At 72.1% G+C, this 57671-nt stretch carries 38 protein-coding genes; 13 read left to right on the top strand and 25 right to left on the bottom strand.

Going from position 1 to position 57671, the window contains the following annotated elements:
• Positions 1-15 precede the first annotated feature (15 nt).
• Positions 16-5853, bottom strand: a complete 5838-nt coding sequence (locus ACZ6S0_RS37155) for an amino acid adenylation domain-containing protein (protein WP_465924007.1) — start codon at positions 5851-5853, stop codon at positions 16-18.
• A 240-nt stretch (positions 5854-6093) separates the two neighbouring features.
• Here ACZ6S0_RS37155 and ACZ6S0_RS37150 point away from each other — a divergent pair, with 240 nt between their 5' ends.
• Positions 6094-7611: an aldehyde dehydrogenase family protein gene (locus ACZ6S0_RS37150; RefSeq protein ID WP_465924006.1), complete on the top strand. Its 1518-nt coding sequence runs from the start codon at positions 6094-6096 to the stop codon at positions 7609-7611.
• Positions 7612-7656: 45 nt separating this feature from the next.
• Here ACZ6S0_RS37150 and ACZ6S0_RS37145 read toward each other — a convergent pair whose 3' ends face one another.
• Positions 7657-10746, bottom strand: coding sequence for a condensation domain-containing protein (locus ACZ6S0_RS37145; RefSeq protein WP_465924005.1), 3090 nt, complete (start codon positions 10744-10746; stop codon positions 7657-7659).
• Positions 10747-10973: 227 nt separating this feature from the next.
• Here ACZ6S0_RS37145 and ACZ6S0_RS37140 point away from each other — a divergent pair, with 227 nt between their 5' ends.
• The 6 genes from ACZ6S0_RS37140 (at position 10974) to ACZ6S0_RS37115 (ending at position 18313) form a co-directional block, all read left to right on the top strand.
• Positions 10974-12347: a serine hydroxymethyltransferase gene (locus ACZ6S0_RS37140; RefSeq protein ID WP_465924004.1), complete on the top strand. Its 1374-nt coding sequence runs from the start codon at positions 10974-10976 to the stop codon at positions 12345-12347.
• Positions 12348-12442: 95 nt separating this feature from the next.
• Positions 12443-13996, top strand: coding sequence for a tryptophan halogenase family protein (locus ACZ6S0_RS37135; RefSeq protein ID WP_465924003.1), 1554 nt, complete (start codon positions 12443-12445; stop codon positions 13994-13996).
• Positions 13997-14015: 19 nt separating this feature from the next.
• Positions 14016-15272 (top strand): cation:proton antiporter, encoded by a 1257-nt coding sequence (locus tag ACZ6S0_RS37130; protein ID WP_465924002.1) that lies wholly within the window; start codon positions 14016-14018, stop codon positions 15270-15272.
• Positions 15269-15871 (top strand): flavin reductase family protein, encoded by a 603-nt coding sequence (locus ACZ6S0_RS37125; protein ID WP_465924001.1) that lies wholly within the window; start codon positions 15269-15271, stop codon positions 15869-15871. The genes ACZ6S0_RS37130 and ACZ6S0_RS37125 overlap by 4 nt, the downstream gene beginning before the upstream one ends.
• A complete protein-coding gene (locus ACZ6S0_RS37120; protein ID WP_465924000.1) occupies positions 15859-17013 on the top strand; it encodes an alpha-hydroxy acid oxidase in 1155 nt (384 codons plus the stop codon). Before ACZ6S0_RS37125 ends, ACZ6S0_RS37120 begins: the two co-directional genes overlap by 13 nt.
• Entirely contained in the window at positions 16997-18313 is a 1317-nt protein-coding gene (locus ACZ6S0_RS37115) for an aminotransferase-like domain-containing protein (protein WP_465923999.1), read from the top strand. The genes ACZ6S0_RS37120 and ACZ6S0_RS37115 overlap by 17 nt, the downstream gene beginning before the upstream one ends.
• A 35-nt stretch (positions 18314-18348) precedes the next feature.
• Here ACZ6S0_RS37115 and ACZ6S0_RS37110 read toward each other — a convergent pair whose 3' ends face one another.
• Genes ACZ6S0_RS37110 through hppD form a run of 12 tightly spaced genes read right to left on the bottom strand, consistent with a single transcriptional unit; the run spans position 18349 to position 35768 of the window.
• Entirely contained in the window at positions 18349-19491 is a 1143-nt protein-coding gene (locus ACZ6S0_RS37110; protein WP_465923998.1) for an aminotransferase class I/II-fold pyridoxal phosphate-dependent enzyme, read from the bottom strand.
• A complete protein-coding gene (locus ACZ6S0_RS37105; RefSeq protein WP_465923997.1) occupies positions 19488-20522 on the bottom strand; it encodes a methyltransferase domain-containing protein in 1035 nt (344 codons plus the stop codon). Before ACZ6S0_RS37105 ends, ACZ6S0_RS37110 begins: the two co-directional genes overlap by 4 nt.
• Positions 20519-20794, bottom strand: a complete 276-nt coding sequence (locus ACZ6S0_RS37100) for a hypothetical protein (protein ID WP_465923996.1) — start codon at positions 20792-20794, stop codon at positions 20519-20521. The genes ACZ6S0_RS37105 and ACZ6S0_RS37100 overlap by 4 nt, the downstream gene beginning before the upstream one ends.
• A gap of 8 nt (positions 20795-20802) precedes the next feature.
• Entirely contained in the window at positions 20803-24882 is a 4080-nt protein-coding gene (locus ACZ6S0_RS37095; protein WP_465923995.1) for a non-ribosomal peptide synthetase, read from the bottom strand.
• A gap of 17 nt (positions 24883-24899) precedes the next feature.
• Complete coding sequence (locus ACZ6S0_RS37090) at positions 24900-26009, bottom strand: GntG family PLP-dependent aldolase (RefSeq protein ID WP_465923994.1); 1110 nt, start codon at positions 26007-26009, stop codon at positions 24900-24902.
• The gene (locus ACZ6S0_RS37085) at positions 26006-27520 is read right to left on the bottom strand and encodes a lyase family protein (RefSeq protein ID WP_465923993.1); all 1515 of its coding nucleotides are present in this window, start codon (positions 27518-27520) and stop codon (positions 26006-26008) included. The genes ACZ6S0_RS37090 and ACZ6S0_RS37085 overlap by 4 nt, the downstream gene beginning before the upstream one ends.
• Positions 27517-28740, bottom strand: a complete 1224-nt coding sequence (locus ACZ6S0_RS37080) for a cytochrome P450 (RefSeq protein ID WP_465923992.1) — start codon at positions 28738-28740, stop codon at positions 27517-27519. Before ACZ6S0_RS37080 ends, ACZ6S0_RS37085 begins: the two co-directional genes overlap by 4 nt.
• Positions 28741-28789: 49 nt before the next feature.
• Positions 28790-28987 carry an MbtH family protein gene (locus ACZ6S0_RS37075; protein WP_465923991.1) on the bottom strand — a complete coding sequence of 66 codons (198 nt, stop codon included), beginning with the start codon at positions 28985-28987 and terminating at the stop codon, positions 28790-28792.
• Positions 28987-29757: a thioesterase II family protein gene (locus ACZ6S0_RS37070; protein WP_465923990.1), complete on the bottom strand. Its 771-nt coding sequence runs from the start codon at positions 29755-29757 to the stop codon at positions 28987-28989. The genes ACZ6S0_RS37075 and ACZ6S0_RS37070 overlap by 1 nt, the downstream gene beginning before the upstream one ends.
• Entirely contained in the window at positions 29754-31475 is a 1722-nt protein-coding gene (locus tag ACZ6S0_RS37065; protein WP_465923989.1) for a non-ribosomal peptide synthetase, read from the bottom strand. The genes ACZ6S0_RS37070 and ACZ6S0_RS37065 overlap by 4 nt, the downstream gene beginning before the upstream one ends.
• 47 nt (positions 31476-31522) lie before the next feature.
• Positions 31523-34678 carry a non-ribosomal peptide synthetase gene (locus tag ACZ6S0_RS37060; protein ID WP_465923988.1) on the bottom strand — a complete coding sequence of 1052 codons (3156 nt, stop codon included), beginning with the start codon at positions 34676-34678 and terminating at the stop codon, positions 31523-31525.
• Positions 34679-34694: 16 nt separating this feature from the next.
• Complete coding sequence (gene hppD, locus ACZ6S0_RS37055) at positions 34695-35768, bottom strand: 4-hydroxyphenylpyruvate dioxygenase (protein ID WP_465923987.1); 1074 nt, start codon at positions 35766-35768, stop codon at positions 34695-34697.
• A 340-nt stretch (positions 35769-36108) separates the two neighbouring features.
• Between hppD and ACZ6S0_RS37050 the strand changes: the two genes are divergently transcribed.
• The 4 genes from ACZ6S0_RS37050 to ACZ6S0_RS37035 are packed head-to-tail and all read left to right on the top strand — an operon-like array spanning position 36109 to position 43677.
• The gene (locus tag ACZ6S0_RS37050) at positions 36109-39489 is read left to right on the top strand and encodes a non-ribosomal peptide synthetase (protein WP_465923986.1); all 3381 of its coding nucleotides are present in this window, start codon (positions 36109-36111) and stop codon (positions 39487-39489) included.
• Positions 39490-39491: 2 nt separating this feature from the next.
• The gene (locus ACZ6S0_RS37045) at positions 39492-40400 is read left to right on the top strand and encodes a GHMP family kinase ATP-binding protein (protein WP_465923985.1); all 909 of its coding nucleotides are present in this window, start codon (positions 39492-39494) and stop codon (positions 40398-40400) included.
• 13 nt (positions 40401-40413) lie between these two features.
• A complete protein-coding gene (locus tag ACZ6S0_RS37040; RefSeq protein ID WP_465923984.1) occupies positions 40414-42669 on the top strand; it encodes a pyridoxal-phosphate dependent enzyme in 2256 nt (751 codons plus the stop codon).
• A gap of 36 nt (positions 42670-42705) precedes the next feature.
• Positions 42706-43677 carry a TauD/TfdA family dioxygenase gene (locus tag ACZ6S0_RS37035; RefSeq protein ID WP_465923983.1) on the top strand — a complete coding sequence of 324 codons (972 nt, stop codon included), beginning with the start codon at positions 42706-42708 and terminating at the stop codon, positions 43675-43677.
• Between the two features lie 17 nt (positions 43678-43694).
• On the opposite strand, the gene ACZ6S0_RS37030 is transcribed toward ACZ6S0_RS37035, so the two are convergent.
• The 6 genes from ACZ6S0_RS37030 to ACZ6S0_RS37005 all read right to left on the bottom strand — a co-directional run bounded on the left by ACZ6S0_RS37030 (position 43695) and on the right by ACZ6S0_RS37005 (position 50246).
• Entirely contained in the window at positions 43695-44825 is a 1131-nt protein-coding gene (locus tag ACZ6S0_RS37030) for a serine hydrolase domain-containing protein (RefSeq protein ID WP_465923982.1), read from the bottom strand.
• 49 nt (positions 44826-44874) lie between these two features.
• Positions 44875-45687, bottom strand: coding sequence for an ABC transporter permease (locus ACZ6S0_RS37025; RefSeq protein ID WP_465923981.1), 813 nt, complete (start codon positions 45685-45687; stop codon positions 44875-44877).
• Positions 45684-46628: an ATP-binding cassette domain-containing protein gene (locus tag ACZ6S0_RS37020; RefSeq protein ID WP_465923980.1), complete on the bottom strand. Its 945-nt coding sequence runs from the start codon at positions 46626-46628 to the stop codon at positions 45684-45686. Before ACZ6S0_RS37020 ends, ACZ6S0_RS37025 begins: the two co-directional genes overlap by 4 nt.
• Before the next feature lie 120 nt (positions 46629-46748).
• Positions 46749-48131 carry an OmpA family protein gene (locus ACZ6S0_RS37015; RefSeq protein WP_465923979.1) on the bottom strand — a complete coding sequence of 461 codons (1383 nt, stop codon included), beginning with the start codon at positions 48129-48131 and terminating at the stop codon, positions 46749-46751.
• 346 nt (positions 48132-48477) lie between these two features.
• The gene (locus ACZ6S0_RS37010) at positions 48478-49596 is read right to left on the bottom strand and encodes a HAMP domain-containing sensor histidine kinase (RefSeq protein WP_465923978.1); all 1119 of its coding nucleotides are present in this window, start codon (positions 49594-49596) and stop codon (positions 48478-48480) included.
• A complete protein-coding gene (locus ACZ6S0_RS37005; protein WP_465923977.1) occupies positions 49593-50246 on the bottom strand; it encodes a response regulator transcription factor in 654 nt (217 codons plus the stop codon). Before ACZ6S0_RS37005 ends, ACZ6S0_RS37010 begins: the two co-directional genes overlap by 4 nt.
• Positions 50247-50334: 88 nt before the next feature.
• Between ACZ6S0_RS37005 and ACZ6S0_RS37000 the strand changes: the two genes are divergently transcribed.
• Complete coding sequence (locus ACZ6S0_RS37000; protein WP_465923976.1) at positions 50335-51687, top strand: S41 family peptidase; 1353 nt, start codon at positions 50335-50337, stop codon at positions 51685-51687.
• Positions 51688-51761: 74 nt separating this feature from the next.
• On the opposite strand, the gene ACZ6S0_RS36995 is transcribed toward ACZ6S0_RS37000, so the two are convergent.
• Together ACZ6S0_RS36995 and wrbA are read right to left on the bottom strand one after the other, a co-directional pair.
• A complete protein-coding gene (locus ACZ6S0_RS36995; RefSeq protein ID WP_465923975.1) occupies positions 51762-53189 on the bottom strand; it encodes an MFS transporter in 1428 nt (475 codons plus the stop codon).
• Positions 53190-53215: 26 nt separating this feature from the next.
• The gene (gene wrbA, locus ACZ6S0_RS36990; RefSeq protein WP_465923974.1) at positions 53216-53893 is read right to left on the bottom strand and encodes an NAD(P)H:quinone oxidoreductase; all 678 of its coding nucleotides are present in this window, start codon (positions 53891-53893) and stop codon (positions 53216-53218) included.
• An 80-nt stretch (positions 53894-53973) separates the two neighbouring features.
• On the opposite strand from wrbA, the gene ACZ6S0_RS36985 reads away from it, so the two are divergent.
• Positions 53974-54420: a MarR family winged helix-turn-helix transcriptional regulator gene (locus ACZ6S0_RS36985; RefSeq protein ID WP_465923973.1), complete on the top strand. Its 447-nt coding sequence runs from the start codon at positions 53974-53976 to the stop codon at positions 54418-54420.
• A 97-nt stretch (positions 54421-54517) separates the two neighbouring features.
• Here the strand turns inward: ACZ6S0_RS36985 and ACZ6S0_RS36980 are convergent, their stop codons facing one another.
• The 3 genes from ACZ6S0_RS36980 to groEL all read right to left on the bottom strand — a co-directional run.
• On the bottom strand, positions 54518-55435 hold the full coding sequence (locus tag ACZ6S0_RS36980) for an aldo/keto reductase (RefSeq protein WP_465923972.1): 918 nt from the start codon (positions 55433-55435) through the stop codon (positions 54518-54520).
• Positions 55432-56481: a hypothetical protein gene (locus ACZ6S0_RS36975; RefSeq protein WP_465923971.1), complete on the bottom strand. Its 1050-nt coding sequence runs from the start codon at positions 56479-56481 to the stop codon at positions 55432-55434. The genes ACZ6S0_RS36980 and ACZ6S0_RS36975 overlap by 4 nt, the downstream gene beginning before the upstream one ends.
• A gap of 39 nt (positions 56482-56520) precedes the next feature.
• On the bottom strand, positions 56521-57671 hold a 1151-nt coding region (gene groEL, locus ACZ6S0_RS36970; protein ID WP_465923970.1), incomplete at its 5' end, for a chaperonin GroEL.

The following is a 57671-nucleotide window of genomic DNA, read 5'->3' as shown; positions in this document are numbered from 1 at the left end:
GGCACCGCCGTCCCCTCAGCCGATGGCGTCCGGGTCGTTCATGAGCCGGTCGACCGCGTGTTCGCCGGCCTCGCGCAGCCGCCGCAGCAGCTCGGCCGTCTCGACCACCTTGGGTCCGAACTCAGGATGCGCACGCAGCACAGCGGCCATGTCGGCCACGGTGGGTTGCATGAACACGGTTCTGAGCGGCAGGTCCACCCCGAACAGCTCGCCCGTCCTGCGGGCCAGAACCGCCGCGATCATGGAGTTGCCGCCGAGGTCGAAGAACTGGTCGGTCGCCTGGACCTCGGCGACGTTGAGCGACTCGCTCCACAGCTCGGCGAGCGCGACCTCCACGGGATCCGCCGGCGGGCGGTGCTCTCTCGTGCGCGGCGCGGTCCGCGCCGGCCGGGCCGACAACGCCCGCCGATCGATCTTGCCGTTCGGCGAGAGCGGCAGCTCGTCCCTGACGATCACCTGGTCCGGCACCATCGCGGCGGGCAGCAGTCCCGCGACGTGCTCACGCAGGCGTTCCGGGACCGGAGCCGGGGCGCTCCCCGCGGCCGGAACGGCGTACGCCACCAGGCCCCGCCTCGCGTGCTCACCGACGGCCACCACCACGGCCTGCTCCACCTCGGGATGCGAGCGCAGCGCCGCCTCCACCTCGCCCAGCTCGATCCGGTGCCCCCGGACCTTGACCTGCAGGTCGGTCCGCCCGAGGATCTCGATCGTGCCGTCCGGCAGGTAACGGCCGCGGTCTCCGGTGGCATAGGCGCGCTCGCCACTGGGCAGCCGGACGAAGGTCCGCGCGGTTCTCTCCTGATCACCCCAGTAGCCCCGCGCCAGGCCGATCTCGCTGGCGTCGTACATCTGTCCCGGCACCCACACCGGGCATTCCCGCAGATCGGCGTCCAGGATGTGGTAGCGGTGGTTGGCCATGGGACTGCCGTAGGGAATGCTGACCCAGTCCGGGTCGACGTCGCCGATGGGATAGGCGATCGACCAGTTCACCGTCTCGGTCGGGCCGCCGCAGCTCACGACGCGCAGCCGGGGATTGAGCGCACGCAGACGGCCGGGAAGGGGCAGGGGAATCCAGTCGCCGGCCATGACCACGGTTCGCAGTGTGCTCAGTGCCGCGCCGCCGCGGTCCTCCGCGCATCCGGCGACCAGCTCCATCAGCGCGGGGACCGCCGCCCAGAACGTGACCTCCTCGCGTTCGGCCAGCTCGACCCAGTGGTCAGGATCCGGTCGCACGTACGGCTCGGGGAGAACCACCGCGCCGCCGGCCGCCAGGGGGCCGAACACGTCGTAGACCGACATGTCGAAGTTCAGCGCCGCGGTCGCCATGGCCTTGTCGGCGGTCCCGATCTCGAAGCGCCTGTTGACGTCGAGCACGTGGTTGACCACCGCGCGGTGATCGACCATGACGCCCTTCGGGTCGCCGGTCGACCCGGAGGTGTAGATGACATAGGCGAGGTCCGTCGGGAGCTGCACACTGCGCATCGGCTCGGCGTCGGCGTCGGCGTCGGCGTCGGCGTCGGGGAAGTCCTCGCCGACCGTGAGCACGCGTACGCCTTCCGGCCAGTCGATGCCGCCGGACAGGCTGGCCCGGCACAGCGCGATGTCCACCGCGCCGTCGGCGAGCAGGAAGCGCAGCCGCGACGCCGGCACCCCGGGGTCGAGCGGCAGGTACGCCGCCCCGGCCATCAGGATCCCGTAGACGGCGACGTACTGCTCCCAGCCCTTCTCCATCACGACGGCGACCAGGCGGCCTGGGCCGACGCCCTGCCTTCTCAGCTCACGACCGGCCTTGGCCGCCTCCGACCGCAGCTCCGCGTAGGTGAGCCGGCGATCACCGGTGATCACCGCGGGCGCGTCGGGCGTCCGCTCGGCCTGCGCGAGGAACAGCTCGTGCAGCAGGACGTCGGGCACGTCGGCGGCGGTGCTGTTCACCTCGTCCCGCAACCGCCGCTGTGCGGGGGGAAGGAGGTCGAGCCGCTCCTCCCGCCAGGCGTCCTGGCCTGCCGCCAGCTCGCCCAGCAGCCGGCAGTACGCCGCGAACATGTCGTCGATGAGGCCGTCGGGGAACAACTGCGGCAGGAAGTCCCAGTTGAACTCCAGTGCCCCGGCGATCTCGAACACCTGGAAGTCGATCGACACCTGAGGCGTCTGCGAGATCGAGTAGACGGCTTCGCCGAGCGCGGTCGCGTACCGGCGCGGCGGGTGCCCGAGCAGGCTGGTCAGCACGATCGGCATCGCCGCGGAGATGTCGCCGCGCTCGCGGGCCAGCTCGCGAAGCACGCGGACGCCGCTGAAGTAGCGGTGCTCCAGGTCGGTCCAGAGCTGCCGCTGCAGCGCCTGGACGCGCTGCGCGAAGGTGCCGTCCGCCTTCTCCACCGCGAGCAGGAGCGTGGTCGTCGTGTCCCCGATCAGCAGGTTGACGTCCGGGTGCACGGGGAGCCGGTTGAACAGGGGGAAGTTGATGGTGAAGCGCTCCTGGCCGCTCCAGGTGCGCAGCACTTCGGCGAAGACGCCGGTGAGCAGGACGGGCGGGGTGACGCCGACGGCGCCGGCCGACTCCTTGAGCCGGCGCCACTCCTCCGGCGTCAGCCGATGCGCGCGCCGGTCGAACCGCACCTCTTCCCCCGGGGCGGGACTGCGGGAGGGCAACTGGGGGGCGGGGGGCAGGTCGGGCAGCCGCCGCAGCCAGTACTCCCGGGAACGCCGGTAGAGCTCGGTCGACTCCAGCACCCCCTCGGTGCCCAGCACGTAGTCCCGGAACGTGATGCGCAGCGGCTCCAGCTCGGCGTCGGGGCTCTCGTAGAGGCGCACCAGGTCGGGGACGAGCACCTGGAAGTAGCTCCACGCGTCCGCGATCAGCATGTCCAGGCTCAGGTGGATCCGGGTGCGCCGCCCGCCCTGGCTCTCGTCGGCGAAGACGGTGAGCCGCAGGTCGAACAGCGGCCAGCCGTCGTCGGGGATCACCTTGTGCGACATCTCCTCGCGGGTCTCGAGCAGCCGGCGCCGGGTCGTCGCGGGATCGGCGCCGGTGAGGTCCTCGACGGGAACGCGGAAGTCGGGCGGCTCGGCGAGGATGCGCTGAGTGCCGTCGGCGCCGACCACTGTGCGCAGCGCGTCGTGACGGTCGACCAGTCGCCGCCAGGCCGCGACGAAGCGTTCGACCTCCAGGTCCGGGCTCTCCCACTCGAAGTAGCCGTGGCAGCCGACGTTCCCCAGCTCGACCGCGTCACCGCGGCCGATCCAGAGGGCCTGCTGGCTGTCGTTCAGCGGGAACGGCTCGAACCTGGCGGCCGGGTCCGCCGTCAGCTCCGGGAAGTCCGCGGCGGACCGGCCGTCCCGGCCCGCGCGCTGCTCGAGCAGGCCGCCCACTCCGGACAGCGTGGGCGCGGCGGCGAGGTCGGGCAGCGACAGCTCGACGTCGAACTCCTTGTGCACCTCCTGCAGCAACTGGATGGCCAGCAGGGAGTGACCCCCGAGTTCGAAGAAGTCGTCGTGGCGGCCGACGTTCGCGACGCGCAGGACCCGTGCCCAGATCTCGGCCAGCCTACGCTCGGTGGGACCGTCCGGCGGGGTGTAGGCGGTGCTGAGGCTCTCCCGCGCACCCACGTCCGCGGGAGGCAGGGCTCGGTGGTCCACCTTCTCGTTGGGCAACCGCGGCAGTCGCTCCAGCACCACGAACGCCGACGGGATCATGTAGTGCGGCAGCCGCTGGGAGAGCAGGGCTCGCAGCTCGGGCACCGAGGGGCTCGCTTCTCCGGCCGGTGTCACATAGGCCACGAGGCGGGTGTCGTCGGGCGTGCTCCCGGCAGTGGTCACCACGGCCTCGCCGATCCCGTCGGTGGTCGCGAGCGCGCTCTCCACCTCTCCGAGGTCGACGCGGAAGCCCCGGACCTTGGTCTGGGTGTCGCTCCTGCCGAGGATCTCCACGACGCCGTCGGCCCGGTAGCGTGCGAAGTCCCCCGTGTCGTACAGGACGGAGGACGGTTCCTCCGGCAGCCGGTTGGCCCGGAACGCGGCGGCGGTCAGCTCGGGCCGCCGGTGGTAGCCGGCGGCCAGCCCCGCCCCGGCGACATGCAACCTGCCGACCACGCCTGTCGGCACCGGCTGGCCCGCCTCGTCGAGCACGTACACCCGCTGGTTCGCGATCGGCCGGCCGACGGGCACCGGCCGGGCCTCCCGCAGCCGCCCGTCGGTAGCCCGCGCCGTCACGTCCACACCGGCGCCGAGGTCGAGGCAGGACAGCACGTTCGTCGTCTCCGTCGTGCCGAAGGTCATCACGATCGGGAACGGCAGATCCGCCGGCGGCCAACTGTGCACGCGCTCACCCGTGGTGACCATCACCCGCAACGCCACGTCCTGCGGCCAGGAAAGCCGCCAGGCGCGCTCGGCGAGGGCCGCGATGAGCATGGTGTGCGTGATCCGCTCGGCGACCAGCCAGTCCTTGATCAGCTCCGGTGAGCCGGCGGTCTCGCCGTCCGCGATGTGGATCGCCGCGCCACAGGCCAGGTAGGGCATCCACTCCATGAGCTGGACCGCGAACCCGGGCGCGGACAGCCACGACGCCCGGTCGGACGGGCGCACCCCGTACGCGCGGCGCGTCCAGTGCACCAGGTTCACCACCGCCCCGTGCCGTTCCAGCACCGCCTTGGGTTCGCCGGTGGAGCCGGAGGTGTAGATGAGGTGGCTGACGGTGTCGGCGGTGATCTCGGCGTCCACCGGCTCGCCCGGCTCCCCGTCGAACACCGGCGAGTCGATGAGCAGGCAGTCCACGCCCGATGGGGCGCGTTCGCGGCACTCCGCGGCGACGAGCAGAACCAGCGGCTCGGAGTCCTCGACCAGATGAGCGAGGCGCGCGTCGGGGTTCATCGGGTCGAGCGGGACGACGGCCGCCCCGGTCTTGATGATCCCGATCACCGCCTCGACGAAGGCCGCGCTCCTGGGGCACAGCAGCCCGATCCTCGTGCCCGGTACGGCGCCGAGCCGCCGCAGGTGCTGAGCGATGCGGTGGGTACGGAGGTCGAGTTCGGCGAAGCTGAGAACGCGGTCGCCGTCGACGACGGCGGGCTCGTCCGGCCGGGCGGCGGCCTGTTCGGCGAGCAGGCCGGCGTAGGAGGCGGCCGAGTCCCACTCCGTCGTGGTCGCGTTCCACTCGACCAGCATGAGCCGTCGTTCCTCTGCCGACAGCAGCGGCGCCGTCGCGACGGTGACCTGCGGGTCCGCCAGCACGGCCCGCGCGAGGCGGGCGAGGTGCCCGGCCATCCGCTCGGCGGTCCCCGTCTCCCACAGCTCGGTGTTGAGCGCCAGGGTCACGGCGGAGTCGTCGACGAGGACGGCGATGTCGGTGTTGCCGATCCAGTGCTCCTGCTCGCGGCCGAGCGCGACCGCGGCCATCGCGATGGGCAGGTGTCCGGAGGCGGTGTCGGGATGCCGGCGTTCGGCCAGCTCGTCGAGCGGAACGGCACCTGTGCCCGCCGCATCGGCCAACTGCCGCGCGGTGCGCGTGATGAGCGCGCGGACGCTTTCCCGCGGCTCGGCCGAGAAGCGGTGGAGCCGAGCCGCCCGGTCGCCGGCGGGCGCCGCGAGCACCAGCTCCCGCTCACCGCTGTAGCGCGCGAGGAGGGTGAGCAGGAGGCCGGTCCACGCGCCTGGGGCGTCCGCCAAAGCGGCGACGCCTGCCAGGTCACCGGAGGTGACGGGCACGTCGCACAGGTGCGGCCGAGGCCGCCGACGCGCCGGCCGGGGCCGGTCGAGCGCGAGGTCCATCACGAGCGGCGCGCCCTCCAGCGGGGACAGGGCCACCGCGACCGCGTCATTTCGCCCGCGGTCATTCTCGTCGGATTGCGAAACGGACATCGTCCGCAGCGGAATCGGCTCCGGACGAGCACCACTGATGTTCTTGCTTGCCACGAGAAAAGTCCCTCCGCGATCAGTCCCGATCGGGCAGGACGCTACCGGAGCACGTGGTTGTTTCTTGGTTATGTTCGGTCGTAACCACCGGATAACCCGGCCGCATTAATGTCGGCCTCCTCTTTCGAATCGTACGAGTTTCGAATCGTACGAGCGATTCGCACGAGCCCTGGCGAGGAGAAAAGCGTGCGAGATATCAGCCCACCTTTGTGGACCGCGCCAACCGACTTCGCCGCCGGACGGGGCGAGTTCTGGATCGGCGGCGCGTGGGTCCGGTCCCGCACGGACGACACCCTGGCGGTCGTCGATCCCAGCACGGAGCGGACTCTGAGCACCGTGCCGCTCGGTGGCGCCGCGGACATCGACGCGGCGGTGAGCGCGGCGACGGAGGCGTTCCCCGGCTGGTCGGCCCTGCCGTTGCGGAGTCGGCTCGACCGCCTCGCCGCGCTGGCCGTCCTGCTGGAGAAGCGGGCCGACAGCATGGCCGAGATCATCACCGCCGAGTCCGGCATGCCGCGGCATCTGGTCCGGGGCGTGCAGATCCCGTTCGCCGTCGAGGTTTTGCGGTCCTACCTCGAACTCGCGCCGAGCTATCCGTGGACCTCGCGGGTGGGCGGATCGCTGGTCCGGCAGGAGCCCATCGGCGTCGTCGGCTGCGTCACGCCGTGGAACGTCCCGCTGCTGCTGATCGCCCAGAAGCTGGCGCCGGCGCTGGCGGCCGGCTGTACCGTCGTGCTCAAACCGAGCGAGCTGACGCCCCTGTGCGTGTACCTGCTCTGCGAGTTGCTCGCCGAGTGCGATCTCCCACCAGGTGTGGTCAACATGGTCTGCGGCAGCGGCGTGGTCGCGGGCGAAGCGCTCAGCGCGCATCCCGGCGTGGCCGCGATGTCGCTGACCGGGTCGGCGCGGGCCGGGCGGCGGGTCGCCGAGCTGGGCGCGCCCAGGGCGGCGCGGGTGAGTCTCGAGCTGGGTGGTAAGAACGCCTCGGTGGTGCTGCCCGACGCGGATCTGGAACTCGCCGTACGCGCCACGGTCGGCCAGGCGATGTTCAACGCGGGTCAGGCGTGTCTCGCCTGGAGCCGGATGCTGGTGCCGGCACGTCGTCACGACGAGGCCGTCGAGATCGCCGCCGAGTCCGCGGCGGCGCTACGGGTCGGGGATCCGCGTTCACCGGAAACCGAGATCGGCCCCGTCGTGTCCGAGGCCGCCCGGGCGAGGGTGCTGGCGTCGATCGACCGCGCCGTCGCCGAAGGCGCGCGGCTGGTCGTCGGCGGTGATCGCCCCGATGGCCTGGAGCGCGGCTATTTCCTCAACCCCGCCGTCCTGGCGGACGTGCGGCCGGGCACGCACGCGGCACAGGACGAGATCTTCGGGCCGGTGCTGAGCGTCATGTCCTATCAGGACGTCGACGACGCCGTCCGGCTCGCCAACGACACGGAGTACGGCCTGCACGGAGCGGTGTGGTGCGGCGACGTCGAGCAGGGCGTGGCGGTCGCCGCCCGCCTTCGCACCGGCCGGGTGGACGTCAACGGCGCGCCCTTCAACCTGCTGGCGCCCTTCGGCGGCTACAAGCGGTCCGGCACCGGCAGGGAGCTGGGCCGCTGGGGGCTCGACGCCTACTGCGAGACCAAGGCGATCCAGCTACCGCCGCAGGACGGCGACGACGTGGGCGCCGCCGTCCGGATCAGCGCGAAGGGCGAGTAGCCTGGCGGCTCGCCTGTCGGGAGTCTTCCCGCAGGCGAGCGCCTGTCAGGAGTCTTCCCGCAGGCGAGCCGCCACCTCCTCGTCGGAGAGCCGCTCCACCGACTCCAGCACGCGCGCCACGAGATCGTCGCTGTCGGCCGGCGACGGGCCCGGCGCGGCGTCCGCGGCACGGATCAGCCGGGCCAGGTTGGCCGCCGTCGGCGTTTCGAACAGGTCGACGAGGCTGACCCGGACCCCGAAACGGGCTTCGGCCTCGGCCACCAGTCGGATGATCTCCCGTGACGTGCCGCCGGCGCCGAAGAAGTCGTCGTTCACCCCCAGCCCGGTCAGGCCGAGGACGGGCCCGAACACTTCGGCGACGATCCGCAGGGCCAGTTCGTCGCGGGCGGGCGCCTCCTGAGCGGTCCCGGACGACGCGCCGCCGTCCAGCCGTCGCCGGTCGGACGCGTCCACCAGCTCTATCGCGCCGTCGTGACGCCGGCGCACCCTCTCGCCCGTGCGGAACAGCAGCGCGGTGTCCGGCCCTTCCCCGAAGGGGTTCGGCACGAAGCGCGCCGCCGTGGCTTCCGGTGCGCCGAGATACCCGTGTGCCACGTGCGGGCCGCAGAGACACAGCTCTCCCGGCGCACCGGTGGGCACGGGCCGCAGGCCGTCATCGAGGACCAGGGCGTGGTGACCGGTGACCGGCCGGCCCGGTACGGCCGTGCCCGGCGATGACGTCAGGGCCATTCCCGCGCACTCCGCGGGCCCGTACCAGGTCAGTACGCTTCGGTCCCGGCTCTCCCAGCGGGCCAGCGCCTCGGCGGGGACGGAGGGATCGCTGGACGTGACCAGCCGGAGATCGGGCAGCCCCGCCGGGTCGGCCATGGAGAACAGGGCCGGAGCGAAATGCGCCGCGGACACCCTCTTCTCCTTCAGCAGGGCCATGGCCTGCTCCGGCGTCCGGCGTGCGGACGGGCCGGCGAAGACCATGCGGGCGCCGGCGGACAGGGCGCAGAAGAGTTCCAGTGCCGCCGAGACCGACGAGACGGGCGCCAGCCCGGCCACGATGTCGTCGCCGTTCAGGCGCAGGTGCGCTCCGAGTGCCCGCGTGGCGGCACGCAGCGCGCGATGCGTCACGACGACGACCTCGTCCCCGAGCGCCGGGAACAGGATGGCCGGATCGTCGGGCCCCGCGCCGTCCGCGGGCGCCGGAACCCGACCGGACGAGAGGTCCCCGGACAGTGGTAGCTCGGACAGCGGTAGCTCGGACAGCGGTAGCTCGGACAGCGGTAGCTCGGACAGTGGCAGCTCGGCCAGGCCGTACGGGTTGGCCAAGTGGTCCGGGTTCGGCCCGGTGATCAGCAGCGCGGGCCGGCAGACGGCCAGCACCCGGCTCCACCGCGCGCTGTCCCACTCGGGATCCATGGCCACGCATGCCGCGCCGGCCTTGAGCACGCCGAGCAGCGCCACCACCGTGGCCGGCTCGGGCTCGGCGCGGACGGCGATGACGTCGCCCCGGCCGAGCCCTCTCTCCCGCAACCGGTGTGCGAGCTGGTCGGAGCGGAGGTGCAGGTCGCCGTACCGGAGGCCGTCGTGGTCGCGCTCGGCCGCGAGGGAGTCGGGCGAGGCGACGGCCGTGCTCGCGAGATCGCTGTGGACAGGCGGGGGATCGTCCGCTCCCGGCCCGCTCCCTCCACCTGCCGGCGGCAGGGAGGGCAGCTCGTCGTCGAACAGCACGGGCAGCTCGGAGAGCCGCAGGCCCGGTTCGCCGACCGCCGCGGCGAGCACCCGGCCGTAGCGGCGCACCAGGTCGCGGACCGTCTCCTCCCGATACAGGCCGCGGTCGTACTCGACCTCGACCCTCAGTGCGTCCGCCGACTCGGTGACCATGAAGGAGAGATCGAACTTGGCGGCGCCGTCGTGCAGCAGTTCCACCCGCACGGTCAGGTCGCCGATCCGCTCCTCGGTCTCCTGCCTGTCGGCGAAAGTGGTGAACTCGACGCCGAACAGCGGCGGACGGGTCGGGTCGCGGCGCGGCCGGCAGATCCGCACCACGCGCTCGAACGGCAGATCGTGCTCGAACGCCTCCCGAGTCGTGGCGACCACCCTGCGGAGCAGCTCCGCGACGGTGGGGTCGCCGGCGGCGTCGGTGCGCAGGACCAGCATGTTGACGAAGCAGCCGATCACCTCGTCGAGGTCCCGGTGCGGACGTCCCGCGCCGGCCACTCCCACCGCGACGTCGTCCGTGCCCGCACAGGCGCGCAGGACGGCGACGAACGCGGTGAGCAGGACCATGTAAGTCGTCGCGTCGTACCTCTCGGCGACCGCGCGGACCTGGTCGGCGACAGGGCCGCGGAACTCGGCGGACAGGACGGCGCCCCGGCCGCGCCGCGCCTGACCGCGCGGGGTGTCGGGCAGCAGCTCGCAGCGGCCGAGCCCGTCGAGCTTGTCCCGCCAGTAGTCCTCTGTGGCGGGGCCGGTCGGGCGTTCCGCGCTCCAGGCGGCGTAGTCGGCGTATCGCAGGGCCGGTTCCGGCAGGTCCGCCGCTCCTTCCCCGGCCGCCTCCCGGTAGAACGCCATGAGATTCCTGACGAGCAACGCGGTGCACGTCGGATCCCAGGCCAGGTGGTGCACCACCCACAGCAGCCGGTGATCCAGGTCGTCCACCTTCAGCAACGTGACACGCAGCACCTCGGCGCCGAGGTCGAAGGGCTCGGCCGCCCGTTGCCGGCACAGTTCGCGCGCGACCGCCTCCCTCGACCGTTCGTCCTCGCCGGACAGATCGACGACGGCCACCGCGACCTCGCCGGGCGAACGCTCCACGGGGCGCGGCCGGCCCTCGTGCTCCTCGAACGTGGTGCGCAGCACGGCATCCCGGCGCACGACCCGGCCGACCGCGGTGAGCAGCGCCTCGCGGTCCAGGGGTCCGGTGAAGGTGAGCAGCAGAGCGATGCTGTTGCGCGCCGAGCCTTCGCCGACACGATCCGCCAGCCACAGTTGCTCCTGCTGGTACGAAGCGCGCGGCGGCTCGCCGTCCGGCCGCCGGACGAGCGCTGCGCCGCCGGGCCCCGAGGCTCTGGAGCTGACGTGTCTCAGGAGCCTGGCCTGCCGCTCGGCGGGCAGCCGCCGCAGAAGCTCCGCCATCTCGTCCATCGGATCCCCCTCCTCGTCCACCCGCGTGGGCTTGGCGACGGTAGGACCGATCTGGTTATCGACGGGTTACGGCCATCTCCTCGCGTGGCGCGGTGGGCCCGTCCGCGTAACTGGCCCATAACTCACGCCGCCATACGGTCGCGACCAGATCGACTGTGAACGCGCAGCGGCTTGGCCGGCTTCCACTCCGCCGGGCCGGTTCGACACTGCAGGAGGGGCCCCGATCGATGATCGATGACGAGTTCCGGGCGCTGCTGGAGACTGGCAGCGAACGGTTGCGCAGCGACGATCCTGAGCTGTATCGCGCCCTGACGGCGGAGCATCGGCGGCAGGCCGGAACGCTGTCCCTGGTGGCGTCCTCCAGCGTCGTCGATCCCGCCGTCCTGGTCAGCCTCGCTTCGACGAGCGTGAACGTGACCGCCGAGGGATACCCCGGGCGGCGGTTCCACGCGGGCTGCGACCTGGTCGACACGATCGAAAGCCTGGCGATCGAGCGGGCCCGGCGGGTGTTCGCCGCCGCGTACGTCAACGTGCAACCGCACTCGGCGACCACGGCGAACTACACCGTGCTGTCGGCGCTGCTCCGGCCCGGCGACACCCTGCTCGGCATGGCCCTGGAGCACGGCGGTCACCTCACGCACGGCAGTCCGGCCGCCTACGCGGGCCGCTACTTCAACGCGATCGGCTACGGGCTCGCCGAGGACGGCATGATCGACTACGAGCAGGTGCGGCGGCTCGCCGAGCGGCACCGGCCCAAGGTGATCATCTGTGGCGCCACCGCCTACCCGAGGAGCATCGACTTCGGGCGTTTCCGCGCGATCGCGGACAGCGTCGGCGCCTACCTGGTGGCCGACATCTCCCACACCGCCGGCCTGGTCGCCGCCGGGCTGCAGCCGAACCCCATCGACCATGCGCACATCACCACCACCTGCACGCACAAGCAGCTCTACGGTCCGCGCGGTGGATTGATCATGTGCGGGCGGGATCACGACGCCCCCTCCCCCAGCGGCGACGGCACGCTCTCCGGCTTCCTGCAACGGGCGGTCTTCCCCTTCTCCCAGGGGGCGCCGTCGGTCAACACGATCGCGGCCAAGGCGGCGGCGCTGGCGCGCGCGGCCACCCCCGGGTTCCGTACCATGGCCGCCCGCATCGTCGAGTCGGCCGACGCGCTCGCGTTCCGTCTCGGCGAGCACGGCTACGACGTCCTCACCGGCGGCACCGACAACCACATCGTGCTGGTCGACCTCGGCCGTACGGGGATGACCGGGCTGGTGGCCGAACGCGCGCTCGAGTCCTGCCGGATCGTGGTGAACAAGAACCGCGTTCCAGGAGACACCACGCCCGTACGGATCACCAGGGGGATCCGCCTGGGCACCAACAGCGCCGCCGCCCGCGGCATGGGCAAGGCGGAGGCGATCGAGTGCGCCGATCTCATTCATTCCGTCCTCGCCGCCGTGCGACCGGCCGGCCAGAGCGACTATCACCTGGACGCCGCCGTCCGGACGGCCGCCTCCGCCGCCGTGGACCGGCTCTGCGCCGCCTTTCCCCTGCCGTCGTATCCGCGGGCGTCGCTCGTGCCGGACGCGGAGGACCTGAACTAGCTGCCGCCCATGCGGCCGAGTGTCCGAGATGTTGTCGCGCGCTGGCCTGGCCTGGTTGCTGGACGGCCGGCTGCGTACCTACCTGGGAGAAGAGAATGCGGCAGAGCGTTGTGATCGTCGGCGGTGGCACGGCTGGTTGGATGACCGCGTCCTACCTGGCCGCCGCCTTCGGCAACCGGATCTCCATCACCGTCGTGGAGTCGGCCAAGATCGGCACGATCGGGGTCGGCGAGGCCACCTTCAGCGACATCCGTCACTTCTTCGACTTTCTCGGTCTCAAGGAGACGGACTGGATGCCGTCGTGCAACGCGACGTACAAGCTCGCGGTGCGGTTCGAGAACTGGCGTCGGCCGGGTCACCACTTCTACCACCCCTTCGAGCAGGTGCCCGTGATCGACGGGTTCCCGCTCACGGACTGGTGGCTGCGCGAGAGCCCGTCGGACCGGTTCGACAAGGACTGTTTCGTCATCGCCTCGCTCTGCGACGAGGGCCGCTCACCACGGCATCTCGACGGCAGGCTGTTCGCGTCCGACGGCGTGGACGCGGACGAGTCGGACCTGCGCCGCCTGACCATGTCCGAGCACCAGGGCAAGACCCAGTTCCCGTACGCCTACCACTTCGAGGCCGCGCTGCTGGCGAAGTACCTGACCGGCTACGCGACCGACCGCGGCGTCACCCACGTCGTCGACGACGTGCTGGAGGCGGTGCTCGACGAGCGCGGCTGGATCAGCCATGTGAGCACCCGCGAGCACGGCCGGATCTCCGGCGACCTGTTCGTCGACTGCACGGGCTTTCGCGGAGTGCTGCTCAACCAGGCGCTGCGGGAGCCGTTCATCTCCTACCAGGACACCCTGCCCAACGACAGCGCCGTCGCCCTTCAGGTGCCGCTGGACATGCGCGAGCGTGGCATCCGGCCGTGCACGACCGCCACCGCGCAGGACGCCGGCTGGATCTGGACCATCCCGCTGTTCGGGCGGATCGGCACGGGATACGTGTACGCCCGCGACTACTGTGAGCCCGAGATGGCCGAACGCGCGCTGCGCGCCTTCGTCGGGCCCGCGGCCGATGACGTGGAAGCCAACCACATCCGCATGAGGATCGGCCGCAGCCGCAATTCATGGGTCAAGAACTGTGTCGCCGTCGGGCTGTCCAGCGGATTCGTCGAGCCGCTGGAATCGACCGGGATCTTCTTCATTCACCACGCCATCGAGCAGCTCGTGAAGTTCTTTCCCGGCCCGGACCGGGACCCGGAACTGCGCGACATGTACAACAGCGCGGTCGCGCACGTCATGGACGGCGTCCGCGAATTCCTGATCCTGCACTACAAGGCCGCCGCGCGCGACGACACCCAGTATTGGCGGGACACGAACACGCGCCCCATCCCGGACACGCTCGCCGAACGCATCGAGCAATGGCGGGTGAAGCTCCCGGACAGCGAGACGATCTTCCCTTACTACCACGGCCTGCCGCCGTACTCCTACATGTGCATCCTGCTCGGCATGGGCGGCCTGGAGCTGCGACCTTCGCCGGCGCTGGCGCTGGCGGACGACACCGAGGCCCGCAAGGAGTTCCAGCTCGTCAGGAGCACGGCACAGCGGTTGGTCCGCACGCTCCCCACCCAGTACGAGTACTTCGCCCAGTTCCGCTGATCACGTGAGCGGAGGTTCCATGATCGGCGAATATGCGGTCCTCACGTTTCACGTGGCCGGGGCGCTGGCCGCGGTGTTCCTGGTCGCGATGGCCGGGCGGGCGGTGGCGAGGCTGCTCGGGCAGCCCGAGGTCATCGGCGAGATCGCCGCCGGGATGGTCAGCGGCCCAGCCCTGATGGCGCTGGCCGGCCCGCGGAACTTCGCGTTCCTGCTGGCGGAGCCGGTGCTCGAGGTGCTGCGCCTGGTGTCGGTGGCGGGTCTCGTGCTGTATCTGGTCGGCGTCACGCATCGGCTGGGGTCGGGGCCCGCGCGGCTTCGTCCCGGCGCGCTGGGCAAGGTGGCGACCGGCGCGATGGTGCCGTCCCTGGTGGCCGGTGCGGCGCTGGCCGGCTGGGTCCTGTGGACCGGTGACGGCGCCGCGCGCGGGACCGCGCCGACGCCGGCGTTCGTCGTGTTCGTCGCCGCCGCGCTGGCCGTGACGGCGGTTCCCGTCCTGGCCCGGATCCTCACCGACCGCGACCTGTTCGACTCCGAGGCCGGGCGGCTCTCTCTCGGCTCGGCCGTGGTCATCGACGCGGTGGCCTGGCTGCTGCTGGCGGTGGCCGTGGGCCTGGCATCGGGTTCGGTGAACGGCCTGCTCTCCACGCTGGCCACCCTCGTCGGCGGGGTGGCCGCCGCTCTCGTGGTCAGAAGGGCGCTGGGCGGGTTCCGTCCCGGTCGCGGCACGGCGTTCGCGGTGGCCTGCGCCGCCCTGCTGGTGTCCACCACCGTCGAGTGGCTCGGGCTGACCGCGGTCTTCGGCGCCGTGCTGGTGGGACTCGCGCTGCCGGCGGATACGGAGAACCCTCAGTGGCAGCGGGCCGCGGTGGCGGTGTCGGGCGTGGGCCGCCGGCTGGTGCCGATCTTCTTCGTGGTCACCAGCATCACCGTGTTCACCGACCCGTCGTTCGCCGTCTCGTGGAGTCTTCCCGTGATCGCCACGTCGCTGGCCATCGCCGGCAAGGTGGGCGGCACGTACCTGGGCGCGCGGCTCGCCGGCTGTCCGAGGCGGACCGCCGCGCGCGTCGGCGTGCTGATGAACACGCGGGGTCTCACCGAGATCGTCATTCTGCAGGCGGGTCACAGCGCGGGCATCCTGAGCGACGCGCTGTTCCTCGCGTTGACCGTGATGGCGCTGGTGACCACCGGGCTCACCGGCCCGCTGCTGTCCCTCCTCGACCGCGGGGTGAGGCGTGCGCCGGTCGCGGCCTCCCCGACCCAAGGTGGTGTGCCGTGACCGAATCGATCGGACGATCCGTTGAGATGGCCAGCAAGGACGGGTTCCGCGCGATGATGCGCGGGTTCCCCACCGGCGTGGCCATCGTCACCACCGCGGACGACCAGGGCCGTCCGCGGGGCATGACCTGCTCGTCGGTGTGCAGTGTCACCCTGGAACCCCCGACGTTGCTGGTCTGTCTGCGCGACGCCAGCCCGACACTGCGTGCCCTGCTGTTGACCGCCACGTTCGCGGTCAACCTGCTTCACCACAGCGCGCAGCCGGTCGCCGAACTGTTCGCCTCCGGCCGGCAGGACCGTTTCGACCTCGTGGACTGGCAGCTCGCACAGGGCTCGGGCGGACCGCACCTGCTGCAGGCCGCGCACGCGATCGCGGACTGCCGCGTCAGCCACGTCACGACGGTCGGCGACCACGTCATCGTCTGTGGCACCGTGTTCCAGCTCGTCAGCCAGGCCGACTCGCGACCGCTGCTGTACGGGCTGGGCCGCTACCGGCCGTGGAGCCCCGACGTGCCCGCCGACGGCGTCTCCGAGACGTCCGCGGCCACGGGCCAACCGGCTTCCGTCGTGGGCCGGTCGGGACGGCCATGGACGGCGTAGCGGAGGGGGAGGCACTCGACGGAGCGGAGCTGGCCGACCGGGCCCGCCGCACGTTGCCCCGGCCGATCTGGGACTTCGTGGCCGGCGGCGCCGGAGCGGAGACGACGCTCGCCGCCAACCGGGCGGCCTTCGACGAGCTGCACGTGGTGCCGCGGGTGTTGCGGGACGTCTCCGCGCCGAGCCTGGCCACCACCGTTCTCGGGACGCCGGCGACCATGCCGGTGGGGGTGGCGCCGATGGCCTACCACCGGCTGGTCCATCCGGACGGCGAGCGCGCGGTGGCCAGGGCCGCCGCGGCGGCGGGAGTTCCGCTGGCCGCGGCCATGCTCGGGTCGGTGCGCGTCGAGGAGACCGCCGCGCTGGCGGGAGCCACGTGGTTCCAGCTCTACTGGCTGAAGGATCGCCGTCTGACCGCCGAGCTGATGGGCCGGGCGGAGGCCGCCGGATGCGGCGCCCTGATGCTGACCCTGGACGTCCCGCGGATGGGCCGCCGGTTGCGGGACCTTCGCAACCGTTTCACGGTCCCTCCTGAGATCACCGCGGCGAACCTGCCGGAGACGTTGAGCGCCGTTCCAGGAAGCGGGCCCGCGCCCATCGCCGCGCACACGGCTCAGTTGTTCGACGCGGCGCTGACCTGGGCCGATCTCGAATGGGTCCGGGCTCGGACCACGCTTCCGCTGGTGGTCAAGGGCGTGCTGGATCCGTACGACGCCCTGCGTGCCGTGGAGCTGGGCGCCGACGCGGTGGTCGTCTCCAACCACGGAGGCCGGCAACTGGACGGCGCGCTGCCCAGTGCGCACGCCCTGCCGCGCGTGCGCGAAGCGGTCGGGGACCGCTGCGAGGTGCTGCTGGACAGCGGCGTACGGGATGGGATCGACGTGCTCAAGGCTCTGGCGCTGGGCGCGTCGGCCGTGCTGGTCGGCAGACCCGTGTTGTGGGCGTTGGCCGTGGACGGCGAGCGCGGGGTCCGGCGACTGCTGTCGCGGCTGTCGGACGAGCTGGCGCTGAACCTGGCACTCGCCGGCTGCCCGGACCTGGCAAGCGCGCGTGCTCTGACAACGGTACGGGTCCCGCGCTGCGGCTGCGACCGCCGCGCGGCACCCGGACATGACCAGAAGGGGAGCGATGGGCGATCCTGTTGACCTCGCGGACGCCGCCGACCTGCGGCTCGACACGCTGCATTCCGGCCTCGGCGATCCGGCCCTGAACTCGATGAACTTCCTCAACGAGGTGGCCGGCCGCTTCCCTGACGCGGTGCCCTTCGCGGCGGGGCGACCTTACGAGGGCTTCTTCGACGTATCCGATCTGCACGGCTACCTCGACGTCTACCGCGACCATCTGAAGAGCGCGCTGGGTCTCACGGACGACCAGATCCGTCGGACGCTGTTCCAGTACGGCAGGACCAAGGGGGTCATCCACGAGATCCTGGCCACGTACCTGCGTGTGGACGAGGGCGTCACCGCCGATCCCGAGTCCATCGTGGTCACCGTCGGCGCCCAGGAGGCGCTCTTCCTGCTGCTGCGGGCGCTGCGGGCGGACAGCCGCGACGTGCTGCTCGCCGTTTCCCCGACGTACGTGGGCCTGTTCGGGGCGGCGCGCCTGCTGGACTTCCCCGTCGAGCGGGTACGCGAGGGGCCGGAGGGCATCGACCTGGACCACCTGGTGGCGCAGATACGCCGGATCCGGCGGGCGGGCAAGCGGGTGCGGGCGTGCTACCTGGTCCCGGACTTCGCGAACCCCTCCGGCAAGAGCCTGCCCGTCCCGGTCCGCCGGCGGCTGCTGGAGATCGCGAACGACGAGGACATCCTGCTGATCGAAGACAATCCGTACGGGGTGTTCCAGGATCCCGCGTCACGGACGCCGACTCTCAAGTCGCTGGACCGGAGCCGCCGGGTGGTCTACCTCGGCTCGCTGGCCAAGAGCTGCCTGCCCGGCGCGCGCGTCGGCTTCGCGGTCGCCGACCAGCGGGTGGCCTCGGACGCCGGCCGCCCGACGTTGCTGGCGGACGAACTGGCCAAGATCAAAAGCATGATCACGGTCAACACGGCGCCGCTGGCCCAGGCCGTGGTGGCGGGCAGGCTCATCAGCCACGGCTGCAGCCTCGTCGAGGCCAACCGGTCCGAGATCGCGCTGTACCGGGAGAACATGACCCGGCTGCTGGACGGCCTGCGCGACCGCTTCCCCCCGGGGGAGGGCGCGCCGGTCGGCTGGAACATCCCGACCGGCGGGTTCTTCGCCGTGCTGAGCGTGCCCTTCGTCGCCGACGACCTGGCCCTGGAACGCTCGGCCAAGGAATACGGCGTGCTGTGGACCCCGATGTGCCACTTCTACGCGGACGGCGGCGGCCTGCACGGCATCCGCCTGTCGTGCAGCGTGGTGGACGCCGAGCAGATAGACCGCGGCCTGGACCGGCTCGCCCGGTTCGTCGCCGACAGCCGCTGACCGGCGGGGCGGCCGGGCCTCGGCCGCCCCGTCGGTCAGGCGCCGAGGTCCATCGACTCCGTCTTCTCCAGGACGCCGAGCACGTCGTCCAGCCGCTCGCCCGGCAAGCCGAGCGGGATCCGGAGGTGCGGCCGGTCGCAGCCCAGGTAACTCGACGACGTCACCGCGACGAGGCCGAACTCCTCCATCAGGAGCTGGGAGTAGCTCTCCAGCTCTGTGCCGGGTCTCAGGGGCAGCCATGCCTGGGTGCCGCTGCCCGGCTCCGGGTCCGGCCTGCCTCCCTGGTTCCGCCACCACCGCCCGACCTGCGCCCTGCCCTGGCGGACCCGTTCGACGAGCGCTTCGTTCCCGTGCTCGATCAGGCGCGCGGCCATCTCCTGGGTCGCGCCGGGCACCGCGATCGTCTCGTACTCCAGCCGGGCCGTCAGCGCGTCGATCACCTCGGCGGGCCCGGTGATCCAGCCGACCCTGAGCCCCGGCGCGCCGTAGTTCTTGGACACGGAGTTCACGCCGAGCAGGCGGGCATGCCCGGCGGCGGCGGCCCAGGCTTCGGCGCGTCCGGTGTCGCCGGAGAAGTCGTAGCTGTCGTAGACCAGGTCGGCCAGTACCCAGGCCGGCCGCGAGCGGGCCAGCTCGAGCACGGCGGACAGGACCGCCGACGGCAGCGTCGTCCCCGTCGGGTTGTGCGGGGTGTTGAGATACAGCACGATCGGCTCGTCCGACGGCTTCAGCCTGGTCAGCCGGTCCAGCATGCGGTCGGTGTCGGCCAGCTCCACCCGCATGCCCAGCGAGGCGGCGAGATCGCCGATGCTGCCGAGCAGCGGTGGCTCGGCGAGCAGGACCTGGCAGCCCACGGAAGCCAGGTGCCGCAGCGACAGCCCCAGCGCGTCCATCGCGCCGTGGGTGACCAGCACCTCACGCGGATCCGGGCGAGGCCGGCCGAACTCGGCCTCCCGCCGGCAGATCCCGGCCACCAGACCTCGCTCCCCCCTGCTGCTCTCGTAGCGCCACGTGCTCTCCCACGCGTCGCCGCCGAGATCGGGCCGCACGGGCCAGACCGGTACGTTCTCCAACGCCAGGATCCAGTCCCGCTCGGGATGGCCGGCCACGTACTCGAGCCGCCGCTGCAAGGGCGTCAGCGCGGTGGGGCCCGTCGGCCTCCGCTCGCCTCGGCTCATGTCGCCGCCAGCAGGAAGCCGATCTCGAACCCGGTGGAGTCGACGGCGGGATCCACGACCCTGGTCCCGATCACGCGCAACCCCGCCCTGCCGAAGAGCCGCTCCCAGAACTGGCGGGTCTCCAGCCGCTGAGCCGTCAGGCGGTGCAGCAGGAAGTACGGGTTGTAGTAGGCGCGGCCGAGTCCCTCGCGCATCACCGGCACGTCCTGAGGCCGGTGGTCGACCTCGACGACCAGCAGGTGAGCGTCGGGAGCGGCCAGGAACAGCCCGCGCAACATCTCGACCAGCGCGTTCTCACCGTCCTGTTCGAGGATCTCCTGCAGCACGAACGACGTCACGAAGCAGTCGCCCGCGCCGAGGTCCGCCGCGGCGGCCGCCGCGAACTCCACGCCGTCGGCGGTGTGGAAGCGCGTGCGCCCTGCCAGGCCGGCCGCCGCGGACGCGGCCACGGCGCCGGCGATGCTGTCGGCGTCCGGATCGACCCCGATGCCCGTCACGCCGGGCATCGCCGCCAGCAGCTCCCGGAGGAACGAACCGTCGCCGCACCCGATGTCGATCACCCGCCGTGGGGTCACGCCGGCTGCCGCCAGCAGACCTGTGGCCAGCGGGATCGCGTCGAACCGGCTGATCCCGCAGCTACCCCGGCCCACCTCGGCGCCGTTGCGCGAGGCGTAGTCGGCGCCCTTGCGCAGGGTGCCGCCCAGCTCCGTCATGGTGGTCGCGTAGCCGCCGATCAGCAACGTGTACCACGGCTCGAACTCACGCAGGCCCGCTCCCCGGCTGGTGAGGTGGACCGACTCGCCCGCCGGTTCCACGTACCCCTCGTTCGCCAGGTAGATCAGCAGGCCGTGCAGGCGAAAGGGATCCAGGTCATGGCGTCCGGCCAGTTCGTCCACCGTCATCGGCCGCTCGGCCAGCGAAGCGGCGAGGCCGCTGCGCAGGAAGGCGTACAACGCGTTGGCCAGGAAGGCGTGGCGGATCGGCTGGATCGCCTCGACCAACCGGTCCTCGAAGGTCTCATCGACGGTCACGTCGCGTTCCTTTCGTAGAAATCGATGAGGACGATCTCGATGTCGGCCAGCGGGACGAGCTGCCGACGCAAGATCGCCGCGCGCTCCACCGACCGCGTCAGGACGCGTACGAAGGGCCGGCTGCGCCCTTCGAGGTCGTGAACCGTGCGGTTCGTCCCTTCGCACAGCACGATGTCGGCGGCGAAGTCGCTGCCTCGCACCGCCTCGGCGACGGCCTGGCGCAGCGCGTCCCCCTCGTCGCGGCGGAATCCGTGGAATTCGATCGTGGGCATGGAGCTCCTCACTCGTTGATCGACCGCATGGCGGCGCGCACCACCTCGGCGGCGGTGTCGACCGCCGGGGGCGCCAGCACGTCGAAGTGGTCCCCGGAGACGGAGGACAACGTGAGGCCCTCGACGACCTGGCTCCAGCGCGCCGATACGTCGTCCACCACGGCCTGCGGCAGCCGGGAGACGAGCAGCCGGGCGGCGCCGGAGAACACGCCGGGCCGGTGGCGGGCGAGGCCGGCGAGCATCGCCCGCCAGTGGGTCACCTGCCGGCGCACGGCCGCTTCCCCGATCGCCGCCAGGCCGTCCGGCGTCACCCCGAAGTCGCGGAGCTGCCGCCGCATCGCGGGTTCGCCGAGCAGTCCGGCCAGTGGCGCGTCAGGCATCCGGGCGAGCAGATCGTCCAGCCGCGCCACCTCGTCGTGGATCTCCGCATCGCCGAAGGCGCTGTCGAGCAGGGCCAGCCCCGGCGGGCGGGCGCCCATCGCCGGCAGCCGGCAGGCGACCGCGTGCGCGAGCACGCCTCCCACCGACCAGCCCGCCAGCGTGACGGGGCGATCGCCCAGCCGGTCGGCCACCAGGCGGGCGTAGCGGTCGGCGAGCCGATCGACGTCATAGTACGGGGGCGGGTCCTGGCCCAGGCTGGCCTCGAAGGCGATGCCCAGGACCTCGCCGTCGAAGCGGAGCCCGGCCGCCAGCGCGCGGTAGCAGAACAGGTTGCCCGCCAGCGGATGGATGAGGACGACCGCGTCGGGGCCGGCTCCGCCCAGCCGGTGCAGGCGCACCGGATCCGCCGCCTGCGCGTCGGGGGCGGAGCCGGGTTCGTCCAGCTCGACGGCCTGCTCGGCGACCGTGGTGGCGATGAGCAGGGGGTGCAGCGGGACCGGTCGGCCCAGCCGCTCCTCCAGCCGCAGCGCGGCCTGCACGGCCAGCAGCGAATGGGCGCCCAGGGCGAAGACGTCGTCGTGCGGGCCGATCTCCGCCACGCCGAGCAGGTCCTGCCAGACCTCCGCGAGGCCGGTCTCCAGCTCGGTGCGCGGCCGCCGCGCGCCCGCAGGGTGTGGGCCGCGCGCCGGTACGGGCAGTCCGGCCAGGTCCACCTTCCCGTTGCCGGTCAGCGGGAGACGGTCGAGCGCCACGAGGACGGCAGGCACCATGTGCTTCGGCAGTTGCCTGCCCAACCGGGTGCGGAGGTCCTGCTCCGAGAGCGGCTCCCGTCCGTGACGCACGACGTAGCCGATCAGCCGGTGCCCGGCGGCGGAGCCGGCGTCCAAGATCACCACAGCATCGCGGACACCGTCCAACCGGCACAGGGCGGCGCGGATCTCCTCGAGTTCGACCCGCTGCCCGAGCAGCTTGATCTGCCCGTCCCTGCGGCCCGCGAAGACCAGCCGGCCGTCCGGGCGAAACCTGCCGTAGTCGCCGGTCCGGTACAGGCGCGCCGAAGAACGGCCGCTGTACGGATCAGGCACGAACACACCGGCGGTGCGGCCAGGTCTGTGCCGGTAGCCGAGGCCCACACCGGCTCCGCCGATGCAGATCTCGCCGACGGCGCCGATCGGCACCTGCCGCAGATCGTCGTCGAGGACGTGGATCTCGGTGTTGCCGTGTCCGCGGCCGATCGTCACCGTCGGCGTTTCCCGCACGTCGGCGCTGGTCGACTCGACCGAGCACTCGGTCGCGCCATAGACGTTGTACGCGGCGGTCCCCGGATACGCGCGCAGCCTGGTCCACAGGTGCTGCGAGCAGGACTCCCCACCGAAGATCACCAGTTTCGGCGGCCGGGACGCGTCCAGCAGTCCGAGATCGACCAGCAGGTCGAGCTGGGAGGTCGTGCAGTCCACGGCGTCGAGGGCCGCGTCCGTGTCGGCGAGACGGCGCAGGAACCTGGGGTCTTCCCGTTGCCGTTCGCTCATCAGGACGACCGTGTGCCCGTCCAGCAGGGGCAGGAGCTGGTTGAAGAAGACGTCGAAGGCGAACGACGCGGTCACTCCGACGCGCAGCCGCGCGCCGGTTTCCGCGGCGGCCGCGCGGTAGAGGGGAAGGAGCTGATGGCGGGCGTGGTTGGCCAGGCCGCCGTGGTGGATCTGCACCCCTTTGGGCTCTCCGGTCGATCCGGAGGTGTGGATGACGTACGCGAGATCGAGCGGGTGGGTGTCCGCGGCGGCGAAGGAGGCGTCCGCCGGGCCGGTCCCGCCGGCCAGCAGGTCGTCCAGCACGATGACGTTCGCGTCGTCCGGCCGGCGGACGGCAGTCTCCGCGTCGGCCACGAGTGGCGGGTCCCCCATCGTCCGCAGGACGCGCTGGATCCGCTCACGGGGATGCGTGTGGTCCAGCGGCACCAGGGCGGCGCCGGTCTTCCACACCGCCCACGTGCAGACGGTGGCGACCAGCCCCGATCCCGTGCACATCGCCACCAGGCCGCCCCGCCGGGCCCCTGCCCCGCGTAGCACCGCCGCCGCCCTGTTGACCAGCGTGTCCAGCTCCCGGTACGTCAACCGGCGCGGCGCCGGGCCGCTCAGATCGTCGACGGCCACCGCGTCGGGGGTCCTGCGTACCTGCTGCTCGAACAGGCGGTGGACGCCGCACTCCGGCACGGGGGCCGGCGGCGGGCTCCACGCCTCGATGGCCGCGCGTTCCCGTGGAAGGGCGGCCAGCACGGACTCGATGACGGTGCCGGGCACGGCCACGACGATCTCGGCGAGCGCGGCGAGCGTCCGCCCCCAGTACCGCACGGTGTCGGGCTCGAACAACCGGTCGGCGTACTCGATCCGGAAGCCGAGCCCTTCGGCCAGGTCCGCGGCGGTGATGGTGACGTCGAACGGCACCTCGTCCTCGGCCGGCCGCAGCGGGCGGACGTCCAGACCGGACAGGCGCAGCCCGTCCGCCGCGTCGTCGGTGGCGTAGGCGAGCATCGTCTGGAAGAGCGGGCTGCGGCTGCCGCCGCGCGCCGCGCTCAGCGCCCGGGTCACCAGCTCGAAGGGCATCGCCTGATGCGCCATGGCCTCCAGCAGTGACGCGCGCACCCGGTCGACGAGTTGGGCGAAGGTCTCCGGCGGAGCCACGTCCACCCGAAGGACCACGGTGTTGACGAAGTATCCGACGGTGTCCTGGGCGCGCGGGTCCACCCGGCCGCTGACGGGCGTGCCGACGGCGACGTCGGCACGCCCCGTCAGCCGGGACAGGAACAGCAGCACGATCGCCGCGATCACGCTGAACCTGGAGGTGCTGCCTGTTTCGGCGATCCGGTCGATCCCGGCGCCCACCCAGGAGGGCAGCGCGATCTCGTGCACCGCGCCGGAGCCTCCGGCGGTGGGCCCGGCCGGTAGATCTCCCGGCAGCGGAGCGGGGTCCAGGCCGGACAGCCGCCGGCTCCAGTAGGCCCTGTCGCGGGTCCAGTCGGTCCGGTGCTGCTCCTCGGCGTACGCCGCGTACGTCAGTGCCGGCCGGGGCAGCACGGCGGTGCTCTTCCCGCGCCGCGCGGCGTAGCAGGCGCCCAGGTCGCGTTCCACCACCCGGCACGACCACTCGTCGACCGCGATGTGGTGAAACACCAGCGCCAGGACGTGGTGCTCGGCATCGCACCGCCACAGCCCCACGCGGAACGGAGCACCGGCACCGAGATCGAACGCCTCTCGCGCCGCGGCCGTGGCCAGCTCGATCGCCCGCGACCGCCGATGCGGCAGGTCCTCTCCCTCGACGTCCACCACGGCGATCCGCTCCCACCGCCGTCGCTCCTCGTGGGCGGGCCGCACCACCTGGATGAGACGGGCCTCCCGGTGGGTGAAACCCGTGCGCAGCGTCTCGTGCCGCGCCACCACATCGCCGATGCTCCCCGCCAGCGCGCCCACGTCGAGCGGGCCGATGATCTCGTAGACGAGAGGGACGTGGTAGGCGGCCGAGTCCGGGGCCAGGCTGCGCAGGACCCACTGGCCTTCCTGCCCGAGCGAAGCGGGATACGACCGGGGACCGGCTTCCGCCTCCTCCGGCGAGCCGGTCGGCGGCGGCGTCCGTCGCTCCCGGATGCTGTCCAGGAGCCGGGAACGCTCCCGCGGGGTCAGCCGCAGCAGCCGCCCGCGCAGGTCCTGGTCCATGGACGGCTCCCGGTTCGTCACCGCACCGCCCGTCGCCGTGCGGCACTCTCCGCCCCCGGTCGCCCGACCGCCTCCAGCACGCCCGCGATGACGTCGATCGCGTGCCGGACGTCGGCCGCGCCCACACCCGCATGGGTCACCGCGCGGATCCGGCCGTCGCCGACCGCGCCGACGCGGACGCCCAGGGCGCCCACGTCGGCGACAAAGCGCTCGACCGCCGGTTCCGGCCGGTCCAGCCGGAAGAACACCATGTTCGTCCGTACGGCGCAGGGATCCACGAGGATGCCCGGCACGAGAGCGAGTCCCGAGGCCAGCAGCGACGCGTTGTCGTGGTCGGAGCGCAGCCGGTCCGCCATGGTGTCCAGCGCGACGATGCCCGCCGCGGCGAGTACTCCGGCCTGGCGCATGCCGCCACCGAGCATCTTGCGCACCCTGCGGACCCGCCGGACGAACGCCGCCGTGCCGGCGACCATCGAGCCGACCGGTGCGGAGAGCCCTTTCGACAGGCAGAACTGCACCGAGTCGGCGTGTGCGGCGATGTCCGCGGCCCGCGTGCCGCCGGCGACGGCCGCGTTGAAGATCCGGGCCCCGTCCAGGTGCAGCGGTACGCCGCGGCCGACGGCGAACTCGTGGACAGCCGCGAGATAGCCGAGGTCCAGCGGCACGCCACCGCACCGGTTGTGCGGGTTCTCCAGGCAGATGAGACCGGGGAGGGCGAACTGCGGGTCGTCCGGGTCGTCGGGGAAGGCCGCGGCGAGATCGTCGAACGCGATCGTGCCGTCGGGCCGGTTGGGCACCGGGTGATAGACCAGGCCGCCGCACACCGACGCGCCGCCGGCCTCGTACACGTAGATGTCGGAGTCCGCGCCGACCACCACCTTGGACCCGCGCGGGCAGTGCGCCATGAGGGAGGCCAGATTGCCCATCGTGCCGCTGGCCACGAAACAGGCGGCCTCCTTGCCGAGCAGGCCGGCCGCCTTGCGCTCCAACGCGGTGACCGTGGGGTCCTCGCCATAGGTGTCGTCGCCCAGGTCGGCCTGAACCATGGCCTGGAGCATCGCCTCCGTGGGCAGCGTGAAGGTGTCGCTGCGTAGCTCCACCACCGCGTCGGCGTCGTTCACGTTCATCTCGGCTCCCTCTGGTCACAGGTAGTGGTCGGGGCCTCGGGCGGGTGCCCGCCGCCCCTGACGGCCGCCACGGCGCGGTCGAGCTCGTCCCGCGCCCGTCGCCATCGGCCGGTCACGGTGTCGAGCCGCGTCCGGCACTCGGCGAGGTGGGCGGTCAGGCGTTCGGCGGCCGAGGCGAAGCCAGCCGGTCCCGGGCCGCCGCCGAAGTCGGCCGCGCGCGCCACGGAGTCGGCGTCGAGCGCCGCCAGGCCGGGCGGGCGGTGGCCGAGCCGGCGGCCGACGGCCTCCGTCATCGTGGCCGCCGAGCCGTCCAGCAGGTCCAGGACCGCGGCGCCCACCTCGTAATGGGCGCGTCTGAACGGCACCCCGGCCTCGCTGAGCCGCTCCGCCATCGCGGTGGCGGTGATCAGTCCCTCGTGCGCTCTGCGCGACATCGCGTCGGCGTCCGGTTCGGCCGCCAGTACGCAGTGCCGAAGGATCTCCACGGCGGCCGTGATCGCGTCGAGCGCCGTCCAGGCGTGGCCGGCCGCCTCCGTGCCGACCGCGATCGAGTTGGTGAAGGGGGTCCCCCTCATGGCGGCGGCGGCCGCGACGAAGGCGCCGAGGGCGGCGGACGACTTGCCCTGGACGTGCTCCAACACGAAGACGTTGCGCTTTTGCGGCATCATCGAGCTGGAGCCGACCAGGTCGTCGGGGAAGGTGAGCAGGCCGTACTCGGCCGTCGACCACAGCAACAGGTCGAGCGCGGCCCTGTCCAGGGTCACACCGAGCGTCGCCGCCGCCGACAGCAGCCGCAGCACCACGTCCCGCGAGGCGACCGCGTCGTACGAGTTCGGCACCGAGTCGGCGAATCCGAGCAGCCGCGCGGTGCGGCCCGCGTCGATCGCGACCGTGGTGCCGCCCACCGCTCCCGCGCCCAGCGGACACTCCTCCAGCGCCTCACCCGCCTGGAGCGTCGCGCGGAGGTCGCGGACGGCAGCGAAGGCGAGGCCGAGCAGGTAGTGGCCGTACGTGACAGGCACGGCGGCCTGGAAGTGCGTGTAGGCCGGCATCATGACCCGCTGATGCCGGCGCGCCTGACCGAGCAGCGCGAGCACGAGTTCGGCCTGCGCACGGGCCAGCCGCTCGTACGGCCCGCGCAGCCGCAGTTTCAGGCAGGTCGCGTTCAGGTCGTTGCGGGAGCGGCCGGTGTGCAGGACTCCGCCGCACCGTTCGCCGAGCCGGTCGATGAGGTGCTCCTCGTAGGCCAGGTACAGTCCACGCGGTGTCGCCAGGTCCTCCAGCGGGCGGAAGTCCGCCGCGCGCAGCTCGACGATGCGCTCCAGGAGCGCTGCCGCGACGTCCGGGACGACGATGCCCTGTTCGGTGAGCATGACGACGTGCGCGAGGTCGACCCGGGTGATGAGCGACAGGTCGTCCTTCCACTGCGGGCGGCCGGGCTCGGGACGCTCCATCAGCATCCGGCGCAGTTCCGGCTTGAGCGGCGCCTTCAGCCTGCCGGTGTCGCTCACGGCCTGCCCTTCTCGCCGTGCCGCCTCCGCCGGGGGACCATCCGTACGGGCAGCGTCCGCAGCCCCCAGGTGAAGTTGGAGGAGTTCCACTGCGGGACGCCGTCGAGCTGGAAGCGCTCAACCCTGTTGATCATCTCGTGCAGCAGCGCGGTGAGCTCGATCCTGGCGAGCCGGGCGCCCAGGCAGACGTGCCTGCCGTGGCCGAAGGCGAGGTGCCGGTTGGGCGTGCGCGTGACGCGGAACGCGGCCGGCTCGGTGAAGACGTCTTCGTCCCGGTTGGCGGACAGGTTCCACAGGGTCACCCGGTCGCCCTGTGCCAGGTCGGCACCGGCCAGCACGGTGGGTCTGGTGACGGTGCGCAGGGCGTGCACCCCCGGTGTGGTCCAGCGCAGGATCTCCTCGACCGCGGTCGGCACCGCCCGTCGCGGGTCGGCGCGCAGCAGGCGCCATTGCTCGGGGTTCTCCATCAGGGCGAGGACTCCTCCCGCGGCGGCGTAGCGCGTGGTCTCGTGCGCGCCGGCGAGCACGCCGTTGCAGTTGAAGACGATCTCCTCGTCGCTGAGCGGCCGCTCGGCCGAGCCGTCCACCTGACGCCGGTCGGCGGCGATGCGGCTGATGAAGTCGTCCCGCGGCGCGGCGCGGCGCCGTTCGAGCAGTTCGCTGAAGTACAGGAAGATCTCCGCGTGCGCGCCGACGCGGACGACGTCGTCGGCGGACTCGAAGGCGTCGGTGGTCAGCTCCCCGATCCACGCCCGGTCCTGCTCGGGTATCCCCATCAGCGTGCAGCCCACCGCGTGGGGGATGCCCTTGGCGATGACCTCGACGAAGTCGAAGGCGTCGCGTTCCATCGCGCGGTCGAGGACGTCCCGGACCGCACCGGCCGCCACCTGCTCCATCCGCCCCGCCTCCGCGGGCCCGAAGGGCTTCGCGACGACCTTCCTGACGTAGGTGTGATCAGGAGGGTCGCTGACGATCAGCATGCGCTGGGAGACCTGGGCGACCGCGGCCTCGTCGCTGTCGAGGCGCATGCCGTGTCGCGAGCTGAACGTCTCGGGATCCGCGTACGCCATGGAGATGTCACGGTGCCGGGTGAGCACCCAGAAGCCCGATCCCCTCCCGTCCTCGTGCCAGTGCACCGGGGAGCGAGACCTGAGCCAGGCGAAGACCTCTTCCATCCTGTTCTCGGCGAACAGCCGCGGATCGGTCAGGTCGATCCTCATGTCCCACCGCCGCAGGCCCTCGTCCGCACGGCGGCGATGATGGCGCGGGTCACGCGTCCATCTCCCTGCGCAGGCTCAGCGGGCGCATGTCGACCCAATGCTCGTCGACGTAGCGCACGCACTCCTCCTCCAGCCCTTCGAAACCGGCCGTCCGCCACCCGGCGGGCACCGGTTGGCCGACGGGGAAGAGTCCGTACTGCTCCTCCTCGTTGATCAGCACCACGAGCCGACGATCGCCGTCCCCCATCACATCTCCTTGTCCGCACCAGCCCGCGCGTGACCGCGCGTGTCGTCGAGCACCTTGCCGATCGCCCCGGCCACCGCCACGCCCTGTTCGCTGACGAACGCGTGCCCGCCCCGGAACGATCGCCGGCCGAATCCGGCCGTGGTGTGGCGTTCCCAGCCCGCGAGCTGGGAACGGGTCACCGTCTCGTCCCGCGTTCCACCCCACGCCTCGATCCGGCAGGGCAGGGGGGCCGCGTCGGCGTAGCGGTAGGACGTGCACAGGCCGGCGTCGGCGCGCAGCAGATCCAGCACGAGTTCCCGGCTGTCCTGGTCGAGTTCCTCCGTGAGGCCCCGCAGGTCGAGGAGCCGTTCGAGTTCGGCCTCGTCGGCGAAGGCACGGGCGCCTTCAGCCCATGACTCCGGCGGGCGGCAGGCCGCGATCACCAGTGCGGCCGGCCACAGGCCGAGTTCCCGCCCACAGCGGCGGACGATCTCGTATGCGAGCAGCCCGCCGAAGCTGTATCCGAACACCACCACGGGCCGCTCGCGGCACAACTCGCCCAGCGACGGCACGACGGCGTCGACCACCTCGTCGAAGGTGCTCGCGGGAGGCTCCCGCCAGCGGCCTTCTCTGCCCGGCAGTTGGACGCCCACCACCTGCGTGCCCGGCGCGAGCGACTCCTGCCAGTGACGGAACTGTCCGCATCCGGCGCCGGCCTGGGGCAGGCAGACCAATGTCCTGTCGGCCGCCTCCTGCGGGCCCCAGGTGACCGTCCAGGCGCCGCCCGTCATACCGGCTCCTGTTCCGACAGCCGGGTCAGCTCCGCGGCCACGCCCGCCACCGTCGGGTTGGTGAGCAGATGCCGGACGGTCAGCGGCAGCCCGGTGTCGCGTCTGAGTTCCGCCACCACCCTCGCGGCGGCCAGTGAGTGGCCGCCCAGTTCGAAGAAGTCCGCGTGCGCGTCGGTCACGGGGCGCTCCAGGTAGCGCTCCCAGATGCGCAGCACCTCCTTCTGGGACGGGGTGATCGGCCCCGTCGCGTCCTGAGCCGGCTCGGTGACCGACCCGGCCGCCAGTGCCGCCCGGTCGGCTTTCCCTGTGGGCGTGTGGGGGAAGGAGGTGACCAGCCTGATGGCGGCCGGGCACATGTACTCCGGCAGCGCCGCCGCGCACGCCCGCCGGATCATCGCGGCGACGTCCGCCGGCTCGGAGCGCCCGTCGGCTATGACGGCGACGCCGAGTGCCTGGCCGGACGGCATGGGGAAGGCCACCGCGGCCTTGACGGAAGGGACGGCGGTGACCACGCTCTCGACCTCGGAGAGCTCGATCCGGTAGCCGCGGATCTTGACCTGGTTGTCCGTCCTTCCGAGGAACTCCAACCGGCCGTCGGGCCGCTGCCGGGCGGTGTCGCCCGTACGGTAGAGTCGGCCGCCGTCAGCGCCGAAGGGATCCGGTACGAACGCCGCCGCCGTCGCACCGGCCAGACCGCGGTAACCCCGCGCCACCGCGGGGCCACCGATGTACAGCTCTCCCCGCGTTCCGGCGGGAACGGGCCGCATCTCCTCATCGAGCAGATAGGTGCGGTAGCCCGGCAACGGCCGGCCTATCGTCGCGGGATCGTCACCGGCAGCGGTGTCGGCCCAGGCCGCCGCGATGGTGGTCTCGGTCGGGCCGTAGACGTTGAGCAGTCGCCGCCCGCCACGCCAGCGTTCTGCGAGGGTGGGCGAGGCGGGCTCGCCGGCCATCACGACCACGGTGGCCGTGTCGATGTCGGACCGGCAGGCGGCCAGCAGGGAGGGCGGCAGGCAGACCGTGCTCGGCGCGACCCGGGCGATGCGCTCGTCGACGTCGCCCACCTCGCCGTCGTGGCCGACCAGGTCCAGCAGCACGACGCACTGCCCGTACGTCAGGTAGAGCAGCGTGCACCAGAGCCAGCCGTCGAACGCCGGTGAGACGGCGTTGACGCCGCTCCCCCGCGGTTCCAGCTCAAGCGTCTCCAGCGCCGCCACGAACGTGTGCAAACCGCCGTAGGTCACCTGCACGCCCTTCGGGACACCCGTGGTGCCGGACGTGTAGATGAGGTACGCGCACGACCGCGGATCCGGCGAGACGACGCCGCCTTCGCCGGTGCCGGGCTCCTGCGGCACGCCCGCCGGGGCGAGGACCCGTTCCCCGGCGATCCGTACGCCGTCCGGCACCTCGTCGGCCAGCAGCACCTGGACGTCGGCGTCGCGCAGCACGGTGTCGAGCCGCCGCACGGGCTGCCGCGCATCGAGCGGGACGAAGACGGCTCCCACCTCCCACACCGCCAGCAGGCACGCCACGAGGTCCCGCGAACCGGGCATCAGCACCCCGACCGTCGTCTCAGGGCCCACCCCCCGCTCGCGCAGCCTCCCGGCCAGCGACCGGGACCGGGCGAGGAGTTCGGCGAAGCTCCACGTGCCGTCCGCCGCGCGCACCGCCGGGGCGTCCGGACGCACCCGCGCGTGCTCGCCGACTCTGGTCAGCACGCGGCACCTTCCCGTCCGCGGTGTGGTCGGCGCCGGGGCGTCGCTGCTCATCGTGGCTCCTGTCCGTAGGCGGAGGCGTCGTCGTGTGCCCGCAGCCAGGCGGCCAGACCGGCGGGCGTGGGCGAGTCGAAGAGGGCGCGGACGGGGACCTCCCGGCCCGACAGCTCGCGGAGCCGGGCGACGACCTGGAGCGCGGCGGCGGAGGTGCCGCCCATGGCGAAGAAGTCGCTCGACGCGCCGATCCGGCCGGTGCCGAGGACTCGCGTCCACGTCTCGATGACCAGTCGCAGCTCGGGCGGGTGCGCGGTCCGTTCGCGGCCGTCCGCGCCGCCGGGCGTCATCCGGGCCAGAGCCGCTCGGTCGATCTTCCCGTTCGGCGTGGTGGGCAGGCGGCCCGCGACCGCGTAGCGGGTGGGAACCATGTAGCCGGGCAGGTGCGCCTCCGCGTACGCACGAACCCGGCCCAGCAGATCACCGCCGGCTCCGGGACTGGGCTGCAGCACCGCGGCGAGCTGCCTGCCCGCCGGACCGCCGTCGATCACCACTGCCGCGGCCGTGGCGACCGAGGGGCAGCGGCTCAGGACGTGCTCGACCTCTTCGAGCTCGATGCGGTGCCCGTGGATCTTGACCTGGTTGTCGTCGCGGCCACGCAGTTCGAGGCGGCCGTCCGGTCGCTGCCGGGCCAGGTCGCCGGTCCGGTAGAGGCGTCCGAACGGCGGTCCCGCGTACGGATTCGGTACGAAACGGGCGGCGGTCAGGCCCGGACGGCCCAGGTATCCTCGTGCCACCCCGTCACCCGCGATGCAGAGTTGGCCGGTGACGCCGGGAGGCACCTGCCGGAGTTCGTCGTCGAGCACGTAGGCCACGGTGTTCCCGATCGGCGTACCGATCGGCAACGGCTGTGGCTGCGGCCCCGGCGGCAACCGCTCGGCGACGGAGTACATCGTCGTCTCGGTGGGCCCGTAGAGATGGTGCACCCCTCGGGTGCTGGTCAGGAGCCGCTCGGCCAGCGCGGGCGGGACCGTCTCGCCGCCGCACAGGGCGGTCAGGCCGGGATCTCCCTGCCAGCCGCAGGAGAAGAGCATCTCCCAGACGATCGGGGTGGCGTGCATGAAGTCGACCCGCTCGCCTTCGAGCAGCGCCAGAAGCGCCTGGCCGTCCCGGCTCGCCCCTTCACCGCTGATGACGACCCGGCCACCGGAGACCAGCGGGAGGAACAGTTCGAGCATGGCGATGTCGAAGCCGATCGTGGTGACCGCCAGCAACGAGTGGTCCGCACCGAAGTTCAGGGCCTGCCTGGTCGACTCGATGCAGTTGAGCAGCCCGCCGTGCGTGACGCCCACGCCTTTCGGCCGCCCGGTCGATCCCGAGGTGTAGAGCACGTACGCCAGCCGGCCGGGCTGAACCGCCACGCCCGGCTCGGGCCGCGACGCCGCCGTCTCCGTCAGGTCCCGTAGCCGCAGGACACGAATGTCCTGGTCGCCTGGCGGCTCCAGGCCGGGTACGTCGGTGACGACGGCCCGCACCGAGGCGTCCTCGAGAACGAACCGGCGACGGTCCGCCGGATGGGCGGGGTCCAGCGGAACCGCCACGCATCCGGCCCGCAGCACGCCGAGGATCACCGCGGGGACCTCGGCTCGGCGGCCGAGCACGACCGCCACGCGCGCCTCAGGGCCGAGCCGCCAGGACAGCAGCCGCTCGGCGAGCGCGTCCCGGCGAGCGGAGACCTCGGCGTAGGTGAGGGCCCGCCCGTCGCAGCGGACCGCGACCGCGTCCGGCCGACGCTGCGCCTGGGCCGCGAAGGCGTCGAGGAGGGTCCCGCTCCGGTCGGCCGCGCGGCCGGTCAGCGTCGCGGCGTGCGGCGCGTCCGCGGGCGCGGTCACCGGCAGAGCCGAGATGGTCGAGCCGAGGTCGCCGGTCATCGCGCGCAGGAGGATCCAGTAGCGTTCCGCGATGCGCTCCACCGTCGCGGCGTCGAGCACGTCGTCGTTGAACTGCCACAGGGCCCGCACCGCGTCGGCGCTGCGCAGCAGATCCAGGCCGAGGTCGAACGGGGTGCGGGTGACCGGCAGGTCGAACCAGGACGACTCGAGGCCGGGAACGCGCTCGGGCTCGGGCGGCTCCCGATATCCGAAGCCGACCTGGCACAACGGCTCCATGGCCGGTGACCTGGGCGGGCGTACCGCCTCGACGAGTTCGCTGTAGGACATTCCGTCGGCCGACGCCGCCCGTACGGCTCGCTGTTCGCCGATGAGCAGGCTCCGCACGTCGCTCGTGCCCGTCAGCGGATGGCTCAGCACCACGCGGCGCTCGTGGCTGCCGATGCCGACCTCGCCGGTGGGCTCGCGCATCGTCGTGATCAGCAGGTCCGGCTGGCCGGTGTGCCGCCACAGCAGTACGCGGTAGGCGGCCGAGTAGATCACCGCCTCCTCGACCTTCTCCCGCCGGGCGACGCGCGCCACTCCCTCGGCGACGTCGGCGGGGACCAGCCGCCGCAGAGCGGAGCCCGCGCTCCGCCGCGACGGCCCCCTCGGGCGGTCCCAGGGCAGCCGTGCCTGGTGCGGTGCCTGGGCGAGCCGCGCGACGCGGCGGGCGGGCTCGCCTTCTCCGCCGAGCGGGGCGGGCGGCTCCATGACAGAAAAGGACGGCCCGGTGACCGCGGCAGGCGGCTCGGCGACCGGTCCGGTGGTCTGCCGCCGGTAGTGCCCGGCCCATTCGCGCGCCAGCCTCTCCAGGGACGGCTGGTCGCAGAGGACGCGGTGCGCGTGGATGACCAGAACGTGGTCCTCCGGTGCCAGCCGGTACAACCGGCAGCGCATCAGCGCGTCCCCGGCGTCGGCCAGAGCCAGGGCGTCCCGGTCCACACGCCGCCGCACCTCGTCCTGGCCTTCCACGTCCTCCACGACGAGGTCGGGCAGCACGCCGCCCACGCCGAGGACCGGCCGGCCCGCCACGTCGATGACCGTGCTCCGCAGTGCCGGATGCCGGGCGAACAGCTCCTCGTAAGCGCTTCGCGCGCCGCCCGCGTCCAGCCGGCCGACGACGCGCAGGCCGACGCGCGCCACCGAGGAGCAGAACCTGGCGTCCAGGGCGTGCGCCAGCCAGGCGTCCCGCTGGACCGCCGACAACCCGACCGCCGACAACCCGACCGCCGACGACTGGACCGTCGGCGACTCCCCCTCGGCGATCCGCTCCACCGACATCGCCCCCTCCTCACGATCAGTGGCCGGGGGCCTGCGTGCGATCACGCCGCACGGCCTCGTACAGGGCCTTGATGTTCGCGCTGCCGAAGCCGCGGGCGTTGTGCCGCTGGATCAGCTCGTAGAACAACGTGCCGCGAGGGTGTGGTGAACGGGTGAAGATCTGCAGCAGGTACCCCCACTCGTCGCGGTCGGCCAGCACGTTGGTCGAGCGCAGGTCGTCGATGCTCTCGCTCAGCTCGCCCACCCGTGCGCCCAGAAGGTGGTAGTAGGCGTCCGGCGTCTGCAGGAACCGCACACCTCGGTCGCCGTAGGTCCGCACCGCGTCCACGATGTCGTCGACGAGAAAGGCCAGATGTTGCACGCCCGGCCCGGCGTGATCGTCCAGGAACTGCGAGATCTGGCCGGGCTCGCGGCTGGTGTCGGGCTCGATGAGGGTGAGCGTGATGCCGCCGGAGCGGCTCCGCACCACCTCGGAGTCCATGGCCTGGCCGCCCACCTCGATGTGCTCCGAGGAGTATCGTTCGAGGCCGAACGCCTCCTCGTACCACTTCACCGTCTGATGCAGCGTGCCCGCTTCGAGACAGACCGCGACGTGGTCGAGTCGGCGGAAGGCCACGCCCGGCTCCTGCGGTTCGGCCCGCCGGGTCCGCCACGTCCTGTCGGGCGGCAGCGAGCCGGCCAGGCTCGGTACGAACGTGTGCCGCACGTCGCCGAAGGCGGACACCGTGGCGAACAGGCCCGTCTCCGGGTTGTCCGCCGAGGCGGCGGGGTGCCGCACGGCGGCCGCGCCGTGGGCGACCGCCCGGTGAAAGGCGGCCGTGACGTCCTCTGTGACCAGGGCGATGTCGGCGACGGAGTCGCCGTGCACGGCCACGTGGCGGGTCACCGCGTCCTCCGGGTCGCCGCTCGTGGTGACCACGATCGTCAAAGGGCCGTTGCGCAGAGCGGTCGACCGCTGTGCGGACGTCTCGTCGCCTTCCTCGCCCGACCGCGCCTCGATGACGAATCCGAATGATGAGGTGAAGTATTCGACTATCGCTTCTTCGTCTTTTGCATACAGCTCGACGTACGCAATGTCATATGGATCCATGGTTGCCTCTCCGGCTCGCCGCGTTCGGTGCGTCCCACATATCCCGCTCGACAGAGTCGTCATCCATTAAGGGGGGCTCATGCCGGGCCCCGGCACCGCGTGAAACGTTAATGATGCGAGCGATGCCACTAGTACCACGGCGCCGACTCCGCTAGCAAGGATTGCCCTTCCCTGGCACCTCCGCGGCTTGGCTAACAGCAGGTCAGACGCCTTTGAGACGGATAACCGAGGCGTAACCGCAGAGGCGTTCAAATGGTGGTCACACAGCACCTGCCAAATGCCGGAAAGACAATTCCTGCGTGCGCATCTTTCGGCGGCCCGATCGTATGGAGGGGAATTTGTGGCCCTGAGCACAAAGCCGGCCGACGACGCCGTGGACGAGTTCTGGCGGGCGGCACTGGCGTCGGCGGAGTTCGTCGCCCTGCCTCGCTCCGCTCCGCCGGGCAGCACCAGGGCACGTGTCACGCGAGTCGTGGACGCCGTACTGCCGCCGAGTCTGGCCGGGGCGGCGCGAGCATTGGGACGATCCGATGCGGTGCCACTGCGGCGGGTGCTGCTGTGCGCGATCATCAAGGTCGTCAGCACCCTCACCGGCGAGCCCGGCGTGCGGGTCGGTTACGGCGTCCCGGCCGCGAGCGGCCAGGACGGACGTGTGTTCCTTCCGCTGTGCGCGCGCGTCGAGGACGGTAGCTGGGCCGACCTGCTGGATCGCCTGGGTGCGGCCGAGAGCGCGGTCCTGCGGCACCGTGACGTGCCGCCGCTGCGGATCCGCGATCTCGCGGGCGACGCCGACCCGCTGTTCGACGTGCTGGTGACCATCGAGGACGATCAGCGGCAGAGCACGGAGGTGACCGGCGGCGATCGCGGATGGCCCGCGGACCTCGCAGCCGCGGACCTCCCGGCCGAACTCGGCGTCCATCCCGCGCTCCTCGTCCACTTCGACGTCGGCGAGGTCGTACGGCTGCGGCTGTGCTACCACGCGGGCCTGCTCGACGCCGCCCACGTCGAGCGCGTCGCGGGATATGTCGAGAAGGCGCTCGCGCTCATGGTCGAGGACCTCGACGCCGACCATGACGCCGGCACCCTGTTGTCGGACGCCGAGGTGACCCACCAGGTGCACGAGCTGAACGGCAACCGGCTGCGGCTCCCGGAGGCCCGGTTCCACGAGTTGTTCGAGGAGCAGGTGCGGCTGCGCCCGCACGCCGTCGCCGCGGTGCACGGCCGGCAAAGCTGGACGTACGCGGAGCTGGACGCCCGCGCCAACCGCCTGGCGCACGGGCTGCTCGCGCACGGCGTACGGGCGGAGGACGTCGTCGCGGTCATGACCGATCGCCATCTGGACTGGCTGGCCGCCATCCTCGCCGTGTTCAAGGCCGGCGGCGTCTACATGCCGGTGGATCCCGCCTACCCGATGGACCGCGTCTCCGTCATGCTCGCCCAGAGCGGCTGCCGCCTGCTGGTCGGCGACCGGGCCGCGCCGGCCAACGTACCCAGGGTGTCGGGCGGGCGAGCCGTCACCACGCTGTCGATCGACGAGCTGCACGGTGGCGGGTACCGCTCGGACGCGCCGCGGGTGGACGTCGGCGTCTCCCAGCTCGCCTACATCTACTTCACCTCGGGTTCGACGGGTCTGCCCAAGGCGTCCATGTGCGAGCACGACGGCATGCTCAACCACCTGCTCGCCAAGCGTGCGGATCTCGGCCTGACCTCCGCCGACGCGGTGGCGCAGAACGCCCCTCAGTGCTTCGACATCTCGCTCTGGCAGCTCGTCTGCCCGCTGATGGTCGGCGCGCGGACGGTCATCGTGGACAACGAGGTCGTGCTCGACGTGCCCCGCCTCCTCGACCACCTCGACGCGGCGGGAGTGACGATCCTCCAGGTCGTGCCGTCCTACCTGGACGTCGTGCTGGCCTACCTCGAACGACAGCCGCGGGAGCTGCCTTCGCTGCGCTTCGTGTCGGTCACCGGGGAGGCGATCACCAAGAACCTGGTCACCCGGTGGTTCACCTGCTACCCGGACGTCAAGCTGCTCAACGCGTACGGGGCCACGGAGGCGTCGGACGACACCACCCACGAGATCATGGCCGCGCCGCCGGAGGAGGACCTCGTCCCCGTCGGCAGGCCGAACATCAACGTCGGCGTCTACGTGGTGGACACCCGGCTACGGCTCGTCCCGCTCGGCTCGCCCGGCGAGATCGTCTTCTCGGGGGTCTGCGTGGGCCGCGGCTACGCCAACGACCCGGATCGCACGCGTGAGGTGTTCCTCGCGGACCCCTACCGCCCCCGAGAGCGCCTCTACCGCACCGGCGACTACGGCCGGTGGCTGCCGACGGGCAGCCTGGAGTTCCTGGGCCGCAGGGATGACCAGGTCAAGGTCCGCGGCATGCGGGTGGAGCTGGGTGAGGTGGAGAACCGCATCGCCCACGTGCCGGGAGTACGCGCCGCCGCGGTGATCGCGGTGAGCACGCCGGGCCAGGGCAAGGCGCTGGTCGCCTTCTACGTGTCGGACGGCGCCCTGCCTCCCGCCCGCCTGCGCGCGCAGCTCGGCGAACTGCTGCCAGGGCACATGGTGCCGGCCGTGTGCCACCGGCTCGACGAACTGCCGGTCACCGACAACGGCAAGGTCGACAGGAAGGCGCTGTCGCGCGCCGCCGGTGCGAAGGCCGAGGACGTCGTACCTCGGCGGGCCGCCCGCACCCCCACCGAGCGGCGGCTCGCCACGGCCTGGGCGGAGCTGCTGGCTCTGCCGCTGGAAGAGGTCGGCCCGGACGGCGACTTCTTCGCGCTCGGCGGTGACTCGCTGGCCGCACTGCGCCTGGTGGTCAAACTGGATCGGGAGGTCTCGCTCACGGACCTCATCGACAATCCCGTGCTCGCCGACCTCGCCGCGCTGATCGACTCGCAGGCCGGACAGCGGGAGCGGAGCTGGCTGCAGCCGCTTTCGCAGCCCGGCGATCCGGCCGCCACCTTGCTCTGCGTGCCGTACGCGGCGGGAAACGCGATCAACTTCCACGGTTTCGCGTCGTCACTGGCCGAGCGGAACATCGCGGTGTACGCGGTGGACCCGCCCGGCCACGACCTCACACGGCCCGACGAACCCCTGCTCGAGGTCGAGCCCATGGCCCGGCGGGTCGCGGAAGAGCTGCGCGCCAGGGTGGGCGGGCCGCTCCTGGTGTGGGGCCATGGCGCGGGTGCCGCACTCGCGCTGGCGGTGACCAGGCTGCTTGTCGAACGGCGGAGCGACGTGCGACACGTCTTCATCGGGGCCAGAGCGCTCGACGAGCCCGACGTCCTGCGCCGCGACAGCCGACGGATCGACGCGCTGGCCGATGAGGACATCCGGGGCCTGCTGGGACTCGGCGGCGCGTTCACCGAGCTGGACGGGCTGCGGCCGGAGCGTACGCGGCAACTCGGCAACTGCTACCGGCACGATGCCCGGGTGGCCAACGACTATCTCGCGGCCGCGCAGGCTGCTCCCCTGCCCGGCCGCCTCGACGTCCCCGTGACCGTGGTCGCGGGCACGGACGACGCCTCCGTGGGAGATCCCCGCACCGCCTACCGCCGGTGGTCGCTGCTGGCGCATCGGGTGGACCTGCGGGAGATCAAGGGGGCCGGTCACTACTTCCCGCGTACTCACGCGCGGGAGTCGGCCGAGATCGTGTTCGAGGCGTGGGGCGGCGGCGTCGCCACGTCGTTCCAGCCCGCGCGCGAAGGCGCCTGACCATGCCATGGCCGCCGGCCCTCTCCCACGCCCCGCCGTCCGTGGCGGTCGGCGTGAGCAGCGCGTTCGGCACGTTCGGCGAGCTTCTCCAGGGCGTGCTGCCGGACGGGCGCCGGGACTTTCTGGTCACGCTGCCGATCGCCCTGTGGAGCACCGCCACCTTCACGGTGACACCGCACGATGACCGGCTGCTCGTCTTCCCTCCGCGCAAGCGCAAGGCTCGTGCGCTCGTGCGGCGGATCCTGGACGCGGCCGGCTACCGCGGCGGCGGCTTGCTCCGCATCGGCAGCGGCCTTCCCGAGGGGAAGGGCCTGTCCAGTTCCTCCGCCGATCTCGTGGCGACCGCACGTGCCGTCGGCAACGCGCTCGGCCTGGAGATGTCCGCCGTGACCATCGAGAACCTGCTGCGCGGGATCGAGCCGACCGACGGCGTCATGCACCCCGCCGTGGTCGCCTTCTACCACCGTGAGGTACGCCTGTTGCGCCGCCTCGGCTCGCTGCCGGCTCTGACCGTCGTCGGGCTGGACGAAGGCGGCGAGGTGGACACGATCGCGTTCAACCGCGCGCCGAAGCCCTTCGGCGCGGCGGAGCGGGACGAGTACGCCGAGCTGCTGGCCACCCTCGGCGAGGCAGTCCGCCGGCGCGACCTCGCCGTCGTCGGTCGGGTCGCCACGCGAAGCGCGGTGCTGAATCAACGGCTGTGTCCCAAACGCACGCTGGAGGCCCTGATCACGGCCTGCCACCAGATCGGCGGGCTCGGTGTCGTCACCGGTCACAGCGGTACGACGGTCGGGATGCTGCTCGACGACGCCGACCCCGACTACCCGGCGAAGCTGACCGCCATGCGGCGCGTGTGCTTCGCGCTCGCCGGCAACGTGTCGACCTACCACTCGCTGATCTTCGAGAACTGACCGGGGGACTCGTATGCGGTTCGACGACATCATCGATGCCATCGGCCATACGCCGCTGGTACGGCTCCACCTGCCCGGCGCGCCCGAGGCCCGGGTCTACGCCAAGCTCGAGTCGCAGCAGTTGTACGCGATGAAGGACCGGGTGGCCAGGCACGTCATCCTCGCCGCACGACGCGGCGGCGAGCTGGCCGAGCACGCCCCCATCGTGGAGAGTTCGTCGGGCACCATGGCGCTGGGCGTCGCACTGGTCGGCCGACGCCTCGGGCATCCGGTCCACATCGTGACCGACCCGCGCATCGACCGCGCCACCCTGGCCAAGCTGACGAGCCTTGGCTGCACGGTGCACATCGTCGACGCCATGACGGGCCAGGGCTGGCAGAGCGCGCGGCTGGAACTGCTCGACCGGCTGCTGCGGGATCTTCCCGGCGCCTTCTGGCCACGCCAGTACAGCAACCCCCACAATCCCCTGGCCTACCAGAGCCTCGCCGACGAACTGCGGGCCGACCTGGAACGGGTCGACGTCCTCGTCGGAGCCGTCGGCAGCGGAGGGTCACTGTGCGGATCCGCGCGGGCGCTGCGCGCCACGTTCCCACGCCTGCGCGTGGTCGGCGTGGACTGCGTGGGCAGCGTGCTGTTCGACCAGCCGGACCTGCCCGCTCGTCTGCAGAGCGGGCTGGGCAACAGCCTGCACCCGCCGAACCTGGACCACTCGGCGCTCGACGAGGTGCACTGGCTCAACGACCGCGAGGCGTTCGCCGCGACCCGTGACCTGGCCGGGGAACAGCAGATCTTCGCCGGTAACACCGCCGGCTCCGTCTACCGGGTCCTCGGCCACGTCGCGTCGCTGGCCGCCCCCGGCGACACCATCGTCGGGATCTTCGCCGACCGCGGCGACCGTTACGTCGACACCGTGTACGACGACGACTACTGGACCGAGCAGCACCTGGCCGAGGCCCCTCTCGCCGGCGAGCCCACGCGGGTGCCCTACGGCACCACGGTCAGCTCGTGGTCGTGGTCCTCGGTGCGCGAACGGCGGCGCAAACTGCTGTTCGTCGAGTCCAACACCACCGGCAGCGGCGCGCTGGCGGCCCACACCGCGCGCCGGCTCGGCTACACCCCGGTCCTGCTGACCCGCGACCCCTCGCGCTATCCCAAAACGGTCGCGGACGACTTCGAGGTGGTCATCTGCGACACCGGCGACGCGGCGGAACTGGAACGCGTGATCGCCGAACGACTCCCCCGCCCGCAGCTCGCCGGGATCACCACCACGAGCGAGTACTACCTGAGCGTCGCGGCCCGCCTCGGATCGGCTCTCGGGCTCGCGCACAACCCGCCCGACGCCATCGACCTGTGCAGGGACAAGCTCGGGACCAGGACCACCCTGGCCGGGGCCGACGTGCCTCAGCCGCGCTTCGCGCTCGCCGGCCGCGTGGCCGACGTCGCGGAGGTGGTCGGCGAGATCGGGCTGCCCTGCGTGGTCAAGCCCCGCGACGGCTCGGGCTCCACGAACGTGCGCCTGTGCACGACCGCCGCCGAGGCTTCCGCGCAGGCCGCCGAGATCCTCGCGACCAGCCGCAACGCACGCGGTGAGCCCGCCTTGCCGGGGGTCCTGATCGAGGAGTACGCCGACGGGCCGGAGTACAGCGCCGAGGCGTTCGTCCAGCACGGGCAGGTGGACCTCCTCGGTATCACCGCCAAGGACACCACGGGCCATCCGTGCTTCGTCGAGTTCCAGCACCTCTTCCCCGCGGACCTGCCCGAGGCCGTCGTCGCGGACGTCCACGACGTGGTGACCCGCACGCTCAAGGCGCTGGGTCTGGAGGCCGGCGCCGCTCACGTCGAGCTCCGGCTGACCGCGCGGGGCCCGGCGATCGTCGAGGTCAACGCCAGACCGGCCGGGGGCATGATCACCGAACTCATCCGGCTCGTCACGGGAACCGACCTGATCGAGGCCCATCTCCTCGCCATGACGGGCCGGACGGCTGAGTACGGCGGGCAGGTCACGGGCCGCGCCGGCATCCGGTTCCTGCTGGCGGATCGCCCCGGCACGCTGACCGGCGTCCACGGGGAAGACGCGGCGCGCAGGCTGCCGGGCGTCCGGCAGGTGGCGGTCACCGCAGGACCGGGCCGCCTGCTGCGCGCGCCGCGGGACTTCACCGACCGGCTCGGCTTCGTGATCGCGCAGGGCGACGACGCGCAGAGCGTGCTCGCGACGCTGGCCGGGGCCGCGGAGCTGATCACGTTCGACGTGCGCGACGACCAGCGGTGACGCAGGGCCGGATCACTCCGGCGGAAGGGAGACATCGTGACGATCTCTGACGGCGGACTCCCCGGTCCTGCCGCGGCGGCGCCACCCCGGCTGCGGGCCGGCGCCGCCGATCTCGACACGGGCCTGGAATGGGTGCGGCGCAACACGCGGGCCCTGCACGCCATGCTGCCCACCGAGGGCGCCGTCGTCATCGACGGCCTCCCCGTCAGGACCCCGGCCGACTTCACCCGGGTACGGGACCTCCTGCTCGCGCGTCCCTGCCCACCACGCGAGCCGATCGTCATCCGCGAGGACCTCGGCGGGATGGTCTACGCCGGATCCGGCTGGCCGGCCGAGCAGACCATGTGCGTGCATCCCGAGCAGAGTTACGCCACGCAGGTTCCGCGCGTCCTGCTGTTCGGCTGCCTCACGCCCGGCGCCGAGGGCGGGGCCACGTTGCTGGCCGACACCCGGGCGGTGCTCGGCGCGCTGCCCGGTCGGCTCCGTGACCGGCTGGCCGCCGACGGCTGGACGTTACGGCGACGGTTCAGGAGACGGATGGGACTGTCCTGGCAGGAGACCTTCGGCACCGGGAGCGAGGAGGAGGTCAGCGCCTACTGCCGCCGGAACGCCATTGACCACCAGTGGCTGGGCAACGGCGAACTGCGTACCAGCCAGACGCGACGGGCCATCGTGTCTCACCCCGTCACCGGCGAGCAGTGCTGGTTCAACCACCTCGCCTTCCTGAACCGCTGGAACCTCGATCCGGCCGAGCGGGAGATCCTGACTTCGGCCTTCGGCGAGCACGGGCTGCCCTTCGACACCTGCTACGGCGACGGCCGGCCCGTGGACGCCGGCACCATCGAGACCATCAACCAGGCGCAGGACCGCTGCACCGTCCGGGTGGAGTGGCGACCGGGGACCCTGCTGCTGGTCGACAACTTCGCCATGGCGCACGGCCGGGAGGCGTACTCCGGCCGGAGACGCGTCCTGACGGCGATGGGAGAACCGGTCGCGCTGCCTTCCTGAACCCCCGCGGCCACCTGTCAGCCGAGGGTGACGCCGTAGACCGCTTCGATGATCTTGATGGGGAGGTCCAGGGTCCTCGGCTCGATGGTGGCGTGGACGACGACGCTCCGCAGGCCGTCGTCGGTGGTCAGCGCGAGGGTGAAGGATCCGGGCAGGGTGCCGCTCACGCCTCGCAGGGTCGGGCCGTCGGTCGCCTCGCCGTCGAACTCGATCACGCCGAGGCCGTAGCGGGCGTGCGGCAGCCAGACGGCGCTGCCGGAGGAGACCATGGTCCACATCTGGCGGTGCTGGGCCGGTGGCAGCAGGCCGCCGGTCGCGATCGCCTTGAGGAAGCGGCTCAGATCGCCGGTGGTGGAGACGACGCCGCCGGCCGCCCATCCCCATGAGGTGTTGAGCCCGGTGCCGTCGAGGGGCGGCAGGTCGGAGCGCTCGGCCAGGGAGGCGTAGCTCTCCGGGGTGAGCGACGCCGGGTCGACGCCGTCCGTGAGGATGTTGGCGACGTAGGCCCTGGGGTGCGGGTCCGGGTACGCGGTGTCGGTGGCGGGCCGTACGTAGGTGCTGGTCAGGCCGAGCGGACGGATGACCGTGCGTTCGACCTCGGCGGCGTAGCTGTTGCCGGTGACCTGCTCGATGATCGCGCCGGCCAGGTAGTAGCCGCCGTTGGCGTAGACGAAGCCGTCGCCGGGCTCGCCGACCGGCGGCTGGGAAACCGCGAGGCGCAGCAGGTCGGAGGTGGTCCAGACCCGGTCCGGCTGGGTGACGATGCTGTGCTGCAGCTCTGGTGCGAGGCCGGTGAGGAACAGGCCGCTGGTGTGGTTGAGCAGATGCCGGACGGTGATCTTGTCGCCGTCGTAGCCGCCCGCGTCCATGACGCCGGCCAGCCACCTGTTCACCGGGTCGTCGAGGCTCAGCCTGCCTTCGGCCGCCAACGCCAGCAACGTGGCGGCGGTGAAGGACTTGCCGGAGCTGCCGATGTGCAGGTACTCCCCGGGCTCGCGCGGGTGCCCGGTGGTGAGGTCGGCCACTCCCGCGGTGCCGAACCACGTTCCGTCGGCGTCGTGGACCTCGGCGACGATGCCGGGAATGTGGTCCTCGGCCACGGCCCGGTCCAGGATTTCCTGCACTTTTTCGCGGATGTCGTGTGTCATCTCGATGCCTTTCGAAGGGGAACGATGGGGTCGTGCGGGTGCCCGGCGTTCAGCGTCCTCCGCGCATGAACGCGCGCAGCGACAGCGGGACGAACACCGCCAGCAGGACGGCCGACCAGAGCAGGACGGCGGCCACCGGATGCGCGAGCGGCCAGGCCACGTCGCCGGACGGGCCGCCCGGGTTGCCGAACAGTTCCCGGGAGGCGGCGGTGAGCGCGCTGACCGGGTTCCAGTCGGCCAGGAACCGCAGCCACGACGGCATGCCGTCGGTCGGCACGAACGAGTTGGACAGCATCGTGAACGGCAGGAACAGCGGCACCACCACCTGGGCGACGACCTGTTCGTTCTTCACCACCAGGCCCACATAGACGCCCACCCAGCTCAGCGCGTACCGCAGCAGCGTCATCAGCAGGAACGCCTCGGCCGTGAGGATCGGGCCGCGGTGCGGCTGCCAGCCCACCAGCAGGCCCGCGCCCACCATGACGGCCAGGAGCGGCAGGCCGACCAGGGAGTCGGCGCCGGTCTGCCCGAACGGCACCGCCAGCCGCGCCATCGGCATGGAGCGGAAGCGGTCCATCACGCCGCGGGCGGCGTCGGCGGCCATGCGCCCCATGACCCCCTGCACCGCGGTGAAGGTCACCATCGCGAACAGTCCTGGCATGAGGTATTCGCGGTAGTCGCCGCCGCCCGGCACCTGGATGGCGCTGCCGAAGACGTAGCCGAACAGCACCACCATGACGGCCGGGAAGACCAGCGCGCCGACCATCTCGCCGGGCTCCTGGCGCAGCCGTCCCAGCTCGCGACCGACCAGGGTGAGCCCGTCGCTGAACGTCCAGCGCAGGCGCTGGACCAGCGCGGTCATCGGACGGTCTCCTCGCGGTCGGTGAGGCGCAGGAACACCTCGTCGAGGGTGGGACGGCGCAGGCTCACGTCGACCGCGGCGACTCCGGCGCGGTCGAGTTCGCGCACGATGCCGGCGAGCCGGAGGCCGCCGCCGGGCACGGCGATGCTGAGCCGGTCGGCGCCGGTCGTGGCGGGTTCGGTGCCGGCCAGGGCGGTCAGCACGGTCGCCGCCGGGCGCAGGGCGGCGGGGTCTTCGACGACGACGTCGAGGCGGTCGCCGACGGTGGCCTTCAGCTCGTCGGGGGTGCCTGTGGCGATCACCTGCCCGTGGTCGACGACGGCGATGTCGTCGGCCAGCCGGTCGGCCTCGTCCAGGTACTGCGTGGTGAGCAGCACCGTGGTGCCGTCGGCGACCAGCTCGCGGACGGCGTCCCAGATCTCGCCGCGGCTGCGCGGGTCCAGGCCTGTGGTCGGCTCGTCCAGGAAGAGCACCTCGGGACGGAGGATGAGGCTGGTGATCAGGTCGAGGCGGCGGCGCATGCCGCCGGAGTAGCCGGCGACCTGGCGATCGGCGGCGTCCGTCAGGCCGAAGCGCCCGAGCAGTTCGTCGGCCCGCCGGTGCGCCTCGCGCCGGGGCAGGTGGGAGAGCCGCCCGAACATGCGCAGGTTGCCCCGGCCGGTGAGCTTCTCGTCCACGGCGGCGTACTGGCCCGCGAGCCCGATCCTGGCCCGCACCTTGTCGGCCTCGCGGACGACGTCGTATCCGGCGATGCGGGCGTGCCCGGCGTCGGGGGCGGACAGGGTCGCCAGGATGCGCACCGCGGTCGTCTTTCCCGCGCCGTTCGGCCCGAGCACGCCGCAGACCGTTCCTCGCTCGACACTCAGGCTCAAGCCGCGCAGCGCGTGGGCGTCGCCGAAGGACTTGTGCAGCCCTTCGGCGACCACGATCGGATCCGCCACGACATCCCTCCACTGGGTACGTTGTACTCGGTTTCGGCGGCCAGACTAGGCCACTGGGTACGATGTACGCAAGTGAGGGGAGCGCGGCCGCGGATCTCCTCGGGAAGCTTCCGCCGACCTCTACCGGATCGGCACCTGGAGGTCGCCGAAGCCGGCGATCTTGACGTTCACCGTGGTGGCCGTCTCGGGCAGCGCGAACAGGCTCCAGAACTCGCGTTGCCTGCCGGGGGCGAACTTCTCGGTCTGCAGGCGTACGCCGGACACGTCGGTGCAGGCGCAGTAGGAGTCGGTGCTGTCGCCGTCGGTCACCTGGAGGCGGGCGGGCAGGTACTGGCGGCGGGCCTCCGCGTCGGTCAGCGTGACGTTGAAGGCGGCCCGGTACTTGAACGACATCCAGTCACCGGCCTGGTGCAACTCGTTGAACCAGGCCTCTTCCGCCCCCTGGTTCGTGATCCGGTACGTCAGCAGCCCCAGCCCGCCCGGCAGCCGCCGCAGGCCGGTGATCTCCATGGAGATCGGCTGCCCGTCCGCCGTGCCGCTGCCGGTCAGCCCCGACACCCCGGAAGCGCTTGAGGAGGGGGTCGCGGACGGCGCGGCGGCCCCAGCCTCGGCCTCGGCCTCGGCCGGTTGTGGCTTGGCGAACGTCACCGTGACGCGGCGGTTGCGGCGTTTGCCCTCGTCGGTGTCGTTGCTGTACAGCGGGCGGCGCGAGCCGTACCCCTTGGCCTGGAAGTCCACGCCCTGTCTGGTGACCATCGTGGCCAGCGCCCGCTGCACGGCCTGGGCGCGGCGGGTGGACAAGGGGTCGTTGATGGCGTCGGTGCCGGAGGAGTCCGCGTGCCCCTCCACCCGCACGCTCGCGCCGGGCGAGGCGTCGACGAGCTTGGCGGTCCGGGCCAGGACGGCTTGCGCCTTGGGCGTGAGCGTGGCCTCGTCGACCGCGAACAGCACGTCGGAGGAGAGGCTGACCCGCAGGTCCGCGCCGTCGTCCGCGGTCTCCTCGCTGCGGTCGAGCGATTCGGAGGGGGTCACGAGGCGGCGGGTGACGGGGGTGACGGGCTCGGCGTCCGGATCGGGGATCGTCATCCCGGCGGGCGTGACCGGCGGGTCGTCGCTGATCGGGACGTCCGCCATCGGCGGGCCCGCCGGGGTGACGACCGTGGCGGTTTCCGGGTTGCCGGAGGGGGCGGGCATGACCGCGTACAGGCTGACGGACTCGCCCGGGTCGATGAAGTAGCCGAGGCCGTCACGGTCCTGGTCGCTGCACAGGCACGGGAATCCGGCCGGCTGGTAGGGCAGGATCCAGGTACGCGCCCGCGCGTCGAGCACGCCGATGCCGGAGGCCCAGCGGATCTTGCCGAGCGGGCGGGTGTTGTCGCCCAGCTCGCCGGTCCACGGCAGCTTCTTCTCGCTGCCGGTGTTCGTCAGCCGGATCTGGGCGACCAGGTGCCTGCCCTTGACCCGGTTCAGCCCGACCACCTCGATCTCGAGGTTTTCGGTCATCGTGCTGAAGGTCCGCGCGAGCGCCGGGCGGCTGTCCTGGGCGGCGCCGCTCGCGCCGGCCGAGGGTGGCGGGGTGCTGGAGGAGGGCGTCGCCGCTGGTGGGACGGGGGTGCCCGGCGCGGCCCCGGGCGAGAGAGAACAGGCAGAGACCGCGAGCAGACCGATCAAGGGGATGACGAACCGGGAACCCATTTTGGACATGCTTTCGTACCTATAGGGTGAAGGTGTAATTCCCGTTGACAGGTCGTCGTGCTGGGCTGTCGCGCAGGGAAACCATGTCGCACACTCGACGAACTGGCCTCGGGCATGGGCGTCGACGCGGCCGCGCTGCGCGGGACCGTCGCGGTCAACGTCCGTACACGGTGATCTCCCTCGCGGGGGGAGGCAGCGTGTCCTCAGCCACCGCGAACACCACGACCAGCTCCAACCCGCCCCCCGGGTTGGGGCTCGCTCGCACGTCGGCCCCGTGAGCCTTCGCGATCGACGCGACGATCGACAGCCCGAGCCCGGCGCCCTGTCCACGGGTCGTCTGCAGCCGCCGGAAGGGCTCGAAGAGATCGCCCAAACGCTCCTGGGGCACGTGCGGGCCGGTGTTGCGGACCGTCAGAACCCCACGGGAGAGCGTCACCTCAACGGTTCCGCCGGGATGGTTGTAGCGGACCGCGTTGTCGAGGAGGTTGGTGACGAGCCGGTTCAGCAGGACGGGGTCACCGTCGACGACGAACGGCTCGGTCCGCCCCGTCACGGTGATGCCGTCCGAGTCTCTCTCCGCCAGGACGAGCCGTACCACCTGGTCCAGAGCCACCGGGCTCCTGCCGTCCAGGCCGTGTTCCGCCTGGGCCAGGACCAGCAGGGCGTCGATGAGGTGCTCCGCGCGGTGGTTGTGGAGCAGGAGCGTGTCGCGGATCTCACCGACCTCCTCGGGGAGCCCGATCTCGATGGCCGCCCGCTGGACGGCCAGCGGGGTCCGCAACTCGTGGGACGCGTTCGCGATGAACCGCCGCTGACCCGCGACCGAGCGTTCGAGCCGGTCGAGCATCGCGTCGAAGGTGTCGGCCAGTTCCTTCAGCTCGTCGTCGGGCCCGGCGAGCGCGATCCGTTCGTGCAGGGTCGACAGGGACAGCCGCTGCGCGGTGGCGGTGATCCGGTGGACGGGCCGCAGGATCCGCCCGGCGACCAGCCATCCGACGACCAGCGAGACCAGCGTCAGGATCCCGACCGTCAACGCGGTCACCTCCCACTGGTAGCCGATCACGTCGTTCACCAGCTCGGGCAGCGGCGCCGGCCGCTCCCCCGGCACCCCCGGCGTCGGCGCGGGCGGCGCCACCGCTCCCCCGGGTAACCGGGCGATCCGCGCGTCCAGGGCCTGGCGCAGCAGGAGGTTGACCGTGACCAGCAACACGACTGAGGTCAGCAGGAACAGTCCGGAGTAGATGAGCGTGAGCCGTACCCGGATCGTCGTCACAGCAGGTATCCCGCGCCGGGAACCGTCTGGATGCACGGCGGGTCGCCCAGCTTGGCCCGGAGGCGGCTGACCAGGACCCGAACCACCGTGGTGAACGGGTCGGCGTTCTCGTCCCACGCCTCCTCGAGCAGCCGTTCCGCGCTCACGACCGCGCCGTCCGCCCTCATCAGCACCTCGAGGACGGCGAACTCCTTGAGCGACAGGTGCAGGTGCCGCCCGTCCCGCGAGGCTTGCAGCCGGTGGGTGTCGAGCACGATTCCGTGCCGCCTCAGCACCGGCGGCACCTGCGCCTGGCTGCGCCGCCCCAGCGCCTGCACCCGTGCGACCAGTTCGGCGTAGTCGAACGGCTTGGGCAGGTAGTCGTCGGCCCCCATCCCGAGACCCGCGACCCGCTCCGGCACCGACGCCGCCGCGGTCATCATCAGAATCCGCGTACGGCTCCCGCGCGCCACCAGCTCACGGCACACGAGGTCGCCGTGCAGCTCGGGCAGGTCCCGATCCAGCACGAGCACGTCGTAGTCGTGCACCGCCAGCCGCTCCACCGCGGCCGCCCCGTCATACACCACGTCAACGGCCATGGCATGGCGGCGCAACCCCACCGCCACGAGATCGGCCAGGTCGCGTTCGTCTTCGGCCACCAGGATCCGCATGCCGATGTTCGTACCCGAACCGGGGTAACAGTGGCGTTAACGGGTCCGTTAACGCCATGGCAACCCGCGTCCGGCCACGCTGGCGACCATGATCAGAGCCCTCTGCGCCGCCGTCCTGGTGACGGCCTGCGCCATGTCCGCGCCCGCGTCCGCGTCGTCCCCGACGCCCCAGCCGAAGCCGGCGGCCACCCCGGGCGGGGGCTGCGCCGCCATCACGGCGCCACCGCCGGAGTCGGCGCCGCCGACCTCGGTGAACACGCTCCGGCAGGCGTACTTCTGCGTGCTGGACAACTATTACAGCGGCCCGGTCATGGATGCGAAGGCGCTGCTGAAGAGCGCCTTGGCCGCCTACACCCAGAACCTGATGCGGCGCGGCGCCGACCGGGCCGACCTCAGCCTGCCCGCCCTCACCGGGGACCGCGACGCCGACTGGGACGCCTTCGCGAAGGTCCTCGGCGCCGGCGACCCCGCCGCCCTGCGTGCCGCGATCACCGGCATGGTCGTCGGGCTGCAGGACAACCACGCCCGCTCGGTCCGGCCGACCCCGCCGCCGGAGGGCGGGCCGACCGGAACCGGCATCGCGGGCCTGTCGGCCGCGCAGGGACCACGGCTCGACCCCGCGGCCCGGCCGCCGCTGTTCGTCACCCGCGTCCTGCCCGGCAGCGCCGCCGCCAAGGCCGACATCAGGGCCGGTGACATCGTCGTCAAGGCCAACGGTGTGCCGGCGTTCATCGGGGACACCCCGAACCAGAGTTTCGTCGACGCCTTCGCCTCCAGCACGGTTCGGCTCACGCTCAAGCGGCCCACGACGGGACGGACCCGCGTCGTCGAACTGAGGGAGGGCCCCGTCGAGGAGCGGCCTCCGGCAGTGACGTCGAAGAAGCTCGCCGACGGCGTCACGTACGTCCGGTTGCCTGGATTCTCCGAAGGCGCAGCCGACCAGGTCATCGCCGAGCTGTCGGACAAACCGGAGGCGGTGGTCCTCGACCTGCGCGGCAACGGCGGCGGGTCGCCTCGCGAGGTGACGCGGCTGCTCGGCGCGTTCGCGCACGGCAAGGTCACCAGCTACTTCTGCCCGCTCAAGGGCGAGTGCGTGCCCAACAGGACCGACGACAGCGTCCCGTTGCTCGGCTCGCGCCTGATCGTTCTCACCGACCGCGGCTGCGCCTCGGCCTGCGAGGACTTCAGCGCGGCGGTCAAGGGCAACGACCTGGGCACCCTCATCGGCACCCGCACCGCCGGAGCCATCTCCGGCCCCAGCGAGGCGTATCTCCTCGACGACGGCAGCGTCCTGCTCCTGCCCAAGGTCCGGCACCTCGGGCCCGCCCGCGAGATCATCGACACGATCGGCGTGCCGGTCGACCACTACGCCCCCATGACCGCCCTCGACCTGGCCACCGGGCGCGACCCTGGCGTGGCCAAGGCGCTCACGCTGCTCTGACGCCCTCGCCGCGGCGGCCGGCACCGGGTGGCCGACCGCCGCCACCCCGGACGAGCCGAGCGGGGTCGCCGGGATCAGTCGCGGCGGTGCCGGGGCAGCGACACGCTGACCGCCGCGATGGCCAGGCCGAGTCCGGCCGCCATGAGGAAGACCAGGTCGTAGCCGGCGGCGAGGGCGGCGGCCGGGGAACTCGCGGCGGCCTGCGAGGCGGCTTCGGCGCCGGCGGCCGTCGCGAGCACCGCCAGGCCGATCGATCCGCCCACCTGGCTGGTGGTGTTGGCCAGACCGCCGACGATGCCCGCCTCGCCCTCGGGTACGTCGGCGGTCGCCGCGGCCATGAGGGTGGGGAAGGTCAGCCCGATGCCGAGCGCGATGACCAGCGTGGGCCCGAGCACGCCGGTGACGTAGCCGCTGCCGGCGCCCGCCTGGGCGAGCCAGCCGAACCCGGTCAGGAAACAGGCGCCGCCGGCCAGCACCAGGGGGCGTACGCCGGTCCGCGGCAGCAGGGCGGCGGCCCACCGCGCGACCACCAGGAACGTCACCGCCGCGGGCGTCTGCCCGAGTCCGGCCTGCAGCGCGTCGAAGCCCAGCACGCCCTGCAGGAAGAGTGACGTGAAGTACCACATCGCGACGGTGATCCCGCCGAACAGCAGCAGCAGGCCGTTGCCGACGGCCACGCCCCGGATCCTGAACAGCCGCAGGGGCATCATCGGCCGGGCGGCGAACCGCGCCTGCACCGCGGCGAAGACGCCGAGCAGCAGCAGGCCCGCCACCACCGGCCCGACGACCGCCACCGACGACCAGCCGTGATCGGCGCTGCGCATGATCCCGTAGATCAGCGCGGCCAGCCCCGCCGTCGCGGTGACCGCGCCGGCGAGGTCGAGCGGTTCCCGCCGGGCGGGTCGCGTACCCGCCAGCGCGATCATGGTCACGGCGATCAGCGCCGCGCCGATCGGCACGTTGATGAGGAAGACCCAGCGCCACGACAGGCCGGTGGTGATGGCGCCGCCCGCGAGTGCGCCGGCCATCCCGCCCACGCCGCCCGCGGCGGACCACGCGCCGAACGCCTTGGCCCGAGCGCTCGGCTCGGTGAAGCCGGTGTTGATCACGGCCAGCGTGGCAGGGGCCATCATGGCGGCTCCGACGCCCTGTGCGAAGCGGGCCGCCACCAGGATCTGTGCTGTGGTCGCCAGGCCGCCGGCCAGGCCGGCGGCGGCGAAGACGAGCAGCCCGGCGGCCAGGATCCGGCGCGGGCCGAACAGGTCGGCGGCGCGCCCGCCCAGCAGCATGAAGCCGGCGAAGGTCAGCAGATACCCGTTCACCACCCAGGCCAGTCCGGTGGGGGTGAAGCCGAGGTCCTCGCGGATCGAGGGCAGGGCGACGTTGACGATGGATGAGTCCAGGATGACCATGAACTGGCAGGCGCACGCCAGTGCCAGGACCATCCAGGCGGGACCGGCCTGCGACCTGGGCCGCCGCGTCGCGGCGCTGGTGCTTGTCATGACTTCGTCCTTGCCGGGCCCGCCGCTCACGCGGACCTGAACGTGGTCGCGGCCAGGGCCTCGCGAGCGTTCCCTCCGCCTGCGGCGGCATCGGTGACGCGGCCGGCTCCCAGCAGCCGGATCGTGATCTGGGCCAGCCGCCGTCCCTGGTACCTGGCCGCTTCCAGCGTCGCGGCGTCCGGGCCGTCCGCGGCCGGGCCGGTCATCGACGTGCCGTAGGGGTTGCCGCCGGCGGCGTGCACGGCCGGGTCGGTGAATCCGGGCGGGACGATCAGCGACCCCCAGTGGTAGAACACGTTGCCCAGCGACAGGATCGTGGCCTCGCTGCCGCCGTGCCGGTTGAACGCCGAGGTGAAGGCCGTGACCGGCTTGTCGGCCAGCGTGCCCTCCCGCCACAACCCGCCGGCCTGGTCGATGAACTGCTTGAGCTGCGCGGCCGGCGCGCCGAACCGGGTCGGCGTCCCGAACGCGTACGCGTCGGCCCAGGCCAGGTCCTCGATCGTGGCCTGGGCGATCGACGCGGTGGCATCGGTGTGCCGCCGCCACCGCGGGTTCTGGTCGATCGCGTCGTCGGGCGCCAGTTCGACGACCCGGCGCAGCCGCACCTCGGCCCCGGCCGCGGTGGCGCCTTCGGCGACGGCTTGGGCGAGCGCGTGCACGGTGCCTGTGGCGCTGTAGTAGATGACGGCGATCTTCACGGCCATGTCCGGGGCTCCTCGATGTGGGATAGCATTAGTTATGCGGATAACTATTATGCGCATAACTAATTTGTCAAGGAGAGCCCATGGACTTCGAGCAAGCAGACGCCCTCAACCAGGCCATCCGCCTGCTGAGCCTGCGCCATCGGGCCAGGGCCGCGGCGCTGCTGGCCCCGCTGGGCCTGCATCCCGGGCAGGAGGCGCTCCTGCTCGAACTCGCCAGGACCGGCCCGATGATCCAGGCCCAGCTCAGCGAGGCGCTCGGCTGCGAGCCGCCCAGCGTCACGCTCATGACCCGCAAGCTCGAAGCCGCCGGTCACATCCGCCGCGCGCCCGCCCCCACCGACAGGCGCGCCAGCATCGTCGAACTCACCGACAGCGGCAAGGCGCTCGTCGACCGGATCAAGCAGCTCTGGCGCGCCCTGGCGCAGGAGACCGTGGCCGGCCTGCCCGCCCAGACCGTGGCGGAACTGCCCGGCATCCTCAAGACCTTGGCCGCGAACGTGGATTCCAGAGGCGGGCCCGTCCAGTGAATCGGGGTGTCCCGCTCCCGCCCGGGCCTGCCGGGACGCGCCGCGTCCGCGTGGCGGTGGGCCCGGCTCGCGACGGACGGTGCCCGAATCGGGCCTCCTACCTCGGGCTGAGGCGGTCTCGCACCGCGTCGTGGACGTCCGCCGGGAGTGGGCCCTTCTGGGCGGCTGCGACATTGGCCCGCACGTCCTCGACCTGGGTCGAGCCGACGATCAACGAGTGCAGGTCGTGGTGACTGAGGATGAACCGGAGCAGGAGCTCCATCGTCGAGGAGCCGTCCGCCAGCTCGTCCAGGCCGGCGGCGGCGAGCCGCGAGTGCCGGTCGGCGAGCGGCCGGCGTACCGGCTCCGGCACGGACTCGGGCGGAGCCACGAGCGGGCGGGCGACCGAGCCGCGGGCGATCGTCCCCGCGCCGGTCGCCGCGGCGGCGCTGATGAGTTCCTCGTGGGAGCGGTCGAGCGCCGAATAAGGGAGAAGGAAGACGTCGAACGCTTCGATCGCGATGTGCTCAGGAAGGTTGGGCAGCTCCCCTGACATGCCGGTGAAGCGGATCGCGCCCTCGTCCTGAAGCGCCCGCAGCTCGGCGATGGTGTCCTCGGCCCGCATCACGGCGACACTCGGGCTCATGTGCACCATCAGGATGTCAAGGTGGTCGGTACGCATCCTGCGCAGGCTCCGCTCGACGCACGCACGGACGTTCGCCCTCGTGTACACGTGCGGCGGGAACGTCCGTGGGTCACCGTCCGCGCCCAGCGGGCAGCCGCTCTTGCCGATGAGGACGAACTCGTCGCGCCTGTGGGAGATCCAGCGGCCGATGTGCTCCTCGGCGTCGCCGTAGTCCGGCGAGGTGTCGATGAGGTTCACGCCCGAGTCGAGGACCGTGTTGAGGAGCGTACGGGCCTGATCGTCGCCTGTCGGCCTGCCCCACGCCTGTGGGCCGCGCAGCTCCATGGCTCCGTAGCCGAGGCGGCTCACTCGCAGCCCGGTCCTGCCGAGCGTCGTGGTGGGCAGCGTCACGGCGACGTCCTCGTTCCGGTCCCGGCCCTCCTGGCGCGGCCGTATTCGGCCAGGGCGTGGAAGGCGGCCTTGGGTTCCCACGGCAGTCCCGGATGGGCCGTCCCGGTGCGGCCGTGCTCAAGGATCTTGACGATGCCGAAGCTGGCGGTGTCGAAGTCCCGTACGGGCTCGGACGACGTCGGCAGGTCACGGCGGGCGAACGTGTTGACGAACGCCGTGTCCGTGCCCTCCTCGTCGTGGATGTCGAGCAGCTCGCGAATGTACCCGGCCTGTTCTTCCTCGTCCCGTATGACCGTCGCGGTCAGGCGGGGACGGCCGCGTGCGTCCCACTCGACGATGGAGTCGCCGCGTCCGCCCAGAGCGGCGGCCCCCCGGTGGGTGGTGCAGCCGAACTCGGTGACGGCGAACGGCTTGCCCTGCCCGAGCTGCGCGCGCAGGCTCTCACGGAAGCTGTGCGCGGTGGTCGCGTCGCGGTAACCGGCGTCGCTGGCGATCAGGTCGAACGGAGCCCAGTCCACGCCTTCGAAGGGCAGGGAGGCGTAGCTGATCGGTCCGCCGAACCGTTCGCGCACCAGCGCGACCGCTCGGGTGAGGAACGTGTTGACGCGGGCGGGCAGTTCGGGAAGCGCGGCGCGCAGCCGGGCGGGGTCGGCCATCAGCCCGAGCCGCTCCTCCAGGCTTTCACCGGGCAGAAATCCGCTGGTGAACAGGCTGATCTCGGAGCCGGTGAGGAACACGACGCGAGTCCCCTCCCGGCGCAGGCGTTCCGCCCGTTCGGCACTGTCGACGAGGAACGTCGTCAGCTCGTCCTGGGTGAGGCCGTTGGTGAACGGTGAATACCAGACCTCCAGGCCCGCGCGGGCGGCGTGGCGCGCGGCGGTCTCAAGGCGGTCCGGGTCTCCCCCGGTGATCCGGACCGCGTCGCAGTGCAGCTCGTCGCGGATGATCCGCATCTCGCGGCGTACCGCGTCCGGGTCGAAGGGCTCGTGGGTGGTGGTTCCGGCGGACAGGAAGCCGGTGTCGTAGGTGACACCGTAGGCACGCATCAGGGCTCTCCGTGAAGGTTGGCGCGGGTGGGACATGCGCTAGAAGTCCGTGTTCGCGCCGGGCGCGGCGGCGGGGGTCTTCTCGGGCTTGTCCGCGATGACGGCCTCGGTCGTCAGGAACAGCGCCGCGATGGAGGCGGCGTTCCGCAGCGCCGAACGGGTCACCTTGGCGGGGTCGATGATCCCCGCCTCGAACATGTCGACGTACTCGCCGGAAGCGGCGTCGAGGCCCTCACCCGGGGTGAGGTTGCGCACGCGCTCGACCACGACGCCGCCCTCGAGACCGGCGTTGACCGCGATCTGCTTGAGCGGCTCCTCCAGCGCCTTGCGCACGATCGCCGCACCCGTGACCTCGTCACCGTCGTCGAGCTCCAGCTCGTCGAACGCCTTCACACCGGCCTGCAGCAGCGCCACGCCACCGCCGGGGACGATGCCCTCCTCGACGGCCGCCTTGGCGTTGCGCACGGCGTCCTCGATGCGGTGCTTGCGCTCCTTCAGCTCGACCTCGGTCGCCGCGCCCGCCTTGATGACGGCCACGCCGCCGGCCAGCTTGGCCAGCCGCTCCTGCAGCTTCTCGCGGTCGTAGTCGGAGTCGGTGCGCTCGATCTCGGCGCGGATCTCGTTGACCCGGCCGGAGATCTGCCCGGCGTCACCGGCACCGTCGACGATCGTGGTCTCGTCCTTGGTGACGACGACCTTGCGAGCGCGACCGAGCAGGTCGAGGGTGGCGTTCTCCAGCTTGAGGCCGACCTCCTCCGAGACGACCTGGCCACCGGTCAGGACGGCGAGGTCGCCCAGCATGGCCTTGCGACGGTCACCGAAGCCCGGGGCCTTGACCGCGACCGACCGGAAGACGCCGTTCAGCTTGTTGACCACCAGGGTCGCCAGGGCCTCGCCCTCGACGTCCTCGGCGATGACCAGCAGCGGCTTGCCCGACTGCACGACCTTGTCGAGCAGCGGCACCACCTCCCTGTTGGCGGAGACCTTGCCGCTCACGATGAGCACGTACGGATCGTCCAGGACCGCTTCGAGCCGGTCGGGGTCGGTGACGAAGTGAGGGGCGAGGTAACCCTTGTCGAAGCGCATGCCCTCGGCGAGCTCGAGCTCCAGGCCGAAGGTGTTGCTCTCCTCGACGGTGATGACGCCTTCCTTGCCGACCTTGTCCATCGCCTCGGCGATGAGCGAGCCGA

This window comes from Nonomuraea sp. NPDC051298, assembly GCF_055586305.1.
The sequence above is the reverse complement of the archived record's forward strand: the minus strand, read 5'-3'. Positions and strand labels throughout refer to the sequence as shown.

Bases quoted from the DNA above. Each gene is read 5' to 3' on its own strand.
- ACZ6S0_RS37155 (WP_465924007.1), bottom strand. From the start codon at position 5,853: ATGTCCGTTTCGCAATCCGACGAGAATGACCGCGGGCGAAATGACGCG.
- ACZ6S0_RS37145 (WP_465924005.1), bottom strand. From the start codon at position 10,746: ATGGACGAGATGGCGGAGCTTCTGCGGCGGCTGCCCGCCGAGCGGCAG.
- ACZ6S0_RS37140 (WP_465924004.1), top strand. From the start codon at position 10,974: ATGATCGATGACGAGTTCCGGGCGCTGCTGGAGACTGGCAGCGAACGG.
- ACZ6S0_RS37135 (WP_465924003.1), top strand. From the start codon at position 12,443: ATGCGGCAGAGCGTTGTGATCGTCGGCGGTGGCACGGCTGGTTGGATG.
- ACZ6S0_RS37130 (WP_465924002.1), top strand. From the start codon at position 14,016: ATGATCGGCGAATATGCGGTCCTCACGTTTCACGTGGCCGGGGCGCTG.
- ACZ6S0_RS37120 (WP_465924000.1), top strand. From the start codon at position 15,859: ATGGACGGCGTAGCGGAGGGGGAGGCACTCGACGGAGCGGAGCTGGCC.
- ACZ6S0_RS37115 (WP_465923999.1), top strand. From the start codon at position 16,997: ATGGGCGATCCTGTTGACCTCGCGGACGCCGCCGACCTGCGGCTCGAC.
- ACZ6S0_RS37110 (WP_465923998.1), bottom strand. From the start codon at position 19,491: ATGAGCCGAGGCGAGCGGAGGCCGACGGGCCCCACCGCGCTGACGCCC.
- ACZ6S0_RS37100 (WP_465923996.1), bottom strand. From the start codon at position 20,794: ATGCCCACGATCGAATTCCACGGATTCCGCCGCGACGAGGGGGACGCG.
- ACZ6S0_RS37095 (WP_465923995.1), bottom strand. From the start codon at position 24,882: ATGGACCAGGACCTGCGCGGGCGGCTGCTGCGGCTGACCCCGCGGGAG.
- ACZ6S0_RS37090 (WP_465923994.1), bottom strand. From the start codon at position 26,009: ATGAACGTGAACGACGCCGACGCGGTGGTGGAGCTACGCAGCGACACC.
- ACZ6S0_RS37080 (WP_465923992.1), bottom strand. From the start codon at position 28,740: ATGAGGATCGACCTGACCGATCCGCGGCTGTTCGCCGAGAACAGGATG.
- ACZ6S0_RS37075 (WP_465923991.1), bottom strand. From the start codon at position 28,987: ATGGGGGACGGCGATCGTCGGCTCGTGGTGCTGATCAACGAGGAGGAG.
- ACZ6S0_RS37070 (WP_465923990.1), bottom strand. From the start codon at position 29,757: ATGACGGGCGGCGCCTGGACGGTCACCTGGGGCCCGCAGGAGGCGGCC.
- ACZ6S0_RS37060 (WP_465923988.1), bottom strand. From the start codon at position 34,678: ATGTCGGTGGAGCGGATCGCCGAGGGGGAGTCGCCGACGGTCCAGTCG.
- hppD (WP_465923987.1), bottom strand. From the start codon at position 35,768: ATGGATCCATATGACATTGCGTACGTCGAGCTGTATGCAAAAGACGAA.
- ACZ6S0_RS37045 (WP_465923985.1), top strand. From the start codon at position 39,492: ATGCCATGGCCGCCGGCCCTCTCCCACGCCCCGCCGTCCGTGGCGGTC.
- ACZ6S0_RS37040 (WP_465923984.1), top strand. From the start codon at position 40,414: ATGCGGTTCGACGACATCATCGATGCCATCGGCCATACGCCGCTGGTA.
- ACZ6S0_RS37030 (WP_465923982.1), bottom strand. From the start codon at position 44,825: ATGACACACGACATCCGCGAAAAAGTGCAGGAAATCCTGGACCGGGCC.
- ACZ6S0_RS37025 (WP_465923981.1), bottom strand. From the start codon at position 45,687: ATGACCGCGCTGGTCCAGCGCCTGCGCTGGACGTTCAGCGACGGGCTC.
- ACZ6S0_RS37015 (WP_465923979.1), bottom strand. From the start codon at position 48,131: ATGACCGAAAACCTCGAGATCGAGGTGGTCGGGCTGAACCGGGTCAAG.
- ACZ6S0_RS37005 (WP_465923977.1), bottom strand. From the start codon at position 50,246: ATGCGGATCCTGGTGGCCGAAGACGAACGCGACCTGGCCGATCTCGTG.
- ACZ6S0_RS37000 (WP_465923976.1), top strand. From the start codon at position 50,335: ATGATCAGAGCCCTCTGCGCCGCCGTCCTGGTGACGGCCTGCGCCATG.
- ACZ6S0_RS36995 (WP_465923975.1), bottom strand. From the start codon at position 53,189: ATGACAAGCACCAGCGCCGCGACGCGGCGGCCCAGGTCGCAGGCCGGT.
- wrbA (WP_465923974.1), bottom strand. From the start codon at position 53,893: ATGGCCGTGAAGATCGCCGTCATCTACTACAGCGCCACAGGCACCGTG.
- ACZ6S0_RS36985 (WP_465923973.1), top strand. From the start codon at position 53,974: ATGGACTTCGAGCAAGCAGACGCCCTCAACCAGGCCATCCGCCTGCTG.
- ACZ6S0_RS36975 (WP_465923971.1), bottom strand. From the start codon at position 56,481: ATGCGTGCCTACGGTGTCACCTACGACACCGGCTTCCTGTCCGCCGGA.